Origin of the sequence: Streptomyces sp. NPDC060064 (assembly GCF_042736455.1) — a bacterium.
GTDB lineage: Bacteria > Actinomycetota > Actinomycetes > Streptomycetales > Streptomycetaceae > Streptomyces.
Window position 1 is genome coordinate 57,672 of sequence record NZ_JBHWWF010000030.1, and the last position, 55,033, is coordinate 112,704.

37 protein-coding genes and 1 pseudogene (1 of these 38 running past the window's edge) are annotated in these 55,033 nt (G+C 69.1%); 15 read left to right on the top strand and 23 right to left on the bottom strand.

Annotated features, from left to right (window positions below; all coding sequences use genetic code 11):
- The 5 genes from ACFWDI_RS30020 to ACFWDI_RS30040 all read right to left on the bottom strand — a co-directional run.
- Positions 1-298: the 5' end (the start) of a carbohydrate ABC transporter permease gene (locus ACFWDI_RS30020; protein WP_385308745.1), read on the bottom strand. Its footprint begins 599 nt before the window's first position; 298 of the gene's 897 nt are visible here — the first part of the coding sequence; its start codon is at positions 296-298; its stop codon lies off the left edge, out of view.
- Between the two features lie 5 nt (positions 299-303).
- Positions 304-1,293 (bottom strand): carbohydrate ABC transporter permease, encoded by a 990-nt coding sequence (locus ACFWDI_RS30025; RefSeq protein ID WP_385308746.1) that lies wholly within the window; start codon positions 1,291-1,293, stop codon positions 304-306.
- Positions 1,294-1,300: 7 nt separating this feature from the next.
- A complete protein-coding gene (locus tag ACFWDI_RS30030) occupies positions 1,301-2,638 on the bottom strand; it encodes an ABC transporter substrate-binding protein (protein WP_385308748.1) in 1,338 nt (445 codons plus the stop codon).
- 62 nt (positions 2,639-2,700) lie between these two features.
- Entirely contained in the window at positions 2,701-3,861 is a 1,161-nt protein-coding gene (locus tag ACFWDI_RS30035; RefSeq protein ID WP_385308750.1) for an ROK family protein, read from the bottom strand.
- Between the two features lie 240 nt (positions 3,862-4,101).
- Positions 4,102-5,889 (bottom strand): D-glucuronyl C5-epimerase family protein, encoded by a 1,788-nt coding sequence (locus tag ACFWDI_RS30040; protein WP_385308752.1) that lies wholly within the window; start codon positions 5,887-5,889, stop codon positions 4,102-4,104.
- Positions 5,890-6,448: 559 nt separating this feature from the next.
- On the opposite strand from ACFWDI_RS30040, the gene ACFWDI_RS30045 reads away from it, so the two are divergent.
- Positions 6,449-9,991, top strand: a complete 3,543-nt coding sequence (locus ACFWDI_RS30045; RefSeq protein ID WP_385308753.1) for a LamG-like jellyroll fold domain-containing protein — start codon at positions 6,449-6,451, stop codon at positions 9,989-9,991.
- A 129-nt stretch (positions 9,992-10,120) separates the two neighbouring features.
- The gene (locus tag ACFWDI_RS30050; protein WP_385308755.1) at positions 10,121-17,044 is read left to right on the top strand and encodes a polymorphic toxin-type HINT domain-containing protein; all 6,924 of its coding nucleotides are present in this window, start codon (positions 10,121-10,123) and stop codon (positions 17,042-17,044) included.
- A gap of 651 nt (positions 17,045-17,695) precedes the next feature.
- Here the strand turns inward: ACFWDI_RS30050 and ACFWDI_RS30055 are convergent.
- Both ACFWDI_RS30055 and ACFWDI_RS30060 read right to left on the bottom strand, forming a co-directional pair.
- Positions 17,696-18,057, bottom strand: a pseudogene (locus ACFWDI_RS30055) (tyrosine-type recombinase/integrase); the annotation flags it as partial.
- A 136-nt stretch (positions 18,058-18,193) separates the two neighbouring features.
- Positions 18,194-19,258 carry a mechanosensitive ion channel family protein gene (locus ACFWDI_RS30060; protein ID WP_385308757.1) on the bottom strand — a complete coding sequence of 355 codons (1,065 nt, stop codon included), beginning with the start codon at positions 19,256-19,258 and terminating at the stop codon, positions 18,194-18,196.
- A 241-nt stretch (positions 19,259-19,499) separates the two neighbouring features.
- Between ACFWDI_RS30060 and ACFWDI_RS30065 the strand changes: the two genes are divergently transcribed.
- Complete coding sequence (locus ACFWDI_RS30065; protein WP_142217192.1) at positions 19,500-20,036, top strand: HNH endonuclease; 537 nt, start codon at positions 19,500-19,502, stop codon at positions 20,034-20,036.
- A 313-nt stretch (positions 20,037-20,349) separates the two neighbouring features.
- Here the strand turns inward: ACFWDI_RS30065 and ACFWDI_RS30070 are convergent, their stop codons facing one another.
- On the bottom strand, positions 20,350-23,298 hold the full coding sequence (locus ACFWDI_RS30070) for a beta-N-acetylglucosaminidase domain-containing protein (RefSeq protein ID WP_385308759.1): 2,949 nt from the start codon (positions 23,296-23,298) through the stop codon (positions 20,350-20,352).
- Positions 23,299-23,551: 253 nt separating this feature from the next.
- Between ACFWDI_RS30070 and ACFWDI_RS30075 the strand changes: the two genes are divergently transcribed.
- The 6 genes from ACFWDI_RS30075 (at position 23,552) to ACFWDI_RS30100 (ending at position 29,033) form a co-directional block, all read left to right on the top strand.
- A complete protein-coding gene (locus tag ACFWDI_RS30075; RefSeq protein WP_385308761.1) occupies positions 23,552-23,746 on the top strand; it encodes a hypothetical protein in 195 nt (64 codons plus the stop codon).
- Complete coding sequence (gene malQ, locus ACFWDI_RS30080; RefSeq protein WP_385308762.1) at positions 23,747-26,074, top strand: 4-alpha-glucanotransferase; 2,328 nt, start codon at positions 23,747-23,749, stop codon at positions 26,072-26,074.
- 20 nt (positions 26,075-26,094) lie between these two features.
- Entirely contained in the window at positions 26,095-26,325 is a 231-nt protein-coding gene (locus tag ACFWDI_RS30085; protein WP_385308764.1) for a hypothetical protein, read from the top strand.
- 331 nt (positions 26,326-26,656) lie between these two features.
- Complete coding sequence (locus ACFWDI_RS30090) at positions 26,657-27,607, top strand: DMT family transporter (RefSeq protein WP_385308766.1); 951 nt, start codon at positions 26,657-26,659, stop codon at positions 27,605-27,607.
- Between the two features lie 67 nt (positions 27,608-27,674).
- Complete coding sequence (locus ACFWDI_RS30095; RefSeq protein ID WP_385308768.1) at positions 27,675-28,037, top strand: hypothetical protein; 363 nt, start codon at positions 27,675-27,677, stop codon at positions 28,035-28,037.
- An 81-nt stretch (positions 28,038-28,118) separates the two neighbouring features.
- Complete coding sequence (locus ACFWDI_RS30100) at positions 28,119-29,033, top strand: LysR family transcriptional regulator (RefSeq protein WP_385308770.1); 915 nt, start codon at positions 28,119-28,121, stop codon at positions 29,031-29,033.
- Between the two features lie 37 nt (positions 29,034-29,070).
- Here the strand turns inward: ACFWDI_RS30100 and ACFWDI_RS30105 are convergent, their stop codons facing one another.
- The 9 genes from ACFWDI_RS30105 to ACFWDI_RS30145 form a co-directional block, all read right to left on the bottom strand.
- A complete protein-coding gene (locus ACFWDI_RS30105; protein WP_385308772.1) occupies positions 29,071-30,168 on the bottom strand; it encodes a selina-4(15),7(11)-diene synthase in 1,098 nt (365 codons plus the stop codon).
- Positions 30,169-30,435: 267 nt separating this feature from the next.
- Positions 30,436-31,056 carry an ATP/GTP-binding protein gene (locus ACFWDI_RS30110; protein WP_385308774.1) on the bottom strand — a complete coding sequence of 207 codons (621 nt, stop codon included), beginning with the start codon at positions 31,054-31,056 and terminating at the stop codon, positions 30,436-30,438.
- Positions 31,037-31,396 (bottom strand): DUF742 domain-containing protein, encoded by a 360-nt coding sequence (locus ACFWDI_RS30115; RefSeq protein ID WP_385308775.1) that lies wholly within the window; start codon positions 31,394-31,396, stop codon positions 31,037-31,039. Before ACFWDI_RS30115 ends, ACFWDI_RS30110 begins: the two co-directional genes overlap by 20 nt.
- Entirely contained in the window at positions 31,393-31,809 is a 417-nt protein-coding gene (locus ACFWDI_RS30120; RefSeq protein ID WP_385308777.1) for a roadblock/LC7 domain-containing protein, read from the bottom strand. Before ACFWDI_RS30120 ends, ACFWDI_RS30115 begins: the two co-directional genes overlap by 4 nt.
- Complete coding sequence (locus ACFWDI_RS30125) at positions 31,806-33,236, bottom strand: sensor histidine kinase (RefSeq protein ID WP_385308779.1); 1,431 nt, start codon at positions 33,234-33,236, stop codon at positions 31,806-31,808. Before ACFWDI_RS30125 ends, ACFWDI_RS30120 begins: the two co-directional genes overlap by 4 nt.
- Positions 33,237-33,439: 203 nt before the next feature.
- Positions 33,440-36,031: an aminopeptidase N gene (pepN, locus tag ACFWDI_RS30130; RefSeq protein ID WP_385308781.1), complete on the bottom strand. Its 2,592-nt coding sequence runs from the start codon at positions 36,029-36,031 to the stop codon at positions 33,440-33,442.
- A 196-nt stretch (positions 36,032-36,227) separates the two neighbouring features.
- The gene (locus tag ACFWDI_RS30135) at positions 36,228-37,256 is read right to left on the bottom strand and encodes an aspartate-semialdehyde dehydrogenase (RefSeq protein WP_385308783.1); all 1,029 of its coding nucleotides are present in this window, start codon (positions 37,254-37,256) and stop codon (positions 36,228-36,230) included.
- A gap of 183 nt (positions 37,257-37,439) precedes the next feature.
- Positions 37,440-40,763, bottom strand: a complete 3,324-nt coding sequence (locus tag ACFWDI_RS30140) for a S8 family serine peptidase (RefSeq protein ID WP_385308785.1) — start codon at positions 40,761-40,763, stop codon at positions 37,440-37,442.
- Positions 40,764-41,052: 289 nt separating this feature from the next.
- Positions 41,053-41,598 (bottom strand): CGNR zinc finger domain-containing protein, encoded by a 546-nt coding sequence (locus ACFWDI_RS30145; RefSeq protein ID WP_385308787.1) that lies wholly within the window; start codon positions 41,596-41,598, stop codon positions 41,053-41,055.
- A 117-nt stretch (positions 41,599-41,715) separates the two neighbouring features.
- On the opposite strand from ACFWDI_RS30145, the gene ACFWDI_RS30150 reads away from it, so the two are divergent.
- The 4 genes from ACFWDI_RS30150 (at position 41,716) to ACFWDI_RS30165 (ending at position 44,931) form a co-directional block, all read left to right on the top strand.
- Positions 41,716-42,171, top strand: a complete 456-nt coding sequence (locus ACFWDI_RS30150; RefSeq protein WP_385308789.1) for a VOC family protein — start codon at positions 41,716-41,718, stop codon at positions 42,169-42,171.
- A gap of 14 nt (positions 42,172-42,185) precedes the next feature.
- Positions 42,186-43,079 (top strand): pyridoxamine 5'-phosphate oxidase family protein, encoded by an 894-nt coding sequence (locus ACFWDI_RS30155; protein WP_385308791.1) that lies wholly within the window; start codon positions 42,186-42,188, stop codon positions 43,077-43,079.
- 92 nt (positions 43,080-43,171) lie between these two features.
- On the top strand, positions 43,172-43,642 hold the full coding sequence (locus tag ACFWDI_RS30160) for an NUDIX hydrolase (RefSeq protein WP_385308792.1): 471 nt from the start codon (positions 43,172-43,174) through the stop codon (positions 43,640-43,642).
- Between the two features lie 119 nt (positions 43,643-43,761).
- Positions 43,762-44,931: a serine hydrolase domain-containing protein gene (locus ACFWDI_RS30165; RefSeq protein ID WP_385308794.1), complete on the top strand. Its 1,170-nt coding sequence runs from the start codon at positions 43,762-43,764 to the stop codon at positions 44,929-44,931.
- Positions 44,932-44,944: 13 nt separating this feature from the next.
- Here the strand turns inward: ACFWDI_RS30165 and ACFWDI_RS30170 are convergent, their stop codons facing one another.
- The gene (locus tag ACFWDI_RS30170) at positions 44,945-45,976 is read right to left on the bottom strand and encodes a hypothetical protein (RefSeq protein ID WP_385308796.1); all 1,032 of its coding nucleotides are present in this window, start codon (positions 45,974-45,976) and stop codon (positions 44,945-44,947) included.
- Between the two features lie 347 nt (positions 45,977-46,323).
- Positions 46,324-48,912 (bottom strand): aminopeptidase N, encoded by a 2,589-nt coding sequence (gene pepN / locus ACFWDI_RS30175; protein WP_385308798.1) that lies wholly within the window; start codon positions 48,910-48,912, stop codon positions 46,324-46,326.
- Between the two features lie 133 nt (positions 48,913-49,045).
- Between pepN (ACFWDI_RS30175) and ACFWDI_RS30180 the strand changes: the two genes are divergently transcribed.
- Complete coding sequence (locus ACFWDI_RS30180) at positions 49,046-49,690, top strand: DsbA family protein (protein WP_327323628.1); 645 nt, start codon at positions 49,046-49,048, stop codon at positions 49,688-49,690.
- A 2-nt stretch (positions 49,691-49,692) separates the two neighbouring features.
- Here the strand turns inward: ACFWDI_RS30180 and ACFWDI_RS30185 are convergent, their stop codons facing one another.
- From ACFWDI_RS30185 to ACFWDI_RS30195, 3 genes are all read right to left on the bottom strand, one after another.
- Positions 49,693-49,902, bottom strand: a complete 210-nt coding sequence (locus tag ACFWDI_RS30185) for a hypothetical protein (RefSeq protein ID WP_327323627.1) — start codon at positions 49,900-49,902, stop codon at positions 49,693-49,695.
- A 197-nt stretch (positions 49,903-50,099) separates the two neighbouring features.
- On the bottom strand, positions 50,100-50,741 hold the full coding sequence (locus ACFWDI_RS30190) for a superoxide dismutase (RefSeq protein WP_385308801.1): 642 nt from the start codon (positions 50,739-50,741) through the stop codon (positions 50,100-50,102).
- 395 nt (positions 50,742-51,136) lie between these two features.
- Positions 51,137-52,579, bottom strand: a complete 1,443-nt coding sequence (locus tag ACFWDI_RS30195; protein WP_385308802.1) for an amino acid permease — start codon at positions 52,577-52,579, stop codon at positions 51,137-51,139.
- Positions 52,580-53,014: 435 nt separating this feature from the next.
- Here ACFWDI_RS30195 and ACFWDI_RS30200 point away from each other — a divergent pair, with 435 nt between their 5' ends.
- A complete protein-coding gene (locus ACFWDI_RS30200) occupies positions 53,015-53,599 on the top strand; it encodes a biotin transporter BioY (protein ID WP_362681107.1) in 585 nt (194 codons plus the stop codon).
- Here ACFWDI_RS30200 and ACFWDI_RS30205 read toward each other — a convergent pair.
- Complete coding sequence (locus ACFWDI_RS30205) at positions 53,580-54,917, bottom strand: FAD-binding oxidoreductase (RefSeq protein ID WP_385308804.1); 1,338 nt, start codon at positions 54,915-54,917, stop codon at positions 53,580-53,582. The two genes, ACFWDI_RS30200 and ACFWDI_RS30205, sit on opposite strands and share 20 nt — an antisense overlap.
- Positions 54,918-55,033: the final 116 nt, after the last annotated feature.

Here is a 55,033-nt window from a genome sequence, read left to right on the forward strand (position 1 = left end):
GGCCCGCGTACAGCAGCGTGTTCTTCCACCAGGTCAGAAACCCCGGGGTGTTCCAGACGTCCGCGTAGTTGCTCCACTCCCAGTTCTGCGGCCACAGATCGCGGGTGAGCGCCTGCTGGTCGCTCATCACCGACGTCAGGAAGAGGAAGGCGAACGGCAGCACGAAGAAGAGCGCGGCCGCGAGCCCCAGCGAGTGCACCGCGACCCACTGGAGCAGGGCCTTGCGGCGCGCGGAGCGTGCGGCGGGGGACCGGGAGATCGCCTCGGAAGCCGTGGGGGCGGTCAGGACTTGAGTCATGGCGGTCAGTCACCTGCCTGGATGAGGCCGCCACGGCGGCGCATCAGCAGCGCGGTGAAGGCCATGGCGAGGGCGAAGAGCACAAGCGCGATCACACACGCGGAGCCGTAGTCGAAGCGCTGGAAGCCGAGGTCGTAGACGAGCTGGGGGAGGGTCAGTGTGGACTTGTCGGGGTAGCCGGGTTCGAACTGCTGGCCCGAGCCGCCGATGATGCCGGAGGCGACCTTTCCCGCGACGAGGGGCTGTGTGTAGTACTGCATGGTCTGGATCACGCCGGTGACCACGGCGAACATCACGATGGGCATGATGTTCGGCAGGGTCACGAAGCGGAACCGCTGCCGGGCCGAGGCCCCGTCCAGCTCCGCCGCCTCGTACTGCTCCTTCGGTACGTCGAGCAGCGCGGCCATGAAGATCACCATCAGGTCGCCGATGCCCCACAGGGCGAGCGAGGTGAGGGCGGGTTTCGACCAGGTGGGGTCGGTGAACCAGCCGGGGGTCGGCAGCCCGATCGAGTCGAGGACCGAATTGACCGGCCCCGTACCCGGGTTGAGGAGGAAGACGAAGGCGAGCGTCGCCGCGACCGGTGGGGCCAGGTAGGGCAGATAGAACAGCGTGCGGAAGAGCCCGGCCCCGGTCTTGATCCTGGTGATCAGCAGTCCGATGCCGATACCGAACACGACCCGGCAGGTGACCATGACCACGACGAGCCAGAGGGTGTTCTGCATGGCCGGCCAGAACAGCCGGTAGTCGCTGAAGACGTACGACCAGTTGTCCAGGCCGTTGAAGGAGGGCGGGCGGATGCCGTCGTACTTCGTGAAGGAGAAGTAGACGGTGGAGATCAGCGGGTAGGCGAAGAAGACGCTGAAGCCGATCAGCCAGGGCGACATGAAGGCCGCTGTCCGAAGCGCCGACCGGCGGCGCTTCGAACGCAGGGTGTGCCGGCCGGTGCTGCTGCCCATGCCCGTCCCCGTGCGCATGCTCGTGCCTGTGCTCATGGGAGGACTACTTCGCCTTCGCGATGTCCGTGTCGATCTGCTGGGCGGTCTTCTCCAGGCCGGCCTTGAGATCCTTCACGGAGCCCTTCTCGTACTGGTAGCCGAAGTCCTGGAACGTCACCTGGTACGCACCGCCGTCGGCCTGCGCCGGGGTGGTGTTCGACTTCGGGTGCTGCGCGATCTCGATGAAGGTCCTGAACCCGGGCTCGATCTTCAGCTTCGGCGACTTGAGCGCCTCCAGCGTGGACGGCACGTTGTGGATCGCGTTGGAGAAGGCCACGACCGCGTCGGTGTCCGTGGTCATGTACTTCAGCAGCTCCCACGCCGCGTTCTGCTTCTGGCTGGTGGCCGCGATCCCCATGACGGTGCCGGAGAGGTAGCCCTTGCCGTAGTCGGCGACCTGGTCGTCGGCGACGGGCAGCGGCGCAGTGCCGATCTCGAACGTGGCGCCCGCCTCCTTGGCCATACCGAGCCGCCACTCGCCGTCGAGCTGCATGGCGACCTGGCCGGTGTGGAAGGGGTGCTTGGCGCCCCACTCGTCACCGAAGGTGTTGCGGTACTTCTCCAGCTTCTGGAAGCCGCCGAGCTTGTCGATCAGGCCCTTCTGGAAGGTGAGCATCTTCGAGAAGGCCGGGTCCTTGGCGACGTTGGACTTGCCGTCGGCGTCGAAGTACGTCGGTCCCCACTGGGAGACGTAGTGCATCGGGGTGGTCTCGTAGCCGTGGTAGGTCGGCATGACGCCGACCTGCGAGTAGCTGTCGCCCTTGGGCTTGGTCAGCTTCTCGGCGTCCTTCTCGAACTCGCTCCACGTCTTCGGCGGGGCGGTGATCCCGGCGGCCTTGAAGGCGTCCTTGTTGTAGTACAGCCCGTACGCGTCGTTGAGCAGCGGCAGTGTGCACTGGTTGCCGTCGAACTGCGTGTAGTCGAGCAGCGTCTTCGGGAAGACCTTCGCCGGGTCGATCTTCGACTTGTCCAGGAACGGCTTGAGGCCGACGAAGGAGCCGGAGGTGCAGAACTTGCCGACGCTGTCAGTGGTGAACGAGGACACCACGTCGGGTGCCTTGGAGCCGCCGGCCCGCAGCGCCTGCTGGATCTTGGCGTCGGTGATGTTGGCGGTGACCTTCACCTTGATGTTCGGGTGCGCCTTCTCGAACCGGGCGACGTTGTCCTGTATCGCCTTCACCTCGCCGGGCGCGCTCCAGCCGTGCCAGAAGTTGATCGTGACGTCCTTGTTGGGGTCGTCGGTCGCCGCGTTCTCGTTCGACCCCGTACAGGCCGAGGCCAACAGGGATATCGCGGCGGTCGCGGCGAGCGCGGCGGCCGTCTTCCGGGTGCGTGTGGGCATGGCGATGTCTCCCTGTGGCGGGTGGAGGGGCCTGGGGTCGAACGGGGGAGGTGTGCTGGTTTTCAGCGGGAGGTGTCGAAGACCTCGTCCCGCGTGCTGGCCAGGGCGCTCTCCAGCGCCCCGCGCAGGACCGGGTGTTCCCGTACCGAACCGAGTACGAGACGGGGCCGGGATGCGGCCAGTTCGGTGAGCTCTGCCTGTACGCGTGCGCGCAGAGGCTCCCCGCCTGCGGCGATCACCTCGCCGGACAGGACGACGAGTTCGGGGTCGAGTACGGCGACCATGGAGGCGAGACCGGTGGCGAGACCGGTCGCGTAGGCGTCGAGGAGCTGCCGGTACGGCCCCGATTCGGCACCGGCGGCCCGGGAGACCAGCTCGGTGGCGACCTCGGCGTGCGGACCGTGCGCGACGCCGTCCACACCGAGCTCGCGCGCCAGCCGGGGCAGCGCCTGCGCACCGGCGAGTTCCTGGAAACCACCGCTGTTCGCCTTGGTCACCTGCCGCACCAGAGGGGTGCCGGGCACCGGCAGGAACCCGACCTCACCGGCACCACCGGTGAAGCCGCGGTGCAGCCGGCCGCCGATGACGAGGGCGGCGCCGAGGCCCTCCTCGTTCCACAGCAGCACAAAGTTCTGATGACCGTGCGCGGCGCCCAGGCGCTGCTCGGCGACCGCGACGAGGTTGACGTCGTTCTCGTACTCGACGGGCATCGGCAGCACCGCGGCCAGTTCGTCGAGGAGGGTGGGGGAGTGCCAGCCGGGGAGATGGGATGCGTACCGCAGCCGCCCGGTGGACGGGTCGAAGGCGCCTGGTGTGCCGATGACCAGCCGGTGCACCTCGGAGCGGGTGAGCCCGGCGGCCTTCACGGCCCCGTCGAGCGCCTCGGTGACCTGGCGTACGACGCTCTCGGCTCGCCGCCCCGGGGTCGGCAGCTCGAACTCGCCGACGGTGGCGCCGGTGATGTCGGCGACGGCGGCGCGGATCCGGTGCGGGGTCACATCGAGCCCGCCGGCGAAGGCGGCCCGCGCGTTGACGGCGTACAGCTGGGCGTTGGGCCCGGGCCGGCCTTCGGTGGTCCCGGTGGCGACGACGAGCCCGGCGGACTCGAGCCGCGCCAGCAGTTGGGATGCGGTGGGCTTGGAGAGGCCGGTAAGTTTCCCTATCTTCGTACGTGACAGGGGCCCGTGCTCGAGCAGCAGGTCGAGTGCGGCCCGATCGTTCATGGCGCGGAGTACGCGCGGTGTACCGGGTGTGGTTCCGGGTGTGGTTCCGGCCACGACGGATGCACCTGCCTTTCGACTGCGGACTTCCCCGCTGCACTGTTAGGAAAGTTTCCTAACCAGTGAGAGGAAAAGTAAGCCGCACGTCAGCCGGGCGTCAATGGCCAGCGCCTCCGAGGCAACCAAAGCGTTACCTGCGGAGGCGCCGAGCGTCTGCAGTCTGCGGCAGGTCTGCGGCCGGTGTCAGCGCCCGTCGGTGAGCACCTGCGCGGTGGGTGCCCAGTATCCGTTCAGTCCACCGGCGGTGATCCGGACCATGGGCCTGCCGTTCACGACGGCTCTGCGGTCGAAGGGGGCGTTGGACTCCTTGGCGAACTTCACGGTCTTGGTGGAGCCGGTGGTCCCGTTCGCGCCGAACTTGACGCAGGTGATCTCCACGCCTGCGGGGAAGGTCGCGTTGCGCTGCGGGCGGTAGGTCGTGGAGACGTACTCACCGCGCAGGAAGACCTTCGGGAACGCCTCGCCGATCCACCAGCCGGCGTACGAACCGGCGTTGATCCGGTAGTAGATGCCGCGGCCCATGATGCGGCGGCGTACGTTGACCGGAGCCTGGGTGGCCTTGGCGAAGGTCACCTTCTTCGTGGCCAGCTGCCTGTCGGCCTTCGAGGCGGACCAGCCGAAGCTGCCCGCCGCGCCGAGGGTGTCGAGCGCGTACAGGGTGTGCGTGCCTGCGGCGATGGCCGCGACGGACCCCGAGCGCAGGCCGTACGCCGGGAAGTCGTCGATCAGTTGGTCGTGCCGGTTGGCGATGGTGGGGCTGCCGGTCTGCCAATGCAGCTGCCGCAGAAGGTTGATGTGGTGCTGGTGGTACGTCGGCGCCGGAATGCGGTGAGTGTCGCAGTAGTACGAGTACCAGCGGGCGTTGCGCAGCCGGGGGAAGTGATCACGGATCGTGGTGAGCGAACCGTCGTACAGCTGCTCCGCCAGCGGATTGACGGTCGCCTGGAAGTAGTCCCAGAGCCCGAACATGGCGAAGATCATGCCGTTGTAGGTGTAGTCCGAGGTGCCCGGGGCGTTGATCGGGTACTCCTGGATCCACAGGTACCCGTTCTTGTCCCTGTTCACCGCCCACGGCTTGGCGTCGTCGGCGCGCAGCATCGAGGCGAAGGCACCGTCGGCGGCCGCCCGGTAGGTCGTGCGCTCCTCCTCGGTGATCCCGTGGAGCTGGGAGAGCTGGATGAAGAGACTGATCGCCTCACCCTGCGCCATGCCGGAGTACCAGGGCGCCTTGTAGACGACGCCGCTGTGCGTCGGGTGCGCGAAGTTGAAGGGGTACGGGAAGTACCAGGCGCCGCGAGCCTCCACCCGCTTCTCGATCAGACGGTCCGCCTGCGCCTTGGCGCGCTTGAGGAACAGAGCCCTGCGGGCGGGGTCCTTGTCGATGCGGTAGCCGGTGAGACAGCCCAGACCGAACTGGATCTGGGTGACGGGCTGGTCGTATCCGGCCGCGGTCCTGTTGGGCCGGTACTGGATGACGCCCTTGGAGTCGAGATAGGTGTGGTTGTTGTCGGGCGTGACATTGGCCCAGGCCGTCGGACGGTCCCGCCACGGCCGCAGCGCCTCGGGCAGGTCGGTGACGCACCTGAAGGCGGACTTGTTGAACTGGAAAGGCAGGACCGTCGGTACGGAGTTCTCGACGGCCTGCGGGTTCACCGGCTCATCGGCGTACGGAATGTCCACCAGGGCGCCGGGCCTGGAGAGAGTGCCCTCGGCGAGCTGATCCGGCAGCGGCGGCAGGGGTGGCGGCGCAGGCGGCAGCTGATCGCCGCCCGGTGCGCCCGGTACCCCCGGGAGGCTCAGCGCGAGCGACCTCGGCATCCCGCCGAAGAGGTCCGCCTCGGGGGTGTTGAACACCCCGGCGGCCATGGCGGTGAAGGTCCCCCCGCCCGCCACGGCGGCACCGGCGACGGTGCCTCCGGCCACACGGATGAAGCGTCTGCGGCCGATGTCGGCACGTCTCTGTCCTGGCATGACTGAAGAACGCGAGCCATGAGGGAGTCGTGATGCCGGCGCGCCCAGGAGTACACAAACGTGTAGTAGTCCGATCTGACGTGACGCCAGGTGTGGGCGTGATCGGGAAGAGCGGGGCTGGGCGAGACTGCCCGCGGGGGCGGGTGGCTGCCCGTCAGGGAGCAACCCGGTTGTACATCGGGAGTCCGCCACCGCTGGCTTCATGACGGGTGACCAAAGGGTTCAAGAGCTGGCCCAAGGCGTGTTGACGGCCATGCGTCTCCGGGGGCCGTATGTCGCCTATCTTCAGCTGTTGTTCGCGGTGTGATCTTGCACACTGTTGACGCGTCAGCTGCGGAACCCCATATTTGGCGAGCTTATGTAGGAGCCATGTAAGACCTGGGGTGGGGTTGTGAACGGTGGGATGTGGCGCAGTGTGCGCCGCAGAGCGGGTGGGGCTGTTGCCGCCGGTGCGTTGGCGGTGGGTCTCCTGCCTGCTGTGGCGCAGGCGGCCGTGCCGTCAGCCCTGGAGAACCAGGCAGCTGCCAAGCCGCAGGATGCACTTGCGCGTGCTGCAGCCTTGGGCGAGCCGGTTGAGGTCGTCGAGGAGCGCACCGAGTACACCAAGACCGAAGCGAATCCGGACGGTACGTTCACACTGACGCAGTCAACGACGCCTCAGCGGGTCAAGGGCGACGACGGCTCCTGGCGCGATGTCGATGTGACGCTGGTTCGGCGTGCGGATGGCACGGTGGGTCCGAAGGCTGCCGTGGTGGACTTGTCGTTCGCCGGTGGCGGCAGCGGCAGGGACCTGATCCGGCTGGCCACGTCGAAGGGTGCGGTCGAGCTGGGCTGGCCGCAGGCGCTGCCGGCGCCGACGCTGGACGGGGCGACTGCGACCTATCCCGAGGTGTTCAAGGGCGTCGACCTGCAGCTGACGGCGACGGCCACCGGTTACCGCGAGGTGCTGGTGGTCAAGTCCGCTGAGGCCGCGGCCAGCTCTGATCTGGAGAAGGTCAAGCTCACCGCGTCGGGGGAGAAGCTGGACATCCTGTCGGGTGCGGGTGGGGGACTGCGCGCCGTGGACGGCGACGGCAACAACGTGCTCACCGGCCCGGCCGGCCTGATGTGGGACTCTACGGGTGATACCGCGGGTGCCGGGGCGCAGCCGCAGATGCTCCGTACGGAGCCGGCGGATGAGCCGGCCGCCGCGGTGGACGGGGATCCGGAGGCCGCCCGGCCGGACCACGACGATGCCAGTGCGGAACTCCCCGTGCAGGTCGAGGACGGCGCGGTCGCGGTTGAGCCGAACCTGACGCTGCTGCGCGGCAAGGGCACTGTCTACCCGGTGTACATCGACCCCTCCTTCGGACTGGGCGTCTCGGAGAAGACGGTGCTGTCCTCGGACGGGGACCATTTCTGGGACTTCGACGGGGACCTTGGTGTTGGCAACTGCAGTCACCTGGGCCCGTGGTACTGCGGCACGGACTACACCAACCGCATGTACTTCGAGTTCTCCCCGGCCCAGCTGTCCGGCAAGTACGTCATCGATGCCACCTTCCGTGCGTATGAGACGTGGTCGTTCTCGTGCAGTGCGCATGATGTGGACCTGTGGCGCACGAACAACATCTCCAGCGCTACGCGCTGGCCGGGCCCTACGCAGCTTGACTTGATGGGCGACCGGAGCGTTTCGGCGGGCCGGGGCGACAACTGCTCGCCCGCCCAGCCCGATTCGTGGGTCGAGTTCAACGACAGTGCGAGTGAGCCGGACGAGAACCTGACCAAGACGGTCCGCTCGTTCGCCGACGGCAACTTCTCCCGGCTGACGCTGATGCTGCGCGCCAAGAACGAGAATGACCCGGACGCCTGGAAGCGGTTCAAGGAGAACGCGGAACTGCAGGTCGTCTATGTCCTCAAGCCCGGATATCCGATCAACGTCGGCGCGATTCCGGGAGACGGCGCGATTGCACACTGCTCCGTTGACGCGAACGCCCCCGACATCGCCACGCGTGTGGATCCCACACTGCAGGGCAGGGTCCGAACCCTGCAGACGCCGAACGGCGATGCGGAGAAGGGATCGCTGCGTTCCCACTTCTTCGTGCAGAAGAAGACGCCAACCGGCTTTGTCGACCACTGGCAGGTCAACCAACCGACCGCGGGTTACGACATCAACGGCGACTTGGAGAAGGTGAGCCTGGCCGGAGGCGCCGACGCCACGCTGTACCGCTTCAAAGTGCTCACCCAGTCATTCTGGACCTACGAGGGTGTCACCACAGCGATCTCCTCGGGTTACTCCCACTGGTGCTACTTCAAGATCGACCTTGACACGCCCGAGGCACCCGTGATCGAGCCGGGCGCGCCGTACAACGCGGCGTGTGCGGACGTGGGCTGCGGCGAGCCGGGCAAGGCCGGTTCCTTCACGTTCAAACCCAATCCCGAAGATGCGAGTGACACGAGCGACCCGGACATCACCGGCTACAGCTGGTCCCTGTCCACCAAGGGGGGCGCCACAGAGGTGGCCTCGTTCGACTCGAGCGGGGACGTCGTCACCGTCAACGATGTGACGCCGCCTGTAGCGGGCACCACGGTGCTCACCGTGCAGGCCAAGGATGTCCGCAACCGGTACGGCCCAGCCTCGACGTTCACGTTCATGGTGGACCAGCCGGACGGCGCCGTCGGACGCTGGCACTTCAACAACCCGACTGACAGCGCGACCGACGGCACCATTCGTCATCCCATTGAGCTGCACCAGCAGGCGGGCAAGGCCGCAACCTGGGGGCTTGAGGGTCGCCGCGGCATCGATGACCATTCGTTGCGCCTGAATGACGACGTCACGGATCCCGCGCAGCAGATCGGCTATGCCTCGACCCAGGGCGGCGCCCCCGTCGACACCGCCAAGTCGTTCACAGTTTCGGCATGGGTCATGCTGACTGATGCGAACAAGACGCGGGTGGTTGCTTCCGCTCCGGGCACCTACAACTGGGCGGCGTTCAACCTTTTCTATTCGGGCTCTGAGAAGAAATGGGTGTTCAACCGGGCCGCGGCCGACTCCGCCACCTCGGTCTACGTCAGTGCACTCGCCGATACGGCGAACCCGCCCACCAAGGTGTGGACGCATCTGACCGGCGTGTTCGACACCAAGGGCGACCAGGACAAGACGAACGACACCATCCAGTTGTTCGTCAACGGTCGCCCTCAAGGGCTCGAAACGGGAGTCGTTCTGGCAAAGGAGAATGCCTCCTACACGCCGTGGACCTCATCGGGGGACATGCGGGTCGGCGGTTCCAAGGCCGGTGAGTACTTCATGGGCCGCATCGACGAGTTGGCGGTGTGGCAGCGGGCCCAGGGGCGGCCGCTCATCGCGGACGAGGCGAACCTGACCGAGAACAGCGAGCCGGCCACCGCCCTCGCGGCCTCCTGGGATGCAACCGGCGCCACCGGCACCGCGGTTCAGGACTCCTCGCTGTACCAGAGGTCGAACCTGACACTGGCCGGCGGCGCCACGCGGGACGATGAGCAAGGCATTGTCCTCAACGGCACCACCGGCTACGCAGCCACGACCGGCCCAGTGGTGGACGAGACCGGTTCGTTCACCGTCTCCGCCAAGGTCAGCCTGAACAAGCTCAACCTTCAGGCGAAGCCGGTCGGCTACCAGGCACAGGTCGCCGGACAGCGCACCGGCGGGGAATCCTCCTGGGCCCTATGGGTCGTGAAACTCGCCGACGACGCCTACCAGTGGAAGTTCACTCGCACCGCCGTTGACGGCACTGGCCAGGTGGTCCAGTCCGCCGAGGTCGCACAGCTCAATGGCTTCGCTGACTCGACAGGCGCGCCCGTCGATGTCACCGCTGTCTTCGACGCACAAGCCCGCAGAACTGAGGTAAAAACCGAGAAATATGGCGAGCTGCGTCTGTTCATCGGAGCTGAGCCAATGACCGACTCGGGCGATACGAACTCCTTCACCGCCGCACAGCAGGGGACAGGTGAGCTGTCGGCCGGCCGGGGCACCACCGGGGGCACTACAGCCCATTACCTGCCCGGTGCGCTGCAGAAGCTCCGGGTCTGGACCGGTGCCATGTCCGGCGCCCAGGTCAAAGCCCAGACGCAGGAATCTGGCGCCTAGCGCTCACGTAGTAGTGCAGGTCCGGGCCCGTATGAGCGCCCGGGCCTGCCCCAAACACATGCATGAACCCGGCCTCCGGCCGGGGCATAAGCCGCGGCCCGGACGGGCCGCACACACCAGGGGCGGGACATGACGAACTTCGGTAGGGCTTGCCGCACGGGCGCACGCGCGTCCGGCGCGAGGAGAGGGTGGACGCGGCGGCTCGCCGCGATTGTCGGGTTCGCGATGGTGCCGGGCCTGCTGACGCCGATCGCGTGGGCTGCTGATCCGGATCCGCTGGGCCCGTCGGCCCTGCCGAAGTTCAAGTCGGTCAAGGTGTCGCCGTTCACCGCGAAGGTGGATACGAAGACCGCCGCAGTCGTGAAGAAGGCCGCGGCCGCCGACAAGGAAGAGATCGCCCGCGCGAAGAAAGACCGGGCGAAGACCGTCACCTGGCCATCGGCCGGACAGTCCACCCTGACGCTGACCACCACGGGTGTGGCGAAAGCCGCCCCGGGCAAGCTGCCGGTCACCCTCGGCCACCCGAAGCCTGCCAAGGGAAAAAGCACGAGCAAGCGAAGGCCCCCGGTCGCCGGCTCGGTAGTGGTCAAGGTTCTGGACCAGAAGCAGGCTACGGCGCTTGGCGTGAAGGGCGTGGTGCTGACCGCCACCGGCCCGCTCACCGGCGGCTCGGCCGAACTCGGCATCAACTACCAGGCGTTCGCCTCCGCCTACGGCGGGGACTGGGCCGGGCGCCTGCAGGCGCTGCGCCTGCCCAGCTGCGCACTGACCACACCGACCGCAGCGAAGTGCCGCACCCGCACCCCGCTGGGATTCACCAACCAGCGCAAGAACAACAGCCTCGAAGCGCCCCTGGCCTTCAAACCGGCTGCTGTCTCCTCGGGCCGGCCCACGGCCCGTGTCGGCGAGACGATGGTTCTCGCGCTCGCGGCAGGCACCAAGTCCGGGGGCGGCGACTACAAGGCCACCCCGCTCGCTGCGTCCTCCACCTGGGAGGCGGGCGGCTCCTCCGGCACGTTCACCTGGTCCTACCCGCTGCGCGTTCCGCCGTCCGCGGCCGGCCCCAAGCCGGACCTGAAGATCTCCTACGACTCCGGCAGCGTCGATGGGCGAACCGCGTCCACGAACAACCAGGGCACGGTAATCGGCGAGGGCTTCGACATCACCTCGTCCTACGTCGAGCGCAAGTACGGCTCCTGTGACGACGATGGCCAGAGTGACAAGTTCGATCTGTGCTGGAAGTACGACAACGCCTCCCTGGTCCTCAACGGCAAGGCCACCGAGCTCGTCAAGGACGACACCACCGGTAAGTGGCGGCTGAAGAACGACGACGCCTCCACGGTGACCGTTGCCACCGGGGCGGACAACGGCGACGACAACGGCGAGCACTGGACCGTCACCACCGGCGACGGCACGAAGTACGTCTTCGGCCTCAACAAGCTCGCCGGCGCGGGAGCGAACGACCGCACCAACTCGGTGTGGACCGTTCCGGTCTTCGGCGACGATGCGGGTGAGCCCGGTTACGCCGACGGCACCAGCTTCTCCGGCCGGTCCAAGACACAGGCCTGGCGGTGGAACCTCGACTACGTCGAAGACACCCACCAAAACGCCATGTCCTACTGGTACGTCGCCGAGCAAAACCACTACGACATGCTCGGCGACGACAACAACGGCACCGCCTACACCCGCGGCGGCTACCTTCAGGAGATCCGCTACGGGCAGCGCGCAGACGCCCTGTTCACGGCCACCCCGGCCGCGTCGAACAAGGTCGCCTTCGGCTACGCCGAGCGCTGCATCACCGGGGACTGCGGCTCCCTGACCGACGCGACCCGCGACAACTGGCCCGATGTGCCGTTCGACGCGGAGTGCAAGGCCGGTGAGAAGTGCACCGGCAATGTTGGCCCCTCCTTCTACACCCGCAAGCGGATGACCGGCATCGCCACCCAGGCGTGGGATGCGGCCGCCGCCACCCCCGGTTTCGCGTCCGTGGATGCCTGGGAGCTGAAGCAGCAGTACCTCGACCCCGGTGACACCGGCGACTCCACCGACCAGACGCTGTGGCTGGACGAAATCCGGCACACCGGCAAGCGCGGCACCGACCTCGAGCTCGACCCGGTCAAGTTCGACCACGAGTCCCGCCCCAACCGGGTTGACGGCGCCACCGACGACATCCTGCCTCTGACCAAGCCCCGCCTGAAGGCCATCACCTCCGAGGCCGGCGCGCAGACCACCGTCAGCTACATGCAGGCCGACTGCCTGGCCGGGCAGACCATGCCCAAGGTGGACACCAACACCCGCCGCTGCTACCCGGTGTACTGGTCCCCGAACGGCGAGAAGGACCCGGTCCTGGACTGGTTCCACAAGTACCCGGTCGAGGTCGTCTCCACCAAGGACGCGTACGGCGGCGCACTAGCCGTGCAGCACACCTACACCTACTCCGGCGGCGGGGCCTGGCACTACAACGACGACCCGTTCACCAAGGAGAAGGAACGCACCTGGTCGATCTGGCGCGGCTTCGAAAAGGTCACTCACGTCACCGGTCTGCCGGGCAAGACCCAGTCCAAGACGGTCAACGTCTACATGCGCGGCATGAACGGCGACCGCGTCCTCGGAGCGGATGGCAAGACCCCCGACCCGGACCAGCGCAAGAGCGTCACAGCCGGGGGCATCAAGGCTGCGGGGATCACTGATGCCGACCAGTACGCCGGGTTCACCCGTGAGAGCGTCACCTACAACGGAGCTCAGGAAGTCTCCGGCAGCATCAACGATCCCTGGTCGAAGCGCACCGCGACTCAGCACAAGTCCTATGCCGACACTGAGGCGTACTACGTCCGCACCGGCGCAAGTCACGCCCGCACCAATGTCACGGGCGGCGGTACCCCGCACGATCGGGTGCGCTCCACGGCGACCACGTTCGACGCGTATGGCATGGCCGACACGGCCGAGGACAAGGGCGACGACGCAGTCAGCGGCGACGAGACGTGCACCCGCACCTGGTACGCCCGCAATGACGCGCTAGGTATCAACTCCCTGGCCTCCCGCACCCGCACGGTAGGCAAGCCATGTGGGACTACGGACGCCCAGCTCGACCTTCCCGCTGATGCGAAGCGCCCTGGTGATGTCATCTCCGACACCGCCATCGCCTACGACACCACCACTTGGACGGCCACGCAGACGCCGACCAAGGGCGAGCCGCTGTGGACGGGCCGCGCCAAGGGATACGGCACGGACGATCAGCCGGTCTGGCAGAAGGTGGCCACCACGACTTACGACGTCTTGGGCCGTCTGCTGACGGTCAAGGACATTGACGACACCACCACCGCGAAGATGACCTACAACCCGGTGGCGGCCGGGCCGCTGACATCGTCCTCGGTGGAGGATGCCAAGCTCTACAAGACCACCACGCTGGTCGACTTCGCCACCAGCGCTGCCACGAAGGTCACCGACCCGAATAACAAGGTCACTGAGTCGACGTATGACGCGCTCGGCCGGGTCAGCAGCGTGTGGCTGCCCAACCGCCTCAGACTGCTGAACGCACCGGCCAACTACATCTACAACTACAGCATCACAGCCTCAGGCCTGCCGTGGGTGTCGACCGCCACGGCCCGCGGTAACGGCTCCGGCTACAACACCACGTACGAGATCTTCGACTCGCTCCTGCGCCCGCGCCAGGTCCAGACGCCTTCGCCGTCCGGTGGCAGCGTCATCGCGCAGACCGTCTATGACGAGCGCGGACTTGCGGTGAAGGCCTCTAGCGACATCTGGGCCAACGCCACCAACCCGTCCGGCACCATGGTCGAGATCGACGGCGGCCAGGCCCCCATGGAGACCGTCACCACCTACGACGGCGCAGCCCGCCCGACCACCACCGTCACCCAGAGCTACAACGTCCCGCTCTGGACCACCGACACCACCTATACCGGCGACACCGTCGCCAGCAGCGCTCCGTCCGGCGGCCAGGCCACCGCAGTGGTCACCAACGCCCTGGGCCAGACCACCGAACGCCGTGAATACGGCGGCACGCAGCCCACCGGCAGCGACGTCACCAAGACCACCTTCACCTACACCCCGGCCGGCCAGCAGGAGACCGTCACCGGCCCCGACCAGGCCAAGTGGACATACAGCTACGACCTGTTCGGCCGCCCCATCGAAGAGACTGACCCGGACAAGGGCAAATCGACCACGGCCTTCAATGAACTCGACCAGGCCATCAGCACCACTGACGTGGCCCGCAGCAAGACACTCGTCTCCGAGTACGACATTCTCGGCCGCAGGACCGGCCTGTGGGACGGCACCAAGACGGACGCAACCAAGCTCGCCGCCTGGACGTTCGACACACTCAGGAAGGGCCAGCAGGACACCGCTGTCCGCTACGACGGGGGCCTGACCGGCAAGGCCTACACCAGCAAGGTCACCGGCTACGACAACCTCTATCAGGTCACCGGAAGCCAGCTGATCCTCCCCGACAGCACCAAGGAACCCCTGGTGGCCGCCGGCGTCCCGCAGACCCTGTCCTTCTCCACCAGTTACTTCCTCGACGGCACCATCGCTTCATCCACCAGCCCGGCCGTCGCGGGTCTGCCATCCGAGGTCGTGGAGAACACCTACAACTTCACCGGCGTCGGCCTGCAGCAGACGTCCAAAGGCCTTCTCCAAGGCGGCTTCTACTCCCCGCTCGGCGACCTGATGCGCCTTGACCTCGCCACCGACCCGACGTCCACCAAGAAGCTCTACCTCAACTACGCCTACGAGTCGGGCACTCGCCGTCTGAAGAACTCCTTCGTCAACTCCGACATCCACGGATACCGCCTGCAGGATCTGGCCTTTACGCAGGACCAGGCGGGCAATGTCACGAAGATCTTCGACAGCAGCACCCTGGGCGGTACCGGCAAGACCGACAACCAGTGCTTCACCTACGACGGCCACCGCCGCCTGACCGAGGCATGGACCCCGAAGACCGCCGACTGTGCCGCCGGCGGCCGCACGACTGCGAACCTCGATGGCGCAGCCCCCTACTGGTCCAGCTATACCTACAACGCCGCCGGGCAGCGCAAGTCCGAGACTCAGCACACCACCTCGGGCGACAAGACCACCGACTACACCTACGGCACCCCGACAGGACAGCCGCACCCGCTTGCCAAGACCACCGGCGCCAAGGCCGCCACCTACGTCTACGACCCAGCGGGCAACACCACCAGCCGCCCCGGAACCCAGGCCCAGCAGAGTCTGATCTGGAACACCGAAGGCAAGCTCGTCGGCAGCAGCGAACCCGCAGCCGGCGCCAAGCCCGCCACCGGTACGAGCTATCTCTACGACGCGTCCGGCGAACTCCTGATCCGCCGCAACACCACCGCCGACGGCGACACCGTCCTCTACCTCGGCGGCACCGAAATCCGCCTCACCACCAAGGCCACCACAAAGACCCTGACCGGCACCCGCTACTACACCGCCGCAGGCCAGACCATCGCCCTGCGTACCGCAACGGCAGGCGTCACCGGCAGCAAGCTCACCTTCCTGGCAGGTGACCACCACGGCACCTCAAGCCTCGCCCTCGACGCCACGACCATGACGGTCACCAAGCGCTACACCACCCCCTTCGGCGCTCCCCGCGGCACCGCACCGGCCACGTGGCCGGACGACAAGGCCTTCCTCGGCAAGCCGGCCGACTCGAAAACGGGCCTCACCCACATCGGCGCCCGCGAATACGACCCAGGCATCGGCCAGTTCATCAGCGTCGACCCCATGTTCGAGGCCAATAAGCACCAATCCCTCAACGGCTACACCTATGTGGAGAATAACCCTGCAACTGTCAGCGACCCGAGTGGACTGTGTTCAGGGCGTGATCCGCACGGTTCAGGCTGTGCGTCCGCTATACCTGGCAAGAATTACGTAATTCCGGATAACCCCGCGACCAGTAGTGGAACAGCGTCGGGCAGCACCGGCGGAACGGCCTCTACGGACGTAGGCACTCCTGCAGCTGACTATCGGTGCGGATACACCGGCTGCAGTACGGCTGGTGGCACGGGATATGGCTCCGCGATAGACGAGAAGTACGTCTATCACGGCGACCCCGTACCGGATGGGGTCGCTTGGCTGTCCGCCAGAGGGAAGGAATTCATCGGGCTGGATTCCTTCGAAGCCTGCAAATCGGGTGACGCCAGGGCCTGTTTGCAATTTGGCATAGACCTGGCCTTTGCTGCCAAGTTGAAGTTTGCGGCGAAGGCGGCCCAAGGGGCTGTCAGTGTTGTCGAGGATGCTGTTAACGGAGCGGGAAAGGGGGCGGGAAAGGGGGCGGCTCCCAAGCCGGTGGGCTGCAAGTGTTTCCTGGCAGGTACCGATGTTCTCATGGCGGACGGCACGGCCAAGGACATCGAGGACGTCAAGCAGGGTGACGAGGTCCTGGCCACAGACCCTGAATCCGGTGAAACCGGCAAGCGTAAAGTCACTCGCCTCATCGTCACCGAGGACGACAAGTTCTTCAACGAACTGACCATCGCGACAGACGAGGGCGACGAGAAGCTCACAGCCACACACGAGCACCCCTTCTGGTCCCCCTCCGAAAAGAAGTGGGTGCAGGCTGGTCAGCTCCGATCGGGCATGACGCTGCTCACGGTCGATGGATCTCGCGCAACGGTGCAGGCCAACCGCGCCTTTGCAAAGCGCGCCCGCACCTACAACCTCACCGTCGACGACCTACACACGTACTATGTGCTGGCGGGCAAGACTCCAGTACTCGTTCACAACAGCAACTGCAATCTCTTTGATGGGGATGGCTGGCAACACGTGCTGGATGAGCACGTAGATGGAAGTCCAGGAGTGACGCAAGGAAACACAACTTTCTCCAATTATATGGATCTGGATGAAATTGGAGAGTTGATTGAGGATGCCTCAAAAACGCCGGGGAGGCGAAATACTCCCGATGCAGCTGGGCGCCCTCGTGACGGGACAATGCACACACACGATTTCGACTACCCCGTTGGGTCGCGAGGTGAGACTAGCGTCGAAGTGATACTCAATCCAGACGGATCTCTACGTACCGCCTATCCAAGGTGATGGCAATGGAGCAATTTTCTCTGCATTGGAAGATGGTGCGGACCGGCTCGGCCGACCTCGTTCTACACTTTCCGCGAGAGACCATCGAAGTACACACCACATACGTTGGAGATGGTCTCGGTTCTGTGGTGCAAGCGGCCATCGACCTTAGCCTGGGGTCAAGCTCGGCAACAGCCTTCCTTCCTGCCGAGCCCGCGGGTACCTTCCTGTTCTTTACGGGAGCGGACGAAGACGCATACTTGCAGGTCGTCCAATTCGCGGACATGGAATCAGAGTCCCGCCGCTGGAGCGGTGGCATTCTGCGATGGCGCGGTCGAGTTGACGTCCGTGCATTTATTCGCAGCGTGGTAGTCATGGCTGACGACGTGCTGGTTCGGTGCGGCAGTACTGCCGCATATTCAAGAGCGTGGAGTGGAATCGCCTTCCCGACTCGTGAACTGGAGATTCTCCGGCAAGGATCGTGATCCTTGTGCGCGCAGCAGCCAGATCTGAGAAGAGTCTCTGATTGGGTGTTCTGAGAGAGTTTCGGCATGCAATTGACGCTGCGGTAGCGCTACCCGGTTTCTAGTGTCGTGAGTGCAAATCTGAAAGCCCACCAGGTAATCCTGGTGGGCTTTCAGTGGGTCTTGACGGCAGTAGTTGACGGCAACGTCAGCGGACGGGTGTGGCGCACAGGGGTGGTTCGCCGCTGTCGTCGGGCCCGCTGGTGATCTTGGCGGGGTTGCGGAGGGCGTTGCCGAGCAGGTCGATGGCGTCGCGCTGGAGGCGGAGTCGGACGTGGGCGTATACCGAATGCGGTGACGCCGATGTGGGCGTGGCCGAGGAGTTTCCTTGATGACGACGAGGTTGATGCCTTGCTCCAGGAGCAGGGTGGCAGTGGAGTGCCGTAGGTCGTGGAAGCGGATGCGGCGTAGCCCTGCTCGGTCGAGGAGTCGACCTAAGCGCCGGGTGAGGTTGGCAGGATCGAGCGGGCCGCCAGTGGTGAAGACGAGCCGGCTCTCTTTCCAGCCCGTTCTCTGGATACCGAGCCGCTCAAGAGCTGGGTCCGCTGAGCAGGCGGAAGCAGCAGGCAGAGGCCGACAGACAGCGATACGCACGGAACGGGCGCCCCGGCGGTAGCGGCCCGGGCGCCCGTTCCTGTGCGTAGTTCTACTTGGCCACGCTCGTCGGAGGCGCCAGCGGCGTCGCCGCCAGTGACTGCGGCGAGGTCGCCGACCCGTACGCCGAAGGCGCCGCCATCCCCGCCGTCGGGTCTGCCGGCGCGGCCTCCTCCGGCACCGGCGGCAGGCCGCCCACGATGCGGATGCCCGCCTTGTCGAAGGCCTGCTTGATCCGCCGGCGCAGCTCCCGCTCCACGCCCAGTGCCTTGCCCGGCATCGTCTTCGCCGCGACCCGCACCGTCATCGAGTCCAGCAGCACCTCGTTCAGACCCAGCGTCTCCACCGGGCCCCACAGCCGCTCGTTCCACGGCTCGGCCTTCGCCAGATCGTCCGCGACCTCGCTGATCACCGAGTTGACATGGTCCAGGTTCTCCGAGGAGCGGACCATGACGTCGACCGAGGCCGTCGCCCAGCCCTGGCTGAGGTTGCCGATGCGCTTGATCTCGCCGTTGCGGACGTACCAGATCTCACCGTTGTCGCCGCGCAGCTTGGTGACGCGCAGGCCCACCTCGATCACCTCGCCGGAGGCGACGCCCGCGTCGATGCTGTCCCCGACTCCGTACTGGTCCTCCATGATCATGAAGACGCCCGAGAGGAAGTCGGTGACCAGGTTGCGCGCGCCGAAGCCGATCGCGACGCCCGCGACACCGGCGGAGGCGAGCAGCGGGGCCAGGTCGATCTTGAAGGCGCCGAGGATCATCAGGCCCGCGGTGCCGAGAATCACAAAGGACGAGACCGAGCGGAGTACGGATCCGATGGCCTCCGAGCGCTGACGGCGGCGCTCGGCGTTGACCAGCAGGCCCCCGAGAGCCGTGCCCTCCACCGCCTGGGCGGAGCGGTTCATCCGCTCTATCAGCTTGGTGAGGGCGCGGCGCAGCAACATGCGCAGCACCAGCGCGACCACCAGGATCAGCGCGATGCGCAGACTGGTGTTCAGCCAGGTGGACCAGTTCTGCTCCACCCAGCCTGCGGCGTCTCCTGCCTGCTTGGCGGCCTCGTCGAGCGAGCCGGGCTCGGATGACGGATCGGCGGCCAATAGGACGGACCAGGACACGAGCGGAACCTCCAGGCATAGCGGGTGGCAGACCAACCACCCTAACGGGGCATCCGGTGTGCTCGGGCGCGGTGTTCGAGGGAGAGACGAGGCTCACCTGGGGATGAAGCGGGTGTGCTGCAAAACACTTCGAGCCCGTTACCCGCACGTGGTGGCGCTCGGACCTGGCATGAGGAGACACTGAAGAGCAGATCGTCCCGGCGCGAGCCACGCGCCGCCGGCGTACAAGGAGGCATCCACCGTGCCGCACGTTCTGGTCCTCAATGCGTCGTACGAGCCCCTCGGCGTCGTACCGCTTCGCCGCGCGCTCATCCTCGTACTGGAGAACAAGGCCCTCTGCCTCGAGGAATCCGGCGCCTTCATGCACAGCGCGACCCGTGTCATCGCCGCACCCAGCGTCGTACGGCTGAAGCGGTTCGTGCGGGTCCCCTACCGGGGGCCCGTTCCGCTTACCCGCAAAGCACTCTTCGCCCGCGACGGCGGGCGCTGTATGTACTGCGGTGGCGTCGCAACCAGCGTCGACCATGTCATTCCGCGCAGCCGTGGCGGACAGCACGCCTGGGACAACGTGGTGGCGGCCTGCCGCCGCTGCAACCATGTCAAGGCGGACCGGCATCTGCGGGAGCTGGGGTGGCGGCTGCACCAGCATCCCGCTCCGCCGAGCGGGCTCGCGTGGCGCATCATCGGGACCGGGCATAGGGACCCGCGCTGGCTGCCATATCTGCAGCCGTACGGCGCGGACGACGCGATGGCCCGGATCGACGGCATCTCTGCCTGAGGTCCCTCTTTTTTTGGGGCTCGGCTCGCCTCCGGGGCGCCCCTTCTTTTTTGGGGCTCGGCTCGCCTCCGGGGCGCCTTGAGCGTCTGTCGACGGTCGACCGTGCTCGACCGCTCGTCCCTCGCGGCCTCCGCGCGCTCTCCCTTTCGACAGCCGCGCGCCCCTTCGGCTCGCTCGCCGGGCGGTGGGGGCCGCGGGCTGGCCCCCCGGGGCTGGCCAGGGGCCTGGGGCGCCTTGAGTGCGTGTCGACGGTCGACGGTGCTCGCTCGCCGAGCGGCCGGGCGGCGGGCCGGGCAGGTCTCGGCGGCGCCGTTCACTCTGTGACGGCGTATGCCTCCACCGACCAGAGCGAGTACCCGTACTGGGTGGCGCGCGCGTCGCCCAGTACGCGGATGAAGCGGGTGTCCCTGGCGTCCATACGCGCGCTCTCGCGCCCGCCCCCGCCGTCCTTGACCGTCGCGGCCGTGCGCCACGTGCGGCCGTCGGCGGAGACCTGGATGCGGTACTTCGTCGCGTACGCGTCCTGCCAGTGCAGCACCACCTGCCCGACCCGGGCCGGCTGCTTCAGCTCCAGCTGCCACCAGGCGCCGTCCTCGGCGGGTGAGGACCAGCGGGTCTTCGGGTCGCCGTCGAGCGCCGCCGACGCCGGGAAGTCGGCCGTCTCGTCGCCCGACGAGGCGGCGGCGGCGCCTGCCGTGCGTGCGAGGTCGGGGCCCCCGGTACGCGGATAAGCACGCACCGTCAGCGTGCGCTCCTGGCCCGCGAAGGACAGTGGCACCCGGTACTCACCGGCCGGTGTGCCCGCCGGGACGGTGACCTCGACCGGCACGGTCGTACGCTGCCCGCGCGGCACCGTCGTCTGCTTCGGGACCCTCACCTTGATGCCGGCCGGAGCCTTCGCGGTGAGTTCGCCGCGCACCTCGGCGGGTCGCCGCCCGGTCAGCCGGACGCCCGCGCGCTGCGGGCCGCCGCCGATCTCGGCGTCCGCCTCGCCGCGTACGAGATCGAGGCCGGCCGGCGGCTCGTCGGCGAACCAGGGCGCCACGGACCGTACGGCGACGGGATCGTCCCCGTCCGCCACGACCCTCACCGCGTCCACCCGCAGGCCCTTCGCGTCGGTCTCGGTCCAGCCGCCGGCGGAGAGAGGGCCGAGCGTGCGCCAGCCCTGGCCCGGGACATGCGCCTCCACCCGGCCGCCGGAGCCCGTGGCACCCGCGGACGGTTCGGTCATCGTGTTCACCGAGGCGACGGGCCTGGGCCGGTCCAGCCGGACCGTGTCCTCGCCGGCCGTGTCCGCGAAGCGGTCCGCACCCGTCCAGATCGCCGACTCCTTCGCGGCCCGGTCCAGGAACGGTTTCAGTACGCCCTTGCCGACCGTCGCCCGGCTCGCCCTGATGGCCGTACGCAGCGGCTCCAGAGCCAGCGAGTCCCGCCAGGCCGCCGCGCCGTCACCGCGCACCTGCGCCTGCAGCATGTCCACCGAGAGCTCGCCGGCCCGGCCGTACCGCGCCAACTGCTCCAGCCACGGCCGCACTTCATCGTCGAGACGGCCGTCGGCGGGCCGTGCCAGCCGCTGCGGGGCCTCGCGCATCACGGTGAACGCGGCGCGCAGCGACGCCGCCGCCCGGTCCCTGGCCGCCGCGTCCGTCGTCGTGCGCGACCGCCAGAACTCCTTCAGCAGCGGCTGCAGATAACCGGACTCGGTGGGGCTGAGTATCGAAGAGGCGTGATTGCCGGCCAGCGCGCGCATGGCCTCGCGGGTCTTCGTGTCGCCGCCCGCGAGATCGTCGATCGCGGCCTGCCAGGACTCGTCGGGGCGGTAGCCCTTCGGGTTCCAGGCGTAGTCGGCGGCGGTGAACAGCGGTATGCGGGACGCGTAGGCCTGCTCCATGGCGTTGGCGAGCAGCGCGACGGAGCCGGTCGCCACGGCGGGCTCGCGGCCCGTGTAAGGGCCGAGGAATATCCGGTCCTGCGCGTAGTCGTTGACCGGGTAGTTGTCCATGGTGACCAGCGGATGCTTGAACGTCTCCCGGGCCCCCGCCAGTTCGCGGCCTGTGATGGTGCGCGGCACCACCCCGACACCCGTCCACGCCACCTGGACCCGGCCGTCCAGCTCGCTCGCGAGCGCCTGCCGGAAGTCGGTGGCACCGTCCTGGTAGAACTCCGTCGGCATCAGCGAGAGCGGCGCGGCTTCCGGATGTCGGTCGGCCAGATGCTGCGCCACCGCGCCCGCCACGCGCGCCTGCGCCCTGGCCGCCGCCTCGGGGCCCGAGCCGAAGGCGTCCGCGTCCTGATCGCAGTGCCACTCGCTGTAGCTGACGTCCTGGAACTGCAGCTGGAAGGCGCGTACACCCAGCGCCCACATCGCGTCGATCTTGCGCGTCAGCGCCTTGACGTCGCCGTCCTTGGCCAGACACATGGCCTGCGCGGGCGCGACGGCCCAGGCGAGCGTGACGTGGTTGCGGCGCGCGCGCTCGGCGAGCTCGCGGAACTCCGCTCGCTGGGCCGCGGGATACGGCTCGCGCCAGCGGGCCTGCCGGAAGGGGTCGTCACCGGGCGCGTACAGATAGCGGTTCTGCTTGGTACGCCCCATGAAGTCCAGCTGTGCCAGCCGCTGTTGATGGCTCCACGGCTGTCCGTAGAAACCTTCCGTCATGCCCCGTACGGCCGTGCCCGGCCAGTCGCGTACGAGTACTCCGGGGACGGTCCGCCGGTCGGCTCCCGCGACGGTCTGCCGGACGATCAGCTGCCGCAGCGTCTGGACGCCGTGGTAGAGGCCGTCCTCACCGACGCCGTCGAGCGCGACGGTGTCCCGGCCCTGGACCTGGCCGACCGCGAGCCGGTAGCCGCCGGAGGGGAGATCGGTGCGTTCGGGTGCGCGCAGGGCGCGCAGCGCGTCCCATGCGCCGGTGCCGCCGATGCGCAGGACGGGGCCGCGGCCGGGCAGCGCGGTGTGCACGGTGCGTACGCCGGACGCGTGCAGCAGCTCCGTCAGCCGCTCGACGGCGTACGGATCGGCGCCGCGGTCCGCGACGACAGTCACTTCCTCACCCAGCGCAACGGCTGATCCCGCCGCCCGCATCGTCTGCGGTCGCGGCCAGACGGGGGGCAGCGCGGCCTCACCCTCGGGGTCCTGCGCGGTGGTGGCGGGGGAGCCGGGGTCGTCCGGGGCGGCGACCGCGCCGTGCGCGCCGCCGAGCAGGCTGCCGATGACAGCGACCGCGACGGCTGTCGCAGTACGCCTCCCGCGCGCGAGCCGCACGCCCGTCTCCCCTCAGTCTCCCCAGTCGCTCCGGTCGGCTTCGAGCCCACCACCACCACAGTGAGGGTGTCAATGCGAGTGGCCGTTGTGCACCTTTTGACTTATGTGATGGGCGGTTTGGTTGATTTGATTCAACTCCCCCACAGGGAACGGAATGTGACACGGAACACGTTGACTGATCGTGTACGTCTGCGGCCGTGCCCGCTGGGTAGGGCTGCTGATGTCCCACTACCGTCCGCTTGGAGTGACCACCATGGCCGCATCCGCACACCTTCTGCTGTCCGCCCTGTCCAAACAGGTCCCGGGTCCCGGCCCGCTGACCAGCGAACCCCCGCTCGCCGACGCCGCCCCACTGACCAGTGAACCGCCGCTCACCGACAGTGCACCTCTCACCAGCGAGCCGACGGCCCACGGCACGGCCGGCGGCGTGGAGTCCCCAGGAGTCTGAATGGGCCTTGCCCGGCTCGCCGCACTGCACGGAGTCGCCACTTCCTACGCGCCCTCCGAGGGCGTCACCGTCCCGGTCCCCGACGCGACGGTCGTCGCGGTCCTCGCCGCACTCGGCGTCGACGCGTCCACCGCGTCGGGGGTTCGTGATGCCCTGAGCCGCGCCGAGTCCGCCGCCACGGGCCGGCTGCTGCCGCCGACGGTCGTGCTCTGGAGCGCGAGCGGCGAGGTTCCGGCAGCACTGACGGAGCTGCCCGCGGGCACGACCCTGCGGGTCGAGACGGAACAGGGCGCGGAGGTGGAGTGGCTGATCCGCGGGCCTGCGGCTGCCGCGACGAACGGCGATGCGGATCAGGCCTCGTTGCGCGGCGAGGCGGAAGAGGCCGCCTTACGCGGCGACGAGAAAGAGGCCGCCTTACGCGGTGAGGCGGAAGAGGTCCCCGCGCCCGACGCGACGCGCGGCGAACCCGCCGCCGCACCCGCGGCGCCGGCCGCCTCCGGCGGGGCCGGGGCTGCCCCCGAGGACCACCAGCCCTGGCAGCAACTTCCGTATGGCGTTCATCAGTTGTCGGCCGAGTCTCCGGACGGGCGGGTCGCCCGGTCCAGCCTTGTCGTCGCGCCCGACCGGGTGCCGCAGCCCGACGGCCGCTCGCACGGCCTTCTCGTACAGCTCTACTCCCTGCTCTCCACCCGCTCCTGGGGCATGGGCGACCTCGGCGATCTGGCCGAGCTGGCGACCTGGTCCGGACGGTCGCTCGGGGCTTCCTTCGTACAGGTGAACCCGCTGCACGCGGCCGTACCCGGCACCCCCACCGACCCCTCCCCGTACCGGCCGTCCTCGCGTCGCTTCCCCGACCCCGTCCATCTGCGCATCGAGGACATCCCCGAATACGCGTACGCGGGCGCCCGGGACGGGCGGCGGCTGGAGGAGCTCCGTGACAAGGGCGCCGGGCTGCGCGAATCCGTTCTGCGGAAGGGCGCGCTGATCGACCGGGACGCGGTCTGGGAGCTGAAGCGAGAAGCCCTGGGAATCGTGCACCGTGTCCCGCTCGGGCCCGGACGCCGCGCCGCGTACTGCGACTTCCTCGCCGAGCAGGGTCAGGCCCTGGAGGACCACGCCACCTGGTGCGCCCTCGCCGAGGTGCACGGCCCCGAATGGCACACCTGGCCGGTGGAACTGCAGGACCCGCGCTCGCCCGAGACCGCCCGCGCCGGACACGAGTTGATGGACCGGGTCGACTTCCACAGCAGGCTCGCCTGGCTGACCGACCGGCAGCTGGCCGCCGCCGGGCAGGCGGCCCGCGAGGCGGGCATGGACGTCGGCATCGTCCACGACCTGGCCGTCGGCGTGCACCCGGGCGGCGCGGACGCCTGGGCGCAGCAGGAGACCTTTGCCGCCGGGATGTCGGTCGGCGCCCCGCCGGACGCCTTCAACGCCCGTGGCCAGGACTGGGGCCTGCCCCCGTGGCGCCCGGACGTGCTGGCCGCCTCCGGATACGCCCCGTACCGAGGGCTGCTGCGCGGACTCCTCCGCAACGCGGGCGCGCTGCGTATCGACCATGTGATGGGCCTGTTCCGCCTCTGGTGGGTCCCGGAGGGCAGCCCGCCCACCGACGGCACATACGTCCGCTACGACGCCGAGGCGATGCTCGCGGTGCTCGTCCTGGAGGCCCACCGGGCGGGCACCGTCGTGATAGGGGAGGACCTCGGCACGGTCGAGCCGGGTGTGCGCGAGGAGCTGACGCGCCGCGGCGTGCTGGGCACCTCCGTGCTCTGGTTCGAGCGCGACTGGGCCGGGACCGGCCGTCCGCTGCCGCCCGAGGAGTGGCGCGTCGGATGTGTGGCCACCGCGACCACTCACGATCTGCCGTCCACGGCGGCCCGGCTGACCGGCGAGCATGTGGCGCTGCGCCACCGCCTCGGCCTGCTGACCCGTTCCCTGGAGCAGGAGCGCACGGAGGACGCAGGGGATGTCGCCGAGTGGCTCGGCCTGCTCGGCGGCCTCGGCCTGCTGCCCGAGGGCAGCGGCGACGAGGAGGGCCGGATCCGCGCGGTCTACCGCTTTCTGCTGCGTACGCCCGCCCGGATGGTCGGCGTCTGGCTGCCGGACGCGGTGGGTGACCGGCGCCCGCAGAATCTGCCGGGCACCTGGGACCAGTATCCGAACTGGCGGCTGCCCGTCGCGGACGCCGAAGGCCATCCCCTCACGCTGGAGGAGCTGGCCGCCTCGCCCCGGCTGCACGCGCTGATGGGCGTCTTCGCGGACGTCTTCGGTCCCGGGCGCGGGCCCGGTGCCCGTACGGCACCCCCGGACGCGCGCCCGGGATAGCCGTTCGCTACGTTGGCACCGTGGACAAGAAGAACGCTTTGCGCGCCGGCGCCGTCGCGGCCGGTACGACGCTGATGATGCTGCTCCTGTCGTCGCCGGCGCTCGCGCTGACCCGGGACGACGGCGACGACCCGGGCCCGGGCCTGAGCGTGATCCAGACGGTCGGCCTCTTTGTCGTGGCGCCGCTCGCCCTCTTCGCGGTGATCGCGGGCCTGGTGATGGTCCTCGACAAGTCCAAGAAGCCGAGCTGACCGGCTCCCAGTAGCCCGAACGGTTCGTCCAGGGCGCCCTGGGGTGTGTACGCACCCCAGGGCGCCCTTGGCATGTCGCGGCCCCCCACGGCGGGCGCGGGCCCCCAAGGCGCTCGCGATCCCTCATGACGCGCGGGGACCCCACGGCGCTCGCGATCTCATGGCGCACGATCCCGGCCGGTACCGGTCCACGGGCACGCACGCCCAAACCTTTCAGTTTTCCTTCAAATAATCGTCGAAAGTATTCGATGGACCTAAGCGTTCCGCCGGTGCGACGGTAGCTCGCGCAACCGAGAGATCCCCCGGCGGGGGAGAGGCAAGGGGTATACCGATGGCAGTCCTGGACCGCGTCCGCAGCAGTGAGGCGACAACCCCGGCGGAGAAGCTGCGCCAGGCCTCCGGCCTCGGGCTCCTGCTCGCCGCCGTCGCGACGGTCGTCTGGTCGGGGAGCTTCGTCGCCTCTCGTGCCCTTCATGACTCCGTACCGCCCGTGCAGGCCGCCTTCTGGCGCTGGATCGTCGCGATCGTCGCCGTCGCGCCGTTCGCCGCACGCGAGACCTGGCGGCAACGGGCGCTGATACGACGCCACTCGGGTTACCTCACCCTCGCCTCGCTGCTCGGCGTCACCGTCTACAACACCCTCGTCAACCAGGCCGGTCTCTCCACTCCGGCCGGCAACATGGGCATGATCATGGCCGCCTCGCCCGTCCTGATGGCGGTGTACGAACGCCTCGGCGGCAAGCGGCTGGGAGTGCGCCGTACGGTCGGAATGGCGGTCGCCTGCACGGGAGTTCTGCTGCTGGTCGGCAAGGGATCCCTGTCGTTGGACTTCGCCGCCGGTGACCTGTGGATGTTCGCCGCGGCGCTCAGCTTCGCCTCGTACAGCGCACTGCTGCGCCGCCGTCCCGCCGAGATCGGCGGACTCGCCTTCCTCTTCACCACGTTCGTGATCGGGGCGCTGATGCTGGCTCCCGCGTTCGGTGCCGGCCTGGCCCTCCAAGGCGGCTTCGAGCCAACGGCCGGGACGGTCGGACCGCTGGTGTACGTCGGTGTCTTCTCCTCCGCGGTCGCCTTCTTCTCCTGGAACAAGGCGATCGCGCTGCTCGGTGCGGCACGGGCCGGAGTCGTCTACTACCTGCAGCCCGTCTGTGTGGCCGTGCTCTCCTTCGTCCTCCTGGGTGAGGCGACCGGCCCGACGCAGATCCTGTGCATGGTGCTGATCCTCGGCGGAGTCATGCTGGGGGCGTCGGGCGGTGCGGCGGGCAGGGCCACGAAGCGGTAGCCGCACAGCGGAAGCCGAACAGGGGCCTGTTGGCGGGGCGTCGTCGGTGCCTGGAACGATCACGTGCATGGCACAACAGGATCCGACGCAGGACATCCGGCACCACGGTGAGGGGCTCGTCGCCGCCGCGCTCGCGGGAGACGCGCAGACAGCCCGCAGGCACACCGACTTCTTCGTCCTCCGCAGACACGTAGACGAAGGCATTCCGTACTGGGAGCGGGCGGTGGCCGCGGGGGACGCGTTCTCCGCCTACACCCTCGCCCGGTACCGGAAGATCCGCGGCAGCCGCGCGGAGGCCGACCGGCTCTACCGCTCCGCCGCCGAGGATGTGCGCAGCCGCTACAGCCGGGACGATCTGGATGTCCTCGCCCGGATGGCGGCCCCGGAGAAGGAACTGGCCGCTGCGGAGGCGGCGCTGTCGGCCGGATAGCACCGGATGGTGCCGGATCAGGACAGCGCCGGACAAGGACAGCACCGGATGGCTGCGGATGCCGCCGGATAGGTTGCGGGCATGACCGAGTGGGACATCAAGAAGCTGCAGATCCTCCGCACGCTGAGCGAGCGGGGGACCGTGACAGCCACGGCCGAAGCGCTGCTGATGACCCCGTCGGCCGTGTCCCAGCAGCTGTCCAACCTGGCCAAGCAGCTCGGCGTACCACTGCTCGAGGCGCATGGGCGGCGGGTCAGGCTCACTGACGCGGCGCATCTGGTGCTGCGTCACGCGGCGGCCGTCTTCGCTCAACTGGAGCGGGCGGACGCGGAGTTGACCGGATACCTGCGGGGCGAGGCGGGGGAGGTGCGGGTGGGGGCGTTCTCGACGGCCGTGCCCGCGCTGGTGGTTCCTGCGGTGCGGCGGCTGCGTGCGGCGCATCCGGCGCTGGAGGTACGGGTCAGGGAGGCGGAGGCGGCGGAGGCGTATGAGCTGCTGTCCAACGGAGATGTGGATCTGGCGCTGTCGCTGGCGGCGCACGCGCCGACGGCCCGCGACCCGAGGTTCAGCCGCGTACCGCTGCTGGCCGACCCGCTGGACGTCGCCCTGCCGGCCGGGCATCCGCTGGCGGCGGAGGCGGGGCTGCGGTTGGCCGATCTGTCGGGCGAGCGGTGGATCTTCGGGGGCAGCGGGCCGTGGTCGGAGATCACCCTTGCGGCGTGCGAGGCGGCGGGTTTCGTACCGGAACAGGCGCACTCGGCGGCGGGCTGGACCGCGATCCTCGCGATGGTGGAGGCGGAGATGGGCGTCGCGCTGGTTCCGCGGATGGCGGCGGTGGAACGGGGCGGGCGCACGGGCGTGGCGATGCGGGTCCTGAGCGCGGACCAGCCGCGCAGGCATGTGGTGGCGGCGGTACGGCGGGGGGCGGAGGAGGCGCCGGGCGTGGGGCGGGTGCTGGGTGCGCTGCGGGAGGTCGCGGCGGCGCGGGTGGGGTGAGCGGGACGGCTTCGCGGTGGCCCAGCCCTCCCGGGAGCTAGGAAGTTCGCTGGACCGGCCGGTACCGGCCGGGCGAAGTGGTGCCGCACGGCAGGAGGTCCCACCACCATGCGATCGCCGGGATGTCCAGCGGCTCGGGGCTGTCGTCGGTGGGGGTGTCGCGGAACACCGTGGGGATGCCGGCCGGGTCGTCCGGCGTGGTGTACCGCACGGAGCTGATGCCCCAGTCCTGCGCGCCGCGTATGAACGACGCGAGGCTTTGCAGATACTGGCGCAGCTGCGGGCTGCCCTGCTCCGACACATAGTCGCTCAGGCGCATGAAGAGGCACATCACCCGGTCCCGCTGGGCGATCGCCGTGGTCAGGGCCTGGTGGGTGCTGAGCCCGTTCTCCTGCTCCAGCACCCGCAGGACGTTGAGGAAGTAGCCCGGCCCGCTCCGCTCCTTGTGGTACGAGAAGATGTCGTTGTCCCAGGTGATGATGAACGACGCCATTTCGGCCGCGGCGCGCACTGTTGTGCGGTCCCGCTCGTGCGGCTGGAGCTCGTAGCCGTGCCCCATCTCCAGCAGGGGCAGCACCACCGACGTCGCGCCGTCGTACAGCCGCATCAGGGTGTAGTCGTTCAGATCGGGCACTGTGCCGGCGCTGCGGTGGGACGCCTCCCACACCACCGAGAAGAAGTACTCCCGCAGTGCGTCCACCCAGCGGGCCGTCTGTCCCGCTGTGCCGTACCGGCTGACCCTGAGCCGCAGGTCCCGCAGCCCGGCGGCCAGCGGGTCGTCCAGCAGCATGGGGGCTTCCGGGTTCTGCGCGATACGCAGCAGCCGGTGCAGCAGTCCTGCCAGATCGCCCGGCCGTCGGCCGAGTTCGCCCTCCTCGCAGTGCCCGTCGTCCACGCCGAAGAGCCAGAGAACGAAGTCCGCGAGGAGGGAGACGACCTCCTCGCGGCCCTCCGGCAGGATCCGGGCGGAGAAGGTGCCGATGTCCTGCACGACGAGTTTGCCGCGCAGCTCGTCGGACCCTATGCGAAACGTTTCCGCCCAGGCCGCTGTCTGTACGTCTATATCCGCATGGCGCGGATGGATCGCCGGTGGGATGGGAGAGAAGATTGGTGGAACTGCCAGCTCAGGCTCCACGTCTGCCTACCTCTCCATGCCGGGTGCGACGCGTTGTCACTGTCGTAACACGCGCCACGGGCACCCCTTAGTGATCAACTATCACGCATCGTACTGAGCAGTGATGGCTGATTCCAACAGGACAATCCCCCAGCTATCAGGCAGCGCGTCGACATTGTCGGCCGGAACGGAACAGCGACCTCCACCAGGAGCTGCGGACAGGGCACCCCAGGGCCCCTGCCGTGGCGGCTCAGCCCGGAGGCGATGTGAGTCCGGCCTCCGGCGTGGTTACGACGCCTCCGGCTGCGCGGCGAGGGACTGCAGATAGCGCATCAGCGTCACCAGCACGTCGCGGCTGGAGGCGCGCTCGCGCGCGTCACAGCCGATGACCGGTACCTCCGCCGGCAGATCGAGGGCGCCGCGCACATCGTCGAGGGAGTAACCCTGCGCATCGGGGAAGGAGTTGACGGCGACCACGAAGGGCACGCCGCGCTCCTCCAGCCGCCCGATGACGTCGAAGCTGACCTCGAGCCGTCGGGTGTCGACCAGCACCACCGCGCCCAGCGCGCCCTCGAACAGGCCGCGCCACAGGAACCAGAAGCGCTCCTGACCCGGGGTGCCGAAGAGATACAGCACCAGCTCCTCGTTGATGCTGATGCGGCCGAAGTCCATGGCGACGGTCGTCGAGGTCTTGCGCTCCACGCCCTGGATGTCGTCGACCCCGACCCCGGCCTGGGTCATGGTCTCCTCGGTCGTCAGCGGTCTGATCTCGCTCACCGAGCCGACCAGGGTCGTTTTGCCGACGCCGAAGCCGCCCACGATGACCACCTTGACGGCGGCGGTGGCCGTCTCGGGCAGCACGTCCTCGCTCCGCGGCCCCACGGCCTGCTCAGAGCTTTTGAAGTCCATCGATCACTGCCTCAATCAAAGCGCGGTCGGGGAGTTGGGCGGCCTGGACCGGTGCGCGGGCAATCACCTGGTTGTCGGCCAGCAGATCGCTGAGCAGCACGGTGACAACACTCACCGGAAGGCTCAGATACGCGGAGAGCTCGGCCACCGAAAGCGGCGCCTGGCAGAGCCGGATGATCGCTGCGTGCTCGGGCTGTACACCGGGCCGGGGGCCGGACCTGGCGACGATCAGCGTGACCAGGTCGAGAGTGGTGGGCGCGGAGGAGCCGCTGCGGCCGCCGGTGATGACGTAGAGCCGCTCGGGACTGTTCTCTTCCCAGTCCCCGCCCGGGTTGCTCACGCGGTCTGTCCCTCGTGCCGCGGCGGCGTGCTGAGATGCTCTCCGATCCGCAGCACCAGATCGCGCATCCGGTGGCCCATCAGCCCGGCGTCGACGCCCTCGTCGGCCAGCACCGCGAGATAGGCACCCGAGCCGGCCGCCATCAGGTAGAAGAAACCGCCGTTCATCTCGATGACGACGAGATGCATCTGCCCGTTGCTGTGCGGGAGTTCGCTCGCCACGGCACCCGCCAGGCTCTGCAGTCCGGCGCACGCGGCCGCCAGCCGGTCGGCGGTGTCGGTGTCCGCGCCGTACTGGGCCATGCGCAGTCCGTCCGCGGACAGCACGACCACGTTCCTGGTCTGGGGTACACCCTCGGCCAGGTCCTTGAGCATCCAGTCCATGTTGGTCTGGTTGGACTGCTGCTGAATCATGGCTGCGTGTTCCCCTTGCTCGTCTGGGTGGGCTCACCGGACAGCCCGCTCTGGAAGGCGGACAGCCACATGCCCGGCTGTACCGGGGGTGAGTGCTCCGGCTCGGGCGCGGTGGCGGTGTCGGCGGCGGCCGGTGCGGTGACGCGGGCCTTGCGGCGCCGCTGCGGCAGACCTGTCATGGTCCGTTCGGTCACGATCGGGACCTCGTCGTCAGCTGTCATGGGTCCGGTGACCGGCCTGGGCAGCCGCTCCTCGAGGGCCCGGTCGGCCGGGCGGGGGCCGGAGGCGGTGCCGATGCCGTGCGCGAGGCCGGTCGCCGAAGCGGCCGTGGTGATCAGTTCCTGCGGGACGACGAGGACGGCGCGCACACCGCCGTACGCCGACGAGCGCAGCGAGACCTGGAAGCCGTACACCTGCGCCAGTCGGCCGACCACGGCGAGGCCGAGGCGGGGCGTCTCGCCCAGGTCGTTGACGTCGATGCCCTGCTGGGCCTGGCGGAGCATGCGCTCGGCCCGCTTGCGGGCCTCCTCGCTCATGCTCACGCCGCCGTCCTCGATCTCGATGGCGATGCCCGACTGCACATCGACGGCGGTGAGATGGACCCTGGTCTGCGGCGGCGAGTAGCGGGTGGCGTTGTCGAGCAGTTCGGCGAGTGCGTGGATCAGCGGCTCGACGGCGGTGCCGACGACGGCGACCTCGGAGACCGAGTGCAGCTCCACCCGCTGGTAGTCGATGATCCGCGACATGGCGCCGCGCATCACGCTGTAGAGCGGTACGGCCTTGCTCCACTGGCGGCCGGGCCGCGCGCCGCCGAGTACGGCGATGGAGTCGGCGAGCCGGCCGATGAGCGCGGTGCCGTGGTCGATGCGGAGCAGATCGCCGAAGACGTCCGGAGCCTTGCCGTGCCGGTCCTCCATCTCACGGAGTTCCTGGGCCTGTTGGTGCACGATGGCCTGAACTCGACGGGCGATGTTCACGAAGGCGCGCTGCGCGGACTCACGCAGGTCCTCCTCGGCGACGACGGCGTCGAGCACCGAGCGCAGCACCGCCCGGTGCTCTGCCGGTGCGTCGAGCGCGTCCAGTACGTCCTCGGGGAACTCGCCCTTGCGCAGCTGCTCCACCACCTGGGGCAGCAGCTCCCCGGCGAGGCGTGCGGTCTCGGCCTGCTGCCGCGAGAGCGCAGCCTCCCGCTCCGCGAGTCTGCCGTGGAGCTCCTCGATCACCCTGCCGCGGCGTGCGGCCTCGGCGCAGGCGACGGCGACCGCGACGACCGCCGCGACACCGATCCAGAGCACGGCGGCGCGGGCCGACGCGGAGACCAGGAAGACGGCCGCGGCTGCGGCCGCAACGGTCACGGCGACGGGTAGCAGCCACCCGAAGCCGGCCAGGGGCCGCGGATTTCCGGTCGACGTTCCCTGTCGAACCATCAGCATCCTCAGAATCGAACGAGAAAGATCATATGACGACGGGCACGGAGCATATCGGCGTCGGAGAACGGAGGTTGACGGGGGGTCACGAAATTGGCGGGAAGTTCGCGCCCTGGAAACACGAGGGCGCCCCGGACCGTACGGCCCGGGGCGCCCCTTCTGTGCTGTTACGGCAACGGCAACGGCAACGGCAACGGCAACGACTACTGCTGTGCAGCCGCGGCGTCCACCGCCTGCGCCTTCAGCGCCCGTTCGACGCCCGCGCGCGATTCCGAAATCAGCCGCCGCAGCGCCGCATTCGGCTCCGCCGAGTCCAGCCAGGCGTCCGTCGCGTCCAGCGTGTCCTGCGAGACCTGGAGCGAGGGGTAGAGCCCGACCGCGATCTGCTGGGCGATCTCATGGCTGCGGGACTCCCACACGCCCTTCACCGCCGCGAAGAACTTCTCCGAGTACGGGGCGAGCAGCTCGCGCTGATCGGTCTGGACGAAGCCCGCGATGACCGCCTCCTGAACGGCGTTCGGCAGCTTGTCGGACTCGACGACCGAGGCCCAGGCCTCCGCCTTCGCCTCCGCCGTCGGCCGGGCCGCGCGCGCCGTGGTCGCGTGGCGCTCGCCCGCCGCCGTCTTGTCCCGCTCGTACTCCGCCGCGATCTCCTCCTCGTCGAGCACTCCGACCGCCGCAAGCCGCTCCACGAACGCCCACCGCAGCTCGGTGTCCACGGCCAGGCCCTCGATGGACTCAGTGCCGTCGAGCAGCGCCTGCAGCAGGTCGAGCTGCTGCGGCGTCCGCGCGGTCGCGGCGAAGGCGCGGGCCCACGCCAGCTGGTGGTCGCTGCCCGGTTCGGCCGCGCGCAGATGCGCCAGCGTCGCCTCGGTCCACTGCGTCAGACCCGTCTCGCGCCACTGCGGTGCCGCGTACAGGTCGATCGCCAGCTTCACCTGGCGGTGCAGCGACTGCACGACGCCGATGTCCGACTCCTTGCCGATGCCGGAGAGGACCAGGGACAGATAGTCCCGCGCGGCCAGCTCGCCGTCGCGCGTCATGTCCCAGGCGGAGGCCCAGCACAGCGCCCGCGGCAGCGACTCGGTGAAGTCGCCGAGGTGCTCGGTCACGACCCGCAGCGACTCCTCGTCGAGCCGGACCTTTGCATACGTAAGGTCGTCGTCGTTGAGCAGGATCACCGCGGGACGGCGGGTGTTCTGCGGGAACGGCACATCCGTGCGCTCGCCGTCCACGTCCAGCTCGATCCGGTTCGTACGGACCAGCTTGCCGTTCTCGTCGAGGTCGTAGCAGCCGATCGCGATCCGGTGCGGGCGCAGGGTCGGCTCGCCCTTCGCGCCTGCGGGCAGGGCCGGTGCCTCCTGGCGTACGGAGAAGGACGTGACGTACCCCTCCTCGGAGATCTCGACCTCCGGGCGCAGGATGTTGATGCCCGCCGTCTGCAGCCACTTCTGCGACCAGGTCTTCAGATCACGGCCGGAGGTCTCCTCCAGCGCGCCCAGCAGATCGGACAGCTGGGTGTTGCCGTACGCGTGCGCCTTGAAGTACGCCTGCACGCCCTGGAAGAACTCGTCCATGCCGACGTACGCGACGAGCTGCTTCAGCACCGACGCGCCCTTGGCGTACGTGATGCCGTCGAAGTTCACGAGAACGTCGTCGAGGTCGCGGATTTCGGCCATGATCGGGTGGGTCGACGGCAGCTGGTCCTGCCGGTAGGCCCAGGTCTTCATGGAGTTCGCGAACGTCGTCCAGGCGTGCGGCCACTTCGAGCCCGGCGCGTACGCCTGGCAGGCGATCGAGGTGTACGTGGCGAACGACTCGTTCAGCCACAGGTCGTTCCACCACTCCATGGTGACCAGGTCGCCGAACCACATGTGGGCCAGCTCGTGCAGGATCGTCTCCGCACGCACCTCGTACGCCGCGTCCGTCACCTTCGAGCGGAAGATGTACTGGTCGCGGATGGTCACCGCGCCCGCGTTCTCCATCGCGCCCGCGTTGAACTCCGGCACGAAGAGCTGGTCGTACTTTGCGAAGGGGTAGGCGTAGTCGAACTTCTCCTGGAACCAGTCGAAGCCCTGCCGCGTGACCTCGAAGATCGCGTCGGAGTCCAGGAACTCGGCGAGCGAGGGGCGGCAGTACACACCGAGCGGAACGGACTGGCCGTCCTTCTCGTAGCTGCTGTGGACCGAGTGGTACGGACCGACGATCAGCGCCGTGATGTACGTGGAGATCCGCGGCGTCGGCTCGAAGCGCCAGACATTGTCCTTGGGCTCCGCCCCCTCCGCCTGCTGCAGCGGGGAGTTCGAGACGACCGTCCAGCCCTCGGGGGCCTTCACGGTGAACTGGAACGTCGCCTTCAGGTCCGGCTGCTCGAACGAGGCGAAGACGCGGCGCGCGTCCGGCACCTCGAACTGCGTGTAGAGGTAAGTCTGCTGGTCCACCGGGTCGACGAAGCGGTGCAGCCCCTCACCGGTGTTGGTGTACCCGCAGTCCGCGACCACCGTCAGCTCGTTCGGGCCCGCGTACAGATGCGGCAGCGCGATCCGCGAGTCCCGGAAAACGGCGGCGACATCCAGCGCCTTGCCGTTCAGCACGACCTGGTGGACGGCCGGGGCGACCAGGTCGATGAAGGTCTCCGCACCGTCCTCGGCGGACTCGAAGCGCACGGTGGTCACGGACCGGAAGGTGCCGTCCTCCTGCGCCGAGCTCAGGTCGAGGTCGATCTCGTACGAGTCGACGGTCAGCAGGCGGGCCCGCTGTTGTGCCTCTTCGCGGGTCAGATTCGTGCCAGGCACGCTGTCATCTCCTCGGTTCGTGACGTTTGCGGCCATCCTTCCACGGGGCGAGGTGCGGCTGCCCGCCTTAATGCGGGTGCCGTGGGGCGCGGGTTCGGCGCAGTGCGGCGGAGCCGGGGCTCCGCCCCGGACCCCGCGCCTCAAACGCCGGCGGGGCTGAAAGATTCAGCCCCGCCGGCGATTGAGGACACGACCGCTACGCGCGCAGCTCCGCCGCGACCAGCTCCGCGATCTGCACCGCGTTCAGCGCCGCGCCCTTGCGGAGGTTGTCGTTGGAGAGGAACAGCGCGAGGCCGTTCTCCACGGTCTCGTCGTTGCGGATGCGGCCCACGTACGAGGCGTCCTTGCCGGCCGCCTGCAGCGGGGTCGGGATCTCGGAGAGCTCGACGCCGGGGGCGTCCTTCAGCAGCTCGTACGCGCGCTCCACGCTGATCGGGCGCTCGAAGCGGGCGTTGACCTGCAGCGAGTGGCCGGAGAAGACCGGGACGCGCACACAGGTGCCGGAGACCTTGAGGTCGGGGATCTCCAGGATCTTGCGGGACTCGTTGCGGAGCTTCTGCTCCTCGTCGGTCTCGAAGGAGCCGTCGTCGACGAGGTTGCCCGCCAGCGGCAGGACGTTGAAGGCGATGGGGCGCTTGTAGACGCCGGGCTCGGGGAAGTCGACCGCGCCGCCGTCGAAGGTCAGCTGGTCGGCGGCCTCGGAGACCTGGCAGGCCTGCGCGTGCAGCTCGGCGACACCGGCCAGACCCGAGCCGGACACGGCCTGGTAGGTGGTGGCGACCATCGCGCTGAGACCGGCCTCCTCGTGCAGCGGGCGCAGCACCGGCATCGCTGCCATCGTCGTGCAGTTCGGGTTGGCGATGATGCCCTTGGGCCGGTTCTTGATCGCGTGCGCGTTGACCTCGGAGACGACCAGCGGCACCTCGGGGTCACGGCGCCAGGCCGAGGAGTTGTCGATCACCACGGCGCCCTGCGAGGCGACCTTCTCGGCGAGCGCCTTGGAGGTCGCGCCACCGGCCGAGAAGAGCACGATGTCCAGACCGGAGTAGTCGGCGGCGGTCGCGTCCTCGACGGTGATCTCCTGGCCCTCCCACTCGAGGGTGGATCCGGCCGACCGTGCGGAGGCGAACAGACGAAGCTCGTCGATCGGGAACTTTCGCTCGGCGAGGATCTTGCGCATGACTCCGCCGACCTGACCGGTGGCTCCGACGATTCCGACCCTCACGGTGACTCCTTCTGTCTGTGCGTACGACGCGGGCAGCCTGCCCATGATGCGTATGACCTGGGTCCTCTTGTCCAATCCATTGTCCGGGCTTCGGGACGTGTGAGACAGGACATGCCGACGGGGCGGGTGCTCCGAAGAGCGCCCGCCCCGCCGTCGTACGGCTCGCGCCGTCACATCACACCGTTACGGAGTGACCTTCTCGATCACCACGCTGCCGGCGCCCGCGGCCGTGCCGTGGGCGTTCAGCAACTGCACCTCGCCGAAGAACTGACGTCCCTCGGGAGCCGGGCCGCCCACCAGAACCTCGGCGCTGACCTGCGCCGACGCTCCATTGGCGAGCTTGACCGGCTTCGTCGAGTCGACCTTGACCGAGCCGAGCGAGGGCGAGAAGAACACATCGCGGTAGTTGTACTCGGTGGTCCCGGCCGGGACGGAGTAGCCGTCGACCACGATGGTGTAGGTGCCGGCGGCCGGCTTGAGCAGGCTCACCGCCTCCTCCGAGTCGCCGTCCGCCGACTGTCCGACCTGGACACCGTTCAGCAGGACGGTCAGGTCCAGGTCGGCGCCGGTGTCGGAGACCCCGCCGATGGCGACGTCGAGACGCTCGACGCCCTCACCGACGGTGACGGTCGACTCCTGCGACTCACCGTTCTTGATGGACGGACGGGCGACCTTGGCCGAGCCCAGCGAACCGCCCGCGAGCTTGCCGTCGATCGCGGCGAAGCCGTTGGTGACCTTCCACTCGACAGGGGCCGGCGTACCGACCTTCGCCTCGGGGAGCGTCTTGACGGCCGGGTCGAAGGACGCGCCCAGCAGGCTGACGTCCAGCTTGTACGGGTTGTCGAGCAGCGGAGACGTACGCCGCGACTCGACCTCGATCTCCCAGACGCCCGGGGTCGGCTCGGGGTACGAGCGCAAGTCCGGACGGCAGGTGTTCGCCGGATTGTTGTAATTGGGGTAGCAGAAGATCGTCGAGCTGTCCTCGACTCCCACGCCGTACGGGTGGATGCCGATGAATCGGGTCTGGCTCTTGGCGGCCAGACCGCCGAGCGCGACCTCGAGGTTCTTCGCGCCCTCGGGCACCGTGATGAAGTACGACTTGTGGCTGTTGCGCTGCACCGAACCGGACGCCGAGAAGGTGTACGCCGGCTTCGCGAGCTCCTTGGAGACGACCACGGTCGTCATGATCTGCTTGTCCACGCCCTCGGTGCGCGGGTCGTCCGCCTCCAGGATCGCGCTGTGCAGACCGGCCGCCTTGGGCCTGGCCTCGACCTTGACGGTGACCGGGGTGTTCAGCGGCAGCGTGACCGCGCCGCTGCCGGGCAGGTCGAAGGTGCCGTCGTTGTACTTCCAGTCCAGTTCGTGCCGCACGGGGCGGTCCGGTCCGGTCGTCCGCGTGATGACGACGTCGTAGGACTTCTTCTGGCCGGCCTTCAGACCGCCCTCGCGGTCGTAGAGACCGGTGCCGAAGCCGGGGGTCTTCAGCGCGAAGTCGATCGCGGTGTCGACCGGGGCCTTGACGCTGTACTCATGGGCGGTGGCGCCGTCCTCGATGGCGTCCCATGCGTCCACGATGTTGATCAGGCCGGAGCCCTGCTCATGCGCCTGCACACCGGGGATGCGGTGCGCGGTGCTGGTCAGCGCCGTGCGCAGCTTCGCCGGGGTCAGCTCGATGTGCCGCTGCTTGGCGGCCGAGAGCAGCAGTGCGCTCGCGCCCGCTGCCTGCGGCGAGGACATCGAAGTGCCCTGCAGCATGGAGTAGCCGGCCGGGAGCTGGTAGCCCGCCTCCGCGACCGGGCTGCCGGGCAGCCAGGTCTGGGTGGTGTTGATGGAGGCGCCGGGCGCGGTGATGATCGGCGCGAAGCCGCCGTCCTCGCGCGGGCCGCGGGAGGAGAAGGGGAGCATGGCGTACTTCTTGGTCACCGCGGAGCCGTAGTTGGCGGCCCAGGTCTCCTGGGAGATGGCGGCGCCGACCGAGATCACCTTGTCGGCGAGGCCGGGGTCGCCGATGGTGTTGGTGCCCGGACCCTCGTTGCCGGCCGAGATGACCAGCTGGACGCCGTAGGTGTCGATGAGGCGGGTGTAGAGCTCGGAGCGGGCGTTGTTGCCGTCGTTCAGCGCGGGCAGACCGCCGATGGACATGTTGATGATGTCCACGCCGCGGTTGATGACCAGGTCGGCCATGCCCTCGGTGAGCGCGATGTTGGTGCAGCCGCCGCTCCAGGTGCAGGCGCGCGAGGAGACCAGTTTGGCGCCGGGCGCCTCACCGTTCATCTTGCCGCCGAAGAGGCTGTTGGCGGCGGTGATGCCGGCGACGTGGGTGCCGTGTTCGCTCTCGATGACGCCGATGTTGACGTAGTCGGCCTTGGCGCCCGCGGCGTTGTAGACGACGTCCTTGCGGACCTCGATGACGAACGGGATCTGCTCGACGACGTCGGTCGCCGGGTTGTCCTTGCCGAAGTGGCCGATCTGGAAGCCGTTCTTGTACGGCTTCATCACGGTGTCGTTCGAGAAGTTCCCGTCATTGTCGAGGTCGACGGTGGCGGTGCGGGTGCCCGGGTCGTACAGCACGCCCCAGACGTCGGTCGTGTCGCCGTCCCGGTTGAGGTCACCGGCCATGTCGCCGCCCTTGGTGGCGGCCTCGGCGAAGAGGTTGAACTTGTACGCGCCCGCCGGGGCGGAGTACGTACGGCCGTTGACGGTGAACGTCGGCCCGCTGACGTCGAGCGACATCCGGCGCCAGGTCCCGTCGCCGTCCGCCACCGGGTCGGTCGCGGTGACCCAGTCGACGATCTTGCGCTCGCCGGTGGTGGTCTTCTGCAGCGCGGGGTGGCCGAGGTCGACACCGGAGTCCAGGATGCCGATCGTCACGCCGCGGCCGTCGGCCTTGGGGTGCTGCTTGACGAAGTCCACCGCGCCGGTCTCGAAGGACGGGTTGTACGGGTTCTTCGCCGGGGTGTTCTTTCCGGGCGCCGGGTACTTCGCGGCCTGCGTACCCGCGGTGCCCGCGGCCTTGGTGGTGTCTGCCGCCGGGGTCGGGTCGTCCAGCTTGACCTCGTGCTTGAGGTCGATGCCGTGGACGCTGGAGAGCTTGGCGGCCGCCTTCAGCGCGGCCTCCGCCTTGGCGGTGGGAAGGGTGGCCCGTACGTAACCGAGCTGGTCGAACGTCCTGCCCACGACGGCGCCCTGGACGGCGTCCAGCTGCCCGACGACCTGCTCGGTCGCGCCGGGTGCGGTGGCGACCATCACGGTGACGCTCTTCTCGCCCTTGGCCTCGGCCTGGGCGAGAAGTTCGGCGTCGGCCGAACCGAGCTTGTCGGAGGAGGACTTGGCCTTGACGCCGGAGGTGCCCGGATCGTCGGCGGGCGCGGCCGAGAAGGCAGGTGCGGCGCCGGCGGCGATCAGTGCGGTCACGAGCGACGCGGCGGCCGCTATACGGGCCGCGCGTCTGTGACCTGGTACGGAGCGCCCTGGAATGGAGCTCTGGGATTCGGGGGTCATCAGCATCCCTGTATGTGAAAGGTAGGGTCCGGAATTCGGTGCCGGATGACCGCTCAGCCTTTCGTAAGTGACAGGGGTTTGTGGAGGGTTGGCAGCGACGGGACTCGGTCATGGCGTAGATCCGCCACTGCGGCGGATACGCCATGCGGGACAATTGGGTGCTTCTCCGGCCGGACCCGCGATGGGGACCTGCGGGCGGGACCCGAGGCCAGGGCACTCGGCCGGGGCCTGCGGGCGGGACCCGAGGTCAGGGCACTCGGCCGGGACCTGCCGCCGGGACCTGCGGGCGGCGGCCTCAGTCCTCGTGGGTGCGGGCGTAGTGCCGCGACGCCTTCGCGCGGTTGCCGCACACCGCCATGGAGCACCAGCGGCGCGTGCCGTTCCGTGACGTGTCGAAGAAGTGCAGGATGCACGCCTCATGTGCGCAGCCGCGGATCCGGTCGGGCGCGGTGCGCAGCAGATCGAGATGGCCGCGGGCGGCGGTCCAGCCGGGACCCCAGGCCGGGTCCGCGAATTCCGCCTCCTCGCCGGGACCGTCCACGGTGAGTTTGGCGCGGATGCGCCCATGGCCGAGCACCTCGTCGACGCGGGTGGCGGCCTTCGGGTCGCCGGGGCTGTCGACGAGGGCGGCGAGCGCGTCGCGGGCGGTCACCGTCCGCTCCAGGGTGGCCGCGTCCGCGGTGAACCGTTCCGCGAGGCCGTTGGCCGTCAGCCAGATGCGCAGCCCGTCGACCCCGGTCAGCAGGTCCTGGCGTACGCCGTCCTGCATCCACCGGGTGTTGAGCAGGTCGAGGGAGACCGGCTCGCCGGTGAGCGGCCGCGGATCGGACATGGCGGGCATCCCTGGGCTCCTCCCGTAGCTAACCCCTCAAGGGTACGTGACCGGTTGACCCGCTCGATTCTAACCTCTAAAGTCGAATTAAGCGGTTAGCTCATATCGACTTCCGGAAGGTGTGCCATGACGGCGACCAGCGCTCTGCGTACCGGCCATATCGGCCTCAATGTCACCGATCTCGACCGTTCGCTCCCCTTCTACGGGGATGCCCTCGGCTTCGACGTACTCGGGCAGGGCAAGGACGAAGGCCGCCGCTTCGCCTTCCTCGGCCGCGACGGGCAGCTCGTTCTCACGCTCTGGCAGCAGGCGGACGGGGCGTACGCGCCCGCGCTCGCCGGGCTGCACCACCTCGCCTTCGAGGCCGAATCCATCGAGCAGGTCCGCGCGGCGGAGGCGCGGCTGAAGACGCTCGGCGTCGACTTCGCCCACGAGGGCGTGGTCGCCCACGGCGAGGGCGCGGCCTCCGGCGGGATCTTCTTCCACGACCCGGACGGCACCCGTCTCGAGATCTACGCCCCCTCGGGCGCCGAGGGCGCTCCCGTACCGACCGCGGCGGCGCCCACCTGCGGTTTCTTCTAAGGGAGTTGGCCACCGTGGACCCGTACCGGGAGCCGTACCATCATGGCTCGCTCGCCGTGCAGCGGCGCGTCGGCGTATCCGACCAGGCCGCGCACGTAGGCCGCTCCATCGGCGACGGCATCAAGCCGGTCGCCGCCGCCTTCCTGGGCCTCCAGCCCATGCTGGTGCTCGGCGCTGCGGACGCGGCGGGCCGGATGTGGGCCTCGCTGCTCACCGGCCCGCCCGGTTTCGTACGGGCCACGGGGGCGCACTCCATCTCGGTCGCCGGCAGCGTCCACCAGGGCGACCCGCTCGCCGGCGCCCTCGCCGCGGGCCCCCTGCCCGTCGGCACGATCGCACTCGACCCGCGCACCCGCCGCCGGATGCGGCTGGACGGTACGGCCCGCCCGTCGGCGCGCGGCCTTGCGATCGAGGCCGAGCGGGTCTTCGCCAACTGCCCGAAGTATCTGCAGAAGCGGGAGCTGTACGCAGTCGGCCCGGACGGCGGGGACCTGGTCGGCGACGTCCGGCGCGGCGGACACCTCACCTCTGACCAGGAGGAGTTCGTTCGCGCCGCCGACACCTTCTTCATCGCCACCGGAACGCCGGAAGGCGTCGACGCCAGCCATCGCGGTGGCAACCCCGGCTTTGTACAGGTCACCTCGCCCACGACGCTGAGCTGGCAGGACTATCCGGGCAATGCGATGTTCCTGACGCTGGGCAACCTCGAGAGGGAGCCCCGCGCCGGACTGCTCTTCCTCGACTGGAGCACCGGCACCACGCTCCAGCTCGCAGGCACCGCGCACACCGACTACTCCGACGCGGGCCGCACCACCCGGTTCACCGTCGAGCAGGTCGTCGAGACCGAGGCGGCCAGCCCGTTGCGCTGGTCCGCCCCCGAGTACTCGCCCGCCAACCCGCCCGTCTGACCCGCTCGTCCGAAACCCGTCCGTCTGCGACCCGCCCGTCCGAAACCTGCCCGTCCGAAGTCCGTCGGCGTCCGTACCTCTACCCTCACCGCATGAACAGGCAGTTGCGGAACAGGGAGTTGCGAGTTGCGGCCTACGCCGTGTGCGTACGGGAGGAACACATCCTGCTCGCCCGCTGGGTGGCCCGCGACGGCGTCAAGAAGTGGACGCTGCCCGGCGGCGGCATGGACCACGGGGAGGACCCGCTCGAGACGGTCGTACGCGAGGTCGAGGAGGAGACGGGGTACGCCTCCGAAATGACCGCGCTGCTCGGCATCGACACCATCCGCCGCCAGTACCCGCGCAAGCTCGGTGCGTTCGCCGACTTCCAGGGGCTGCGCATCGTCTACGAGGGCCGGATCGCCGGCGGGGAGCTGCGCCATGAGACGGACGGGTCGACGGACCTCGCCGCGTGGCATCCGCTGGACGCGGTGACAGGTCTGGAGCGGGTCGAACTTGTCGACATCGGTCTTGCGCTGTGGCGTTCGCGGCCCCCGGTGGGCCGGATCACCGGAAAAGGCTGATAGCCGCTCAACTCTTCCACCCCGGGCAACGCCGCACGCTCCGCCCGAGTCCCCTCAGCCGACCGCAGCCGTAAGGCGGTCGAGTGCAGTGGAAGAGCAGCGGAAGACAGGGGACTGGCATGTCATTGCGTACGGTACGTACGGTCCGGGCGGCGTTGACGGGAGCGGTGGCGGTGGCAGCCCTGGCCGCCGCCGCTCTGGTGAACCCCGCCGCCGCGGACACCGGGACGGGCGGGACGGGCGGGACCCACCGCAGTACCCAGCAGGCGATCGAGGCCGCCGTACGCGACGGAGTGCCCGGAGTCGTCGCCCAGGCGCGCGACCGCGACGGCACCTGGAGCGGCACGGCCGGCGTGGCGAACCTGCGGACCGGGCGCGAGCGCCTGCCGCAGGACCGCTTCCGCGTCGGGTCCATCACCAAGACCTTCGTCGCCACGGTCGTGCTCCAGCTGGAGGCCGAAGGCAGACTGAGCCTGGACGACACCGTGGAGCAGTGGCTCCCCGGTGTGGTGCGCGGCAACGGCCACGACGGGCGCAGGATCACTCTGAGACAACTTCTCAACCACACCAGCGGTATCTACAACTACACCGGCGACCCGGGCTTCCTGGAGAAGGTCTTCGGCGACGGCTTCTTCCAGCACCGCTACGACACATGGACGCCGCGGCAGCTGGTGGGGCTCGCGATGGGCCACCGACCCGAGTTCACCCCCGGCACGGCCTGGAAGTACTCCAACACCAACTTCATCCTCGCCGGAATGGTCGTCGAACGGGTGACGGGACGTCCGTACGGATCCGAGATCGAGCGCCGGATCCTGCGCCCGCTCCAGCTGCGCGCCACCTCCGTGCCCGGGACCGAGGCCCGGATGCCGCGCCCCAGCGGCCGGGCCTATTCGAAGCTGTCCGAGGACCCGAAGGCGAAGATCCATGACGTGACCGAACTGAACCCGTCGGCCGCCGGGTCGGCGGGCGAGATGGTGTCCGACTCCGCCGATCTGCAACGTTTCTACCGGGCGTTGCTGAAGGGCGAGTTGCTGCCGCAGCGGCAACTGCGGGAAATGACCACGACCGTCCCGACGGACCCGAAGGAGCCGTACAACCGCTACGGTCTCGGCCTGATGCGGCACACGACGAGCTGTGGCACCGAGGTCTGGGGCCACGGAGGCGGAATTCACGGTTCCGCGTCCGAGGCGCTCATCACCCGGGACGGGAGCCACTCGCTGGCGCTGAACTTCAACGGCGACTGGGCGGGGGACAGCGAGGCGGTCGTCGAGGCGGAGTTCTGCGGCTGACCGGGTTGGCGGCTCACCGCGGCAGCACGACCACATACGCGGCCGGGTCGCGGTCGGTCGCCGCCATCAGTGCCGTACGGACCACGGTCGCCTGCTGCTCCAGTGACTCCCGTAGCTTCTTCGGCGTGATGTGTACGACGGTGATGCCGAGCCGCTCCAGATGCTCGCGCTTGCGGGCGTACTCCGTCCACAGCGCGTCCTCGTCGTGGCGGGGCGCGCGGGTGTCCAGCTCGACGGCGACGGCCTGCTCGGGCCAGTAGGCGTCGATGCCGCCGAGATGGGGGCCGCCGGGGAGGCGCAGGTCGACGTTCCAGACGGGGTCGGGGAGTCCGCCGGTGCGCACCAGCTCGTACAGCCGGTCCTCGGCGAGCGCCCGCCCCTCGGCGAGCAGTGAGTCGACGGCGTCCACCACATGGGGCCGGTTCAGCAGCCGCGCGCGGTTCAACTCCTTGACGACCGCGGCGGGTTCGCAGTGCCCGCCGCGTACCGCCTCGGTGAGCAGCCGGCGTACGGCCTTGGCGTCGGGAAGCTCCGCGACGGCGTCGGCGAGGGCGCGCGGCACAGGTGCGACGGGCAGACCGGTGATCACTTCCGGTCGCGGCAGGGCGTGCGCCCGGACCAGCCGGGCGCATCCGGTCGACCGCAGCCGCCGGGTGCGGGGCACGAGGACGTCGATCCGCTCGAGCGAGAGCAGCGGCGGAGCGGCCGCGAATCCGCGCAGGGCGAGCGCGGCGAGCCCGGTGATCATGGCCTCGCCGTACCGGAGCGCGTCGTCGGCCTTGTCCGGCCCGGCCTGTGCGGGCAGGACCGGCCGCCCGGCGTACAGCAGTGCGCCGTGCAGCCGCTCCTCGCTGGTCGGCGGACCGGGGTGCAGGAGGTACACACCGGGCAGCAGCAGCTGCCAGGGCCCGCCGGGCCGGCACTGGGCGGTGGTCCGGGCGGCCGAGACGCCGTGGGCGCGCAGCTGCGCGACGGACAGCACGCGCCGCTGCACGTCGGCGAGGTGGCTCAGGGGGAGGGGGGAAAGCGGGGTGTTGTGTTTCATGTCCGGGAGACTCCCGCGCTGGGACGGCCGGCTAACCACTGTTACAAGCTCGTCGACAAACCCGGACAAGCCCGTCCTAAAGTACGGGAGTTCGACTGCCGAAAAGAGCCACTTCATACCGAGCACACGCCATCGCCCGCCTGCCCCGCACCCCGGGAAGCCGGGGAGGACCGCCCTGGGATGCCGGGGCATGCCGAGCCGGGCGGAACCGGCCGCCAGCCATGTGGCGGCGCGAAGCTGCCGCGTCCCGCCAGGGGACGTGGGGGGCCTCGTCCCTCACGTCCCACCCGGGGGGCCGGGGGCTTGCCCCCGGTTACGGGAAGGGGCGGGGTGGGGGAGAAGACCCCTCAGGCACCCGCCCCCGCGCCCCCGTCGCACGCCTGTCCCCGCAGCGCCCTCGCCAGGTCGTCCCGTGCCTCCAGCACCAGACGCCGCAGCGCCGGCGGCGCGCCCGCGTGGCCGTTCAGCCACGCGTCCGTCGCCTCCAGCGTCCCCTCGTCGTCCTGCAGGCCGGGGAACAGGCCCTTCACCACGTCCATGCCGATCTGGATGGACCGGTCCGCCCACACCCGCTCGATCGCCTCGAAGTACTTCGACGCGTACGGCGCCAGCAGCTCCCGCTGCCCGGCCTGCACAAATCCCGAAATCGTCGCCTCCACCAGCGCGTTGGAGAGCGTGTCCGACTCGACGACCTGCGCCCACGCCTGGTCCTTCACCGCCGCCGACGGCCGTGCCGCCAGGCACCGCATCTGGTGGCGCTTGCCCGAGGCCGTGTCGTCGCGGGCCAGCTCGTCCGCGATGACCGACTCGTCCGCCACCCCGTGCGAGGCCAGCGGCTCCAGGAACGCCCAGCGCAGCTCCTGGTCCACCTCCAGGCCGTCGATCTTCGCCGTACCTTCCAGCAGGCCCCGCAGCAGCTGCAGATCTGCCGCCGACGTCGCCGCCGTCGCGAAGAACCGCGCCCACGTCAGCTGGTGCTGGCTGCCCGGCTCGGCCAGCCGCAGCTCGCGCAGCGCGCCTTCCGCCAGCAGCCGCCCGCCCTGCTCGCGCCACTCGGGCGCCGCGTAGTGCTGGAGCGCCGAGCGCGCCCACGCGTGCAGCATCTGCAGCACACCGATGTCCGACTCGCGCCCCGCGAACCGCAGCACCAGATCGATGAAGTCCCGCGCCGGCATCAGCGCGTCCCGGGTCAGATTCCACAGCGCCGACCAGCACAGCGCCCGCGCCAGCGGGTCCGTGATGTCGCCCAGATGTGCCCGCAGCGTCGCCAGCGAGCCCTCGTCGAAGCGGATCTTGCAGTACGTCAGATCCTCGTCGTTGACCAGCACGAGGTCCGGCCGCTCCGCCCCGGTCAGCCCGTCCACGACGGTCCGCGGCCCGGCGACGTCCGCCTCGGCGCGCGCGTACCGCACCAGTTCCCCGCCCGACCGCCGGTACAGCCCCACCGCCACCCGGTGCGGCCGGAGCTCGGGATGCGACTCGGCCGCCTCCTGGACCACCGCGAGCTGCGTGATCCTGTCACCGGCGTCGTATGTGACCACCGGGGTGAGGGAGTTGACGCCGGCCGTCTGCAGCCAGGACTGCGACCACGCCACCATGTCCCGCCCGGACGTCTCCGCAAGCACCGACAGCAGGTCGCCGAGGCGCGTGTTCCCGTATTCGTGCCGCTTGAAGTAGCGCCTCGCGCCTTCCAGGAACGCCTCGCGCCCCACGTACGCGACCAGCTGCTTCAGCACGGACGCGCCCTTCGCGTACGTGATCCCGTCGAAGTTGAGCTTCGCGGCCTCCAGGTCATGGATGTCGGCCGTGATCGGATGTGTGGACGGCAGTTGATCGGCGCGGTACGCCCATGACTTGCGGTTGTTGGCGAAGGTCACCCAGCCGTTGCTGAACCGGGTCGCCTCCACCAGCGAGAACGAGCCCATGAAGTCCGCGAACGACTCCTTCAGCCACAGGTCGTCCCACCACTGCATGGTGACCAGATCGCCGAACCACATATGCGCCATCTCGTGCAGGATGACGTTGGCCCTGCGCTCGTACGACGCCTGTGTCACCTTCCCGCGGAAGACGAACTCCTCGCGGAAGGTGACACACCCGGGGTTCTCCATCGCGCCGATGTTGTACTCGGGCACGAACGCCTGGTCGTACTTCCCGAAGGGGTACGGGTAGTCGAAGTGGTCGTGGAAGAAGTCCAGGCCCTGCTTCGTCACCAGGAAGATGTCGTCCGCGTCGAAGTGCCTGGCGAGCCCCTTGCGGCACATCGCACCGAGCGGGATCTCCAGCGTCGTACCGTCGTCGAAGGTCCGGGTGTAGAGGTCGGTCTCGTAGTGGTACGGACCGGCGACGACCGCGGTGATGTATGTCGAGATCGGCTTGGTCTCGGCGAACCGCCACACCCCGTCCCCGTCGGGCGCGCCCGTGCCGTTGCTCCAGACCGTCCAGCCGTCGGGCGCGGTCACCTCCAGTCGGAACGGCGCCTTCAGGTCCGGCTGTTCGAATGTGGCGAAGACACGGCGCGCGTCGGCCGGCTCGTACTGGGTGTAGAGGTAGACCTCGCCGTCCTCCGGGTCGATGAAGCGGTGCAGCCCCTCGCCCGTACGGCTGTAGGCACACTGCGCGTCCACGACCAGCACGTTCTCCGCGGCGAGGCCGTCCAGCACGATCCGCGAGCCGTCGAAGACGGCGGCCGGGTCCAGCTTTTCGCCGTTCAGCGTCACGGCCGTCACGGCGGGCGCCAGCAGATCGGCGAAGGTCGAGGCGCCCGGCTGTGCACAACGGAAGCGGATCGTCGTCACCGAACGGAATGTGCGCGGCCCGGAGTCCTCCGCGGCCTCCCCGACCGCCGAACGCAGGTCGAGGGCGACCTCGTACCCGTCGACGGACAGCAGCTCGGCCCGCTGACGGGCCTCGTCGCGGGACAGATTCTCACCGGGCACGGGCACTCCTTCGTGTCTCGTTCGAACAGCACCGATCCTCCCATGTGCACCTGGCACGCGGTATCAGGGAATCCTCGGGTGAGCGGTGGTGTTGCCCGTTCGAGGCGCACGCGACGTGCTAACGAGGAGAGACATGTCCGAGAACGGCAAGCCCGGCAAGATCACGGCCGACTTCTGGTTCGACCCCCTGTGCCCCTGGGCCTGGATGACGTCCCGCTGGATGCTCGAGGTGGAGAAGGTCCGCGACGTCGAGGTCCGCTGGCATGTGATGAGCCTCGCCGTCCTGAATGAGCCCAAGCTCGACGAGCTCCCGGAGAAGTACCGCGAGGGCATGAAGCAGGCGTGGGGCCCGGTCCGCGTCGTCATCGCCGCGCAGCAGAAGTACGGCGACGAGGTCCTCGGCAAGCTCTACACCGCGCTCGGCACCCGCTTCCACAACCGCGGCGAGGGCGCCACCCGTGAGGCGATAGTGGCCTCGCTGGAGGAGGTCGGCCTGCCGGCGGAGCTGATCGAGTACGCCGACTCCGACGCGTACGACACCGAGTTGCGCGCCTCGCACAAGGAAGGCATCGACAAGGTGGGCCAGGAGGTCGGCACGCCGGTCATCGCGGTTCCCGGCAGCAACGGCGAGCAGATCGCCTTCTTCGGCCCGGTCGTCACTCCTGCCCCGAAGGGCGAGGAGGCGGCGAAGCTGTGGGACGGCACGCTGATGGTCGCGTCCATCCCGGGCTTCTACGAGATCAAGCGCACGCGTACGCAGGGCCCGATCTTCGACTGAATTCACTCGGGCAGGGGCAGCCGTACGGGGTCGGGAAAGGGACGTTTGTTCCCGCCGGTGCGGAGATTGCGGCAGGCCGGCTTGGTGCACAGCCAGAAGTCGCCGACGTACTTCCTGGCGGTGCGGTCCCTGGCCCACTTTTTCTCGGCGTCGTTCAACGGGCGGTGAGTCTCGTCGGACTTGCAGGTGTCGCACCACATGGTCCTCGGCATGGCGCTCCCTCGTCAGTCGGTGGCGGGGAGTTTAGACCGAGGCGAAGTGGGAGCGACAGCACAAAACCGGGCGGCCCCCGCGAGTCACATCCTCGCGGGGGCCGCCCCTTTTCATCCGCCTGCAGGTGAAGGTTGAGAAGACGATCACGAGCAGGACGACCATGTGCCGTTACGGCGACGGCGCTACGGCGGCGGTGCTACGGAGCGAGCAGGAGGTTGTTCGCGCGCTGCTTGGCGGACGTGTAACGCTTCGCCACGTCCTGCCAGTTGACGACCTTCCACATCGCCTCGATGAAGTCCACCTTCTGGTTCTTGTACTGAAGGTAGAAGGCGTGCTCCCAGGCGTCGAAGACCAGGATCGGGACCGAGCCCTGGCCGACATTGCCCTGGTGGTCGTAGATCTGCTCGACGATCAGACGGCCGCTGACCGGCTCGTATGCGAGGACGCCCCAGCCCGAGCCCTGCGTGGTCGCTGAGGCCTTGGTCAGCTGGGACTTGAAGCCGGCGAAGGAGCCGAACGACTCGGCGATCGCGTCGGCGAGCTCGCCGACGCCGTCCTTCTCCAGCGGCTCGCCGCCGCCGTCGCCGGTCATGTTGTGCCAGTAGATCGAGTGCAGGATGTGGCCGGAGAGATGGAACGCGAGGTTCTTCTCCAGGCCGTTGACCGAGCCCCAGGCTTCCTTCTCGCGCGCCTCCGCGAGCTGCTCGAGCGTGTCGTTGGCGCCCTTGACGTAGGCGGCGTGGTGCTTGTCGTGGTGGAGCTCGATGATCTCCGGGTTGATGACCGGTTCGAGCGCCGCGTAGTCATAAGGAAGTTCAGGAAGCGTGTACGTGGCCATGGCCGGTCCCTCCGGGTGCTTATTGCACATCTTATGCAGATGCACGCTAGCAGCAAGAAGGCTGGGGGGTGATCAGGCGGTGGTCCTAGGACTCCAGGTGGTCGTCAGGCTGTCGCCGATCCGCTCGCGCGCCTGGTTCGCGGGGAGGCGAAGGCGCGGCGAGCGGAGCGGGGAGGCGAGATTGTCATATGCCGCGCGGCGTGGATAGAGGGCGCGCGACGTCGAAAAGCACGGGCGATGCTTCCCGGACACGGAGGACCCCCGGGCCGTGGCGGCCCGGGGGTCGAATGCGCTGCGCCGTATCGCCGGCCCGGCGGAAACTCAAGCCAGTCCGGCAATCTGAGCCCGTCCGGCCATTGAGGACGAACCGGCCACCGGACGGCCCCGGTCATCCCTCACGCGTCGCTCGGCTCCGCCCCGCTCGGCTCCGCGTCCACCGGCTCGACTCCGCCACGCGCCGCCCGCGCCTGACGCACATAGCCCACGGACGCAAGCGCCAGCGTCAGCCCACCCGTGTAGTACAGCTGCGCACGCGTGTCCGCCTCGCGCGCCATCAGGACGAAGATCGTCGCCATGCCCGCCAGCGCGACCCAGGTCAGCGTCGGGTACAGCCACATCCTCACCACCAGCTTCTCCGGCGCCTCGCGCTCGATCCGGCGACGGAGCAGGAGTTGGGAGACGGCGATGAAGATCCACACGACCAGGATGATCGCGCCGATCATGTTGAGCAGCCACATGAAGACATCGTCGGGCCGCCAGTAGCTGAGCAGCACACACGCGAAACCGACGACGGAGGAGACCAGTACGGCAGTGCGCGGCACACCGCCGAAGACCTTGCCGAGCACCTTCGGGCCCTGGCCGCGGGCCACCAGCGAGCAGGCCATGCGGGAGGCGCCGTAGACGTTGGCGTTCATCGCGGAGAGCAGCGCGACCAGCACGACCACGTTCATGATCTGGCCGGCACCAGGGATGCCCAGGTGGTCGAGGGTCGCGACGTACGGGCCCTTCTCGACGACCTTCGGGTCGCCCCACGGGACCAGTGTGACGATGACGGCCATCGAGCCGATGTAGAAGATCGCGATGCGCCACATCGCCGTACGCACGGCTTTGGCGACGCCCTGGACCGGGTGCTCGGACTCGGCCGCGGCGATCGTGACCGTCTCCAGGCCGCCGTACGCGAAGACCGAGGCGAGCAGACCCACGACGAGGCCTTCGGAGCCGTTCGGCATGAAGCCGCCGTCGCCCGTGAGGTTGGCGGTGCCGGGCGCGTCGGTGCCCGGCAGGATGCCGAGGATCGCCAGCACGCCGATGCCGAGGAAGAGCGCGATCGCGCCGACCTTGAGCGCCGCGAACCAGAACTCGAACTCGCCGAAGTTCTTCACCGCCGCCAGGTTCGTACCGCAGAACACCAGCATGAAGAGGGCGACCCAGGCCCATTCCGGTGTGCCCGGCAGCCAGCCGGTCATGATCTTCGCGGCGCCGATGCCCTCGAGGCCGACGGCCACACAGAGCAGGAACCAGAACGCCCAGCCCGCGGTGAAGCCCGCCCAGGGGCCGATCGCCCGCTCGGCGTGCACCGAGAAGGAGCCGGAGGCCGGGTTCGCCGCCGACATCTCGCCGAGCATGCGCATCACGAGCATGACGAGCAGGCCGGAGATCGCATAGGCGATGACGATGGACGGGCCGGCCGCGGCGATGCCGGCGCCGGAGCCGACGAAGAGTCCGGCGCCGATCACACCGCCAAGGGCGATCATCGACAGATGGCGTTGCTTGAGTCCGTGCGAGAGCGAAGCGTCGGCCTGCTGGTCGACGGGCGCAGGCGCGGAGGTCCGAGACATGGGCGTGCCCTGTTCAGTCGCTGAGACGGGGGAGCGGACCAGTCTGGGCATGAGACCCGCTTACGAGGAACGTATGTCCGCTATACGGGCACGATGCTCACACAAGGTGAACACTTGCGCACGTCGTCACAGCGTCGCAGACGTCGCGCACGTGTCGCACGCGTCCCTCGCGTCCCGCCGCGACCAGGAGCGGTGCGGCAGCCGGGTTGGCGGGACTCCACAGTCTCTCCGGAGTCCGTCCCTCCGCGCAAAACGGGCCCACTCCGCTCCGACCTCAGTGACGAGCATCACGCCAACTCGCGCATGACCGGCGGCTTTTGTTTGATCCCCACCAAAGTGCTCCGTCGGCCTTTGTCGGCGGCTGATGGTGATCGAGCGATCACCGCGAGATAGCGTCGCCGTGTCCTTACCTGCCCTCACCTCCGCGGAGTCCCGATGAGTACTGCTTCCGTCACCTCCCGTCCCGGAGCGGTCCTCGCCGACCTGCTGCCTGCCTCCCGTACCCGGGACATCGCGCTCGTCGTCGGCGGTGCGGCACTCACCGGCATAGCGGCCCAGCTCACCGTCCCGGTCCCGGGCTCGCCGGTCCCGGTCTCCGGCCAGACCTTCGCCGCGCTCCTCGTCGGCACCGCGCTCGGCGCCCGCCGCGGCTTCCTCTCTCTCGCGCTCTACGCGGTGGTCGGCATGGCGGGCATGCCGTGGTTCGCGGAGGGCGATTCCGGCTATGCGATGCCGTCCTTCGGCTACATCCTCGGCATGCTGCTCGCCGCCACGGTCGTCGGCGCCCTCGCGCGCCGCGGCGCCGACCGCTCCGTGCTGCGCACCGCCGGCGCGATGGTGGCCGGCTCCGTGATCATCTACGCGGTCGGCGTCCCGTACCTGGCCCTGGCCACCGGGATGACGATGGGTCAGGCAGTGTCCGCGGGCCTGGTGCCGTTCCTCATCGGCGACGCTCTGAAGGCCGCCCTGGCGATGGGCGCGCTGCCCACCGCCTGGAAGCTCATCGGCCGCCGGGGCTGATGTTGTAGTTCTGCCGGAAGAGGTTCGCCGGGTCGTACTGCGACTTGACCCCGGTGAGCCTCTCCAGCCGTTCGGCGTCGTACAGCCCCTGCGTACGGTCGCCGCCGCCGAAGGCGAAGTTGAGCGAGCGGCCCACGGTCAGCGGCTCCAGCACCCCGAACACCCGCCCGTGCAGGGCGCGGACCGCGCCCAGGTCCGGACCGTCCAGCGGGTTCAGCACCCGCACCAGATGGCGCGCGTCGCGGAACGGCACCGCGTTCGGAGTCTTCGGCTCCCGCTCCAGCGCCCCGCCCAGATGGTTGATCTGCACCACGGACATCACCGGCGCATCGGGCCCGGTCAGCGCCAGCACCTCCCGCGCCGACACCGCGTCCAGATCGCGCAGCATCGCACTGTCCCCGTAGTAGGCGTGCGGGAAGTCCGGATCGCTGTGGATGGTGTGGCTCTCGGTGTACGGCATCTCCCGCAGCGAGTCCTTCAGCGCGGGCCCGATCGCCCGCAGCGGTGCCACCAGCCGCTCACCTTCCGCCGCGTCCCCGGTGTACGCCACCCGGATCGAGGCGGTGTAGCGGCCCCGCATCGGCTCCGGCACCATCGGCGCGTCCGGGAACCGGACCACGCCCATCGACGAGGTCACCGTCTCCGGCAGATCGGCCGTCCACTCCAGAAAGACGCGCACCGCCCGGTCGACCAGGTCCGCGTCGAAGAGGAGCGACCCGCCGTACACCCTGGCCACCGGGACCAGGTCGATCTCGAGCGCCGTCACCACGCCGAAGTTGTGCCCGCCGCCCAGCAGCGCCCAGAACAGCTCCGGCTCGCTGTCCGGCGTGACATGGCGCAGCTCGGCGTCCGCGGTGACCACGTCCAGCGAGCGCACATGGTCGGCGGCCCAGCCGAACTCCCGTGCCAGGATGCCGAGTCCGCCGCCGAGCGTGTACGAGACCGCGCCCACGCTCGGCGCCGAGCCGTTCAGCGGAGCCAGACCGTGCTCGGCCGCGGCCGCGACGACCTGGCCCCAGCGCACCCCGGCCGCAACGCGTACCGTGCGCGCCGCGGCGTCGACGCGTACGCCGTCCATCCGGCGCGTACTGATCAGGACCCCGCCGTCGGCGGCTCCCGGCAGACCGTGGCCGGTGGCCTGCACGCCGACCGGCAGCCCGTGCCCGGCCGCGTACGCCACTGCCGAGCGCACCTCCTCGGCGTCGGCCGCACCGACGATCAGCGCCGGCCGCCGGCTGAACCCCGTCTGGAATCCGGCCAGCTCGTCCTCGTAGCCGGCGTCACCAGGGCGGAAGGTGGTCTCGGCGGTGGGAAGCATGAAGAGGGCTCTCCGTTCGTTCCTCGGCGGCTTTCACGGAGAGCGTGTCTCAATAACCTGACATCCGCCGTCAGGTTTGGGTCAGGATCCGGGACGACACGATAGTGGTATCTATG

Coding starts and splice junctions, on each gene's coding strand:
- ACFWDI_RS30035 (WP_385308750.1), bottom strand. CDS start 3,861: ATGAACGATCGGGCCGCACTCGACCTGCTGCTCGAGCACGGGCCCCTG.
- ACFWDI_RS30165 (WP_385308794.1), top strand. CDS start 43,762: ATGTCATTGCGTACGGTACGTACGGTCCGGGCGGCGTTGACGGGAGCG.
- ACFWDI_RS30075 (WP_385308761.1), top strand. CDS start 23,552: ATGGCCGCATCCGCACACCTTCTGCTGTCCGCCCTGTCCAAACAGGTC.
- ACFWDI_RS30050 (WP_385308755.1), top strand. CDS start 10,121: ATGACGAACTTCGGTAGGGCTTGCCGCACGGGCGCACGCGCGTCCGGC.
- ACFWDI_RS30145 (WP_385308787.1), bottom strand. CDS start 41,598: ATGCCCGCCATGTCCGATCCGCGGCCGCTCACCGGCGAGCCGGTCTCC.
- ACFWDI_RS30095 (WP_385308768.1), top strand. CDS start 27,675: ATGGCACAACAGGATCCGACGCAGGACATCCGGCACCACGGTGAGGGG.
- ACFWDI_RS30205 (WP_385308804.1), bottom strand. CDS start 54,917: ATGCTTCCCACCGCCGAGACCACCTTCCGCCCTGGTGACGCCGGCTAC.
- ACFWDI_RS30040 (WP_385308752.1), bottom strand. CDS start 5,889: ATGCCAGGACAGAGACGTGCCGACATCGGCCGCAGACGCTTCATCCGT.
- ACFWDI_RS30120 (WP_385308777.1), bottom strand. CDS start 31,809: ATGATTCAGCAGCAGTCCAACCAGACCAACATGGACTGGATGCTCAAG.
- ACFWDI_RS30090 (WP_385308766.1), top strand. CDS start 26,657: ATGGCAGTCCTGGACCGCGTCCGCAGCAGTGAGGCGACAACCCCGGCG.
- ACFWDI_RS30170 (WP_385308796.1), bottom strand. CDS start 45,976: ATGAAACACAACACCCCGCTTTCCCCCCTCCCCCTGAGCCACCTCGCC.
- ACFWDI_RS30180 (WP_327323628.1), top strand. CDS start 49,046: ATGTCCGAGAACGGCAAGCCCGGCAAGATCACGGCCGACTTCTGGTTC.
- ACFWDI_RS30200 (WP_362681107.1), top strand. CDS start 53,015: ATGAGTACTGCTTCCGTCACCTCCCGTCCCGGAGCGGTCCTCGCCGAC.
- ACFWDI_RS30160 (WP_385308792.1), top strand. CDS start 43,172: ATGAACAGGCAGTTGCGGAACAGGGAGTTGCGAGTTGCGGCCTACGCC.
- ACFWDI_RS30150 (WP_385308789.1), top strand. CDS start 41,716: ATGACGGCGACCAGCGCTCTGCGTACCGGCCATATCGGCCTCAATGTC.
- ACFWDI_RS30140 (WP_385308785.1), bottom strand. CDS start 40,763: ATGCTGATGACCCCCGAATCCCAGAGCTCCATTCCAGGGCGCTCCGTA.
- ACFWDI_RS30030 (WP_385308748.1), bottom strand. CDS start 2,638: ATGCCCACACGCACCCGGAAGACGGCCGCCGCGCTCGCCGCGACCGCC.
- ACFWDI_RS30110 (WP_385308774.1), bottom strand. CDS start 31,056: ATGGACTTCAAAAGCTCTGAGCAGGCCGTGGGGCCGCGGAGCGAGGAC.
- ACFWDI_RS30185 (WP_327323627.1), bottom strand. CDS start 49,902: ATGCCGAGGACCATGTGGTGCGACACCTGCAAGTCCGACGAGACTCAC.
- ACFWDI_RS30190 (WP_385308801.1), bottom strand. CDS start 50,741: ATGGCCACGTACACGCTTCCTGAACTTCCTTATGACTACGCGGCGCTC.
- malQ (WP_385308762.1), top strand. CDS start 23,747: ATGGGCCTTGCCCGGCTCGCCGCACTGCACGGAGTCGCCACTTCCTAC.
- ACFWDI_RS30100 (WP_385308770.1), top strand. CDS start 28,119: ATGACCGAGTGGGACATCAAGAAGCTGCAGATCCTCCGCACGCTGAGC.
- ACFWDI_RS30195 (WP_385308802.1), bottom strand. CDS start 52,579: ATGTCTCGGACCTCCGCGCCTGCGCCCGTCGACCAGCAGGCCGACGCT.
- ACFWDI_RS30025 (WP_385308746.1), bottom strand. CDS start 1,293: ATGAGCACAGGCACGAGCATGCGCACGGGGACGGGCATGGGCAGCAGC.
- ACFWDI_RS30125 (WP_385308779.1), bottom strand. CDS start 33,236: ATGGTTCGACAGGGAACGTCGACCGGAAATCCGCGGCCCCTGGCCGGC.